The 56,465-nt window shown below is 69.6% G+C and carries 59 protein-coding genes (1 of these 59 running past the window's edge); 21 read left to right on the top strand and 38 right to left on the bottom strand.

Annotation, left to right across the window (positions count from 1 at the left end):
* The 6 genes in view from AB0M48_RS07475 to AB0M48_RS07450 are tightly spaced (at most 18 nt apart) and all read right to left on the bottom strand, a layout consistent with a single transcriptional unit that may run on beyond the window.
* On the bottom strand, window positions 1-157 hold the 5' portion of the coding sequence (locus AB0M48_RS07475) for a glycosyltransferase (RefSeq protein WP_363836759.1). 1,715 nt of this gene lie to the left of the window's left edge; 157 of the gene's 1,872 nt are visible here — the first part of the coding sequence; it begins with the start codon at window positions 155-157; its stop codon lies off the left edge, out of view.
* Window positions 158-163: 6 nt separating this feature from the next.
* Entirely contained in the window at window positions 164-1,372 is a 1,209-nt protein-coding gene (gene glf, locus AB0M48_RS07470; RefSeq protein WP_363836757.1) for a UDP-galactopyranose mutase, read from the bottom strand.
* A gap of 18 nt (window positions 1,373-1,390) precedes the next feature.
* Window positions 1,391-1,789, bottom strand: a complete 399-nt coding sequence (locus AB0M48_RS07465) for a DUF2304 domain-containing protein (RefSeq protein ID WP_363836754.1) — start codon at window positions 1,787-1,789, stop codon at window positions 1,391-1,393.
* Window positions 1,790-1,799: 10 nt separating this feature from the next.
* The gene (locus tag AB0M48_RS07460; protein ID WP_363838300.1) at window positions 1,800-2,543 is read right to left on the bottom strand and encodes a glycosyltransferase family 2 protein; all 744 of its coding nucleotides are present in this window, start codon (window positions 2,541-2,543) and stop codon (window positions 1,800-1,802) included.
* Between the two features lie 7 nt (window positions 2,544-2,550).
* A complete protein-coding gene (locus AB0M48_RS07455) occupies window positions 2,551-3,801 on the bottom strand; it encodes a hypothetical protein (RefSeq protein ID WP_363836752.1) in 1,251 nt (416 codons plus the stop codon).
* Window positions 3,798-4,814, bottom strand: a complete 1,017-nt coding sequence (locus AB0M48_RS07450) for a glycosyltransferase (RefSeq protein ID WP_363836750.1) — start codon at window positions 4,812-4,814, stop codon at window positions 3,798-3,800. The genes AB0M48_RS07455 and AB0M48_RS07450 overlap by 4 nt, the downstream gene beginning before the upstream one ends.
* Window positions 4,815-4,866: 52 nt before the next feature.
* Here AB0M48_RS07450 and AB0M48_RS07445 point away from each other — a divergent pair, with 52 nt between their 5' ends.
* Complete coding sequence (locus AB0M48_RS07445) at window positions 4,867-5,964, top strand: UDP-N-acetylglucosamine 2-epimerase (protein ID WP_363836748.1); 1,098 nt, start codon at window positions 4,867-4,869, stop codon at window positions 5,962-5,964.
* 71 nt (window positions 5,965-6,035) lie between these two features.
* Here AB0M48_RS07445 and AB0M48_RS07440 read toward each other — a convergent pair whose 3' ends face one another.
* The 3 genes from AB0M48_RS07440 to AB0M48_RS07430 are packed head-to-tail and all read right to left on the bottom strand — an operon-like array spanning window position 6,036 to window position 10,044.
* A complete protein-coding gene (locus AB0M48_RS07440; RefSeq protein WP_363836746.1) occupies window positions 6,036-7,958 on the bottom strand; it encodes a DUF6541 family protein in 1,923 nt (640 codons plus the stop codon).
* Window positions 7,959-7,978: 20 nt separating this feature from the next.
* Entirely contained in the window at window positions 7,979-8,950 is a 972-nt protein-coding gene (locus AB0M48_RS07435) for a Gfo/Idh/MocA family oxidoreductase (protein WP_363836743.1), read from the bottom strand.
* Entirely contained in the window at window positions 8,947-10,044 is a 1,098-nt protein-coding gene (locus AB0M48_RS07430) for a DegT/DnrJ/EryC1/StrS family aminotransferase (protein WP_363836741.1), read from the bottom strand. Before AB0M48_RS07430 ends, AB0M48_RS07435 begins: the two co-directional genes overlap by 4 nt.
* Before the next feature lie 125 nt (window positions 10,045-10,169).
* Between AB0M48_RS07430 and AB0M48_RS07425 the strand changes: the two genes are divergently transcribed.
* The gene (locus AB0M48_RS07425) at window positions 10,170-10,874 is read left to right on the top strand and encodes a UDP-N-acetylglucosamine acyltransferase (protein WP_363836739.1); all 705 of its coding nucleotides are present in this window, start codon (window positions 10,170-10,172) and stop codon (window positions 10,872-10,874) included.
* Here the strand turns inward: AB0M48_RS07425 and AB0M48_RS07420 are convergent.
* Entirely contained in the window at window positions 10,871-11,680 is an 810-nt protein-coding gene (locus tag AB0M48_RS07420; RefSeq protein WP_363836737.1) for an HAD family hydrolase, read from the bottom strand. The two genes, AB0M48_RS07425 and AB0M48_RS07420, sit on opposite strands and share 4 nt — an antisense overlap.
* A gap of 60 nt (window positions 11,681-11,740) precedes the next feature.
* On the opposite strand from AB0M48_RS07420, the gene AB0M48_RS07415 reads away from it, so the two are divergent.
* The 3 genes from AB0M48_RS07415 to AB0M48_RS07405 all read left to right on the top strand — a co-directional run bounded on the left by AB0M48_RS07415 (window position 11,741) and on the right by AB0M48_RS07405 (window position 15,010).
* Window positions 11,741-12,616, top strand: coding sequence for an LLM class flavin-dependent oxidoreductase (locus AB0M48_RS07415; RefSeq protein WP_363836735.1), 876 nt, complete (start codon window positions 11,741-11,743; stop codon window positions 12,614-12,616).
* A gap of 10 nt (window positions 12,617-12,626) precedes the next feature.
* Window positions 12,627-13,805, top strand: a complete 1,179-nt coding sequence (lhgO, locus tag AB0M48_RS07410; RefSeq protein WP_363836732.1) for an L-2-hydroxyglutarate oxidase — start codon at window positions 12,627-12,629, stop codon at window positions 13,803-13,805.
* Between the two features lie 83 nt (window positions 13,806-13,888).
* Window positions 13,889-15,010 (top strand): acyltransferase, encoded by a 1,122-nt coding sequence (locus tag AB0M48_RS07405; RefSeq protein ID WP_363836730.1) that lies wholly within the window; start codon window positions 13,889-13,891, stop codon window positions 15,008-15,010.
* On the opposite strand, the gene serS is transcribed toward AB0M48_RS07405, so the two are convergent.
* From serS to AB0M48_RS07385, 4 genes are all read right to left on the bottom strand, one after another.
* Window positions 14,997-16,250, bottom strand: a complete 1,254-nt coding sequence (gene serS / locus AB0M48_RS07400; RefSeq protein ID WP_363836728.1) for a serine--tRNA ligase — start codon at window positions 16,248-16,250, stop codon at window positions 14,997-14,999. The two genes, AB0M48_RS07405 and serS, sit on opposite strands and share 14 nt — an antisense overlap.
* 92 nt (window positions 16,251-16,342) lie before the next feature.
* Window positions 16,343-16,798, bottom strand: a complete 456-nt coding sequence (locus AB0M48_RS07395; RefSeq protein ID WP_090006730.1) for a DUF350 domain-containing protein — start codon at window positions 16,796-16,798, stop codon at window positions 16,343-16,345.
* Between the two features lie 21 nt (window positions 16,799-16,819).
* Window positions 16,820-17,983, bottom strand: coding sequence for a glutathionylspermidine synthase family protein (locus AB0M48_RS07390; protein ID WP_363836725.1), 1,164 nt, complete (start codon window positions 17,981-17,983; stop codon window positions 16,820-16,822).
* Window positions 17,984-17,989: 6 nt separating this feature from the next.
* Window positions 17,990-18,661 carry a hypothetical protein gene (locus AB0M48_RS07385; protein WP_363836723.1) on the bottom strand — a complete coding sequence of 224 codons (672 nt, stop codon included), beginning with the start codon at window positions 18,659-18,661 and terminating at the stop codon, window positions 17,990-17,992.
* Between the two features lie 153 nt (window positions 18,662-18,814).
* Here AB0M48_RS07385 and AB0M48_RS07380 point away from each other — a divergent pair, with 153 nt between their 5' ends.
* Complete coding sequence (locus tag AB0M48_RS07380; protein ID WP_363836721.1) at window positions 18,815-19,873, top strand: septum formation family protein; 1,059 nt, start codon at window positions 18,815-18,817, stop codon at window positions 19,871-19,873.
* Window positions 19,870-20,220, top strand: a complete 351-nt coding sequence (locus AB0M48_RS07375; RefSeq protein ID WP_363836719.1) for a metallopeptidase family protein — start codon at window positions 19,870-19,872, stop codon at window positions 20,218-20,220. The genes AB0M48_RS07380 and AB0M48_RS07375 overlap by 4 nt, the downstream gene beginning before the upstream one ends.
* Before the next feature lie 29 nt (window positions 20,221-20,249).
* Here the strand turns inward: AB0M48_RS07375 and AB0M48_RS07370 are convergent, their stop codons facing one another.
* Both AB0M48_RS07370 and pheA read right to left on the bottom strand, forming a co-directional pair.
* On the bottom strand, window positions 20,250-20,843 hold the full coding sequence (locus AB0M48_RS07370) for a histidine phosphatase family protein (RefSeq protein ID WP_363836716.1): 594 nt from the start codon (window positions 20,841-20,843) through the stop codon (window positions 20,250-20,252).
* Window positions 20,840-21,730: a prephenate dehydratase gene (pheA, locus tag AB0M48_RS07365; RefSeq protein ID WP_363836714.1), complete on the bottom strand. Its 891-nt coding sequence runs from the start codon at window positions 21,728-21,730 to the stop codon at window positions 20,840-20,842. The genes AB0M48_RS07370 and pheA overlap by 4 nt, the downstream gene beginning before the upstream one ends.
* A gap of 146 nt (window positions 21,731-21,876) precedes the next feature.
* Here pheA and AB0M48_RS07360 point away from each other — a divergent pair, with 146 nt between their 5' ends.
* Entirely contained in the window at window positions 21,877-22,395 is a 519-nt protein-coding gene (locus tag AB0M48_RS07360; RefSeq protein WP_363838296.1) for a macro domain-containing protein, read from the top strand.
* 55 nt (window positions 22,396-22,450) lie between these two features.
* On the opposite strand, the gene AB0M48_RS07355 is transcribed toward AB0M48_RS07360, so the two are convergent.
* A complete protein-coding gene (locus tag AB0M48_RS07355) occupies window positions 22,451-22,945 on the bottom strand; it encodes a GNAT family N-acetyltransferase (RefSeq protein ID WP_363836711.1) in 495 nt (164 codons plus the stop codon).
* Between the two features lie 61 nt (window positions 22,946-23,006).
* Here AB0M48_RS07355 and AB0M48_RS07350 point away from each other — a divergent pair, with 61 nt between their 5' ends.
* The gene (locus AB0M48_RS07350; protein ID WP_363836709.1) at window positions 23,007-23,624 is read left to right on the top strand and encodes a response regulator transcription factor; all 618 of its coding nucleotides are present in this window, start codon (window positions 23,007-23,009) and stop codon (window positions 23,622-23,624) included.
* On the opposite strand, the gene AB0M48_RS07345 is transcribed toward AB0M48_RS07350, so the two are convergent.
* The 4 genes from AB0M48_RS07345 to AB0M48_RS07330 are packed head-to-tail and all read right to left on the bottom strand — an operon-like array spanning window position 23,602 to window position 30,147.
* On the bottom strand, window positions 23,602-24,708 hold the full coding sequence (locus AB0M48_RS07345) for a GAF domain-containing sensor histidine kinase (protein WP_319983572.1): 1,107 nt from the start codon (window positions 24,706-24,708) through the stop codon (window positions 23,602-23,604). The genes AB0M48_RS07350 and AB0M48_RS07345 overlap by 23 nt on opposite strands.
* Before the next feature lie 5 nt (window positions 24,709-24,713).
* Complete coding sequence (gene cydD, locus AB0M48_RS07340; RefSeq protein ID WP_363836706.1) at window positions 24,714-27,707, bottom strand: thiol reductant ABC exporter subunit CydD; 2,994 nt, start codon at window positions 27,705-27,707, stop codon at window positions 24,714-24,716.
* 1 nt (window position 27,708) lies between these two features.
* The gene (gene cydB / locus AB0M48_RS07335) at window positions 27,709-28,680 is read right to left on the bottom strand and encodes a cytochrome d ubiquinol oxidase subunit II (protein WP_363836704.1); all 972 of its coding nucleotides are present in this window, start codon (window positions 28,678-28,680) and stop codon (window positions 27,709-27,711) included.
* A gap of 12 nt (window positions 28,681-28,692) precedes the next feature.
* A complete protein-coding gene (locus tag AB0M48_RS07330; RefSeq protein ID WP_363836702.1) occupies window positions 28,693-30,147 on the bottom strand; it encodes a cytochrome ubiquinol oxidase subunit I in 1,455 nt (484 codons plus the stop codon).
* A 331-nt stretch (window positions 30,148-30,478) separates the two neighbouring features.
* Here AB0M48_RS07330 and AB0M48_RS07325 point away from each other — a divergent pair, with 331 nt between their 5' ends.
* Window positions 30,479-31,057 (top strand): TMEM165/GDT1 family protein, encoded by a 579-nt coding sequence (locus tag AB0M48_RS07325; RefSeq protein ID WP_363838293.1) that lies wholly within the window; start codon window positions 30,479-30,481, stop codon window positions 31,055-31,057.
* Between the two features lie 4 nt (window positions 31,058-31,061).
* Here AB0M48_RS07325 and AB0M48_RS07320 read toward each other — a convergent pair whose 3' ends face one another.
* On the bottom strand, window positions 31,062-31,496 hold the full coding sequence (locus AB0M48_RS07320) for a MarR family winged helix-turn-helix transcriptional regulator (protein ID WP_363838290.1): 435 nt from the start codon (window positions 31,494-31,496) through the stop codon (window positions 31,062-31,064).
* A 103-nt stretch (window positions 31,497-31,599) separates the two neighbouring features.
* Here AB0M48_RS07320 and AB0M48_RS07315 point away from each other — a divergent pair, with 103 nt between their 5' ends.
* Complete coding sequence (locus tag AB0M48_RS07315; RefSeq protein WP_363836699.1) at window positions 31,600-31,944, top strand: cupin domain-containing protein; 345 nt, start codon at window positions 31,600-31,602, stop codon at window positions 31,942-31,944.
* A gap of 6 nt (window positions 31,945-31,950) precedes the next feature.
* On the opposite strand, the gene AB0M48_RS07310 is transcribed toward AB0M48_RS07315, so the two are convergent.
* The 6 genes from AB0M48_RS07310 to AB0M48_RS07285 all read right to left on the bottom strand — a co-directional run bounded on the left by AB0M48_RS07310 (window position 31,951) and on the right by AB0M48_RS07285 (window position 40,092).
* A complete protein-coding gene (locus AB0M48_RS07310) occupies window positions 31,951-32,331 on the bottom strand; it encodes a hypothetical protein (protein ID WP_363836697.1) in 381 nt (126 codons plus the stop codon).
* Entirely contained in the window at window positions 32,328-34,493 is a 2,166-nt protein-coding gene (locus AB0M48_RS07305) for a DUF5682 family protein (RefSeq protein ID WP_363836695.1), read from the bottom strand. Before AB0M48_RS07305 ends, AB0M48_RS07310 begins: the two co-directional genes overlap by 4 nt.
* Complete coding sequence (locus AB0M48_RS07300) at window positions 34,486-35,571, bottom strand: AAA family ATPase (RefSeq protein ID WP_363836693.1); 1,086 nt, start codon at window positions 35,569-35,571, stop codon at window positions 34,486-34,488. The genes AB0M48_RS07305 and AB0M48_RS07300 overlap by 8 nt, the downstream gene beginning before the upstream one ends.
* Complete coding sequence (locus AB0M48_RS07295) at window positions 35,568-36,995, bottom strand: DUF5691 domain-containing protein (protein WP_363836690.1); 1,428 nt, start codon at window positions 36,993-36,995, stop codon at window positions 35,568-35,570. Before AB0M48_RS07295 ends, AB0M48_RS07300 begins: the two co-directional genes overlap by 4 nt.
* 727 nt (window positions 36,996-37,722) lie before the next feature.
* Window positions 37,723-38,886, bottom strand: a complete 1,164-nt coding sequence (locus AB0M48_RS07290) for an SWIM zinc finger family protein (RefSeq protein WP_363836688.1) — start codon at window positions 38,884-38,886, stop codon at window positions 37,723-37,725.
* Window positions 38,887-38,919: 33 nt separating this feature from the next.
* The gene (locus AB0M48_RS07285) at window positions 38,920-40,092 is read right to left on the bottom strand and encodes a homogentisate 1,2-dioxygenase (protein ID WP_363836686.1); all 1,173 of its coding nucleotides are present in this window, start codon (window positions 40,090-40,092) and stop codon (window positions 38,920-38,922) included.
* Between the two features lie 81 nt (window positions 40,093-40,173).
* Here AB0M48_RS07285 and AB0M48_RS07280 point away from each other — a divergent pair, with 81 nt between their 5' ends.
* The 4 genes from AB0M48_RS07280 to AB0M48_RS07265 are packed head-to-tail and all read left to right on the top strand — an operon-like array spanning window position 40,174 to window position 43,971.
* Entirely contained in the window at window positions 40,174-41,037 is an 864-nt protein-coding gene (locus AB0M48_RS07280) for a hypothetical protein (protein ID WP_363836683.1), read from the top strand.
* A complete protein-coding gene (locus tag AB0M48_RS07275) occupies window positions 41,034-42,197 on the top strand; it encodes a fumarylacetoacetate hydrolase family protein (RefSeq protein ID WP_363836681.1) in 1,164 nt (387 codons plus the stop codon). Before AB0M48_RS07280 ends, AB0M48_RS07275 begins: the two co-directional genes overlap by 4 nt.
* Window positions 42,197-42,829 (top strand): helix-turn-helix domain-containing protein, encoded by a 633-nt coding sequence (locus AB0M48_RS07270; RefSeq protein ID WP_266036527.1) that lies wholly within the window; start codon window positions 42,197-42,199, stop codon window positions 42,827-42,829. Before AB0M48_RS07275 ends, AB0M48_RS07270 begins: the two co-directional genes overlap by 1 nt.
* Window positions 42,826-43,971: a VWA domain-containing protein gene (locus AB0M48_RS07265; protein WP_319983558.1), complete on the top strand. Its 1,146-nt coding sequence runs from the start codon at window positions 42,826-42,828 to the stop codon at window positions 43,969-43,971. Before AB0M48_RS07270 ends, AB0M48_RS07265 begins: the two co-directional genes overlap by 4 nt.
* Here AB0M48_RS07265 and AB0M48_RS07260 read toward each other — a convergent pair.
* Window positions 43,968-44,420 (bottom strand): hypothetical protein, encoded by a 453-nt coding sequence (locus AB0M48_RS07260; protein ID WP_363836678.1) that lies wholly within the window; start codon window positions 44,418-44,420, stop codon window positions 43,968-43,970. The two genes, AB0M48_RS07265 and AB0M48_RS07260, sit on opposite strands and share 4 nt — an antisense overlap.
* Entirely contained in the window at window positions 44,417-44,851 is a 435-nt protein-coding gene (locus AB0M48_RS07255) for a hypothetical protein (RefSeq protein ID WP_319983556.1), read from the bottom strand. The genes AB0M48_RS07260 and AB0M48_RS07255 overlap by 4 nt, the downstream gene beginning before the upstream one ends.
* Before the next feature lie 60 nt (window positions 44,852-44,911).
* On the opposite strand from AB0M48_RS07255, the gene AB0M48_RS07250 reads away from it, so the two are divergent.
* The 4 genes from AB0M48_RS07250 (at window position 44,912) to AB0M48_RS07235 (ending at window position 48,492) form a co-directional block, all read left to right on the top strand.
* On the top strand, window positions 44,912-45,724 hold the full coding sequence (locus AB0M48_RS07250) for a DUF2470 domain-containing protein (RefSeq protein ID WP_363836676.1): 813 nt from the start codon (window positions 44,912-44,914) through the stop codon (window positions 45,722-45,724).
* Window positions 45,725-45,797: 73 nt separating this feature from the next.
* Window positions 45,798-46,496, top strand: a complete 699-nt coding sequence (locus AB0M48_RS07245; RefSeq protein ID WP_363838287.1) for a CPBP family intramembrane glutamic endopeptidase — start codon at window positions 45,798-45,800, stop codon at window positions 46,494-46,496.
* Window positions 46,497-46,643: 147 nt separating this feature from the next.
* A complete protein-coding gene (locus AB0M48_RS07240) occupies window positions 46,644-47,831 on the top strand; it encodes an arginine deiminase (RefSeq protein WP_363838284.1) in 1,188 nt (395 codons plus the stop codon).
* A gap of 100 nt (window positions 47,832-47,931) precedes the next feature.
* Entirely contained in the window at window positions 47,932-48,492 is a 561-nt protein-coding gene (locus AB0M48_RS07235) for a ferritin (protein WP_319983554.1), read from the top strand.
* Window positions 48,493-48,561: 69 nt separating this feature from the next.
* Here AB0M48_RS07235 and AB0M48_RS07230 read toward each other — a convergent pair whose 3' ends face one another.
* From AB0M48_RS07230 to AB0M48_RS07195, 8 genes are all read right to left on the bottom strand, one after another.
* Entirely contained in the window at window positions 48,562-49,695 is a 1,134-nt protein-coding gene (locus AB0M48_RS07230) for a DUF6596 domain-containing protein (RefSeq protein WP_363836673.1), read from the bottom strand.
* 3 nt (window positions 49,696-49,698) lie between these two features.
* Window positions 49,699-50,106, bottom strand: coding sequence for a YciI family protein (locus AB0M48_RS07225; RefSeq protein ID WP_266036515.1), 408 nt, complete (start codon window positions 50,104-50,106; stop codon window positions 49,699-49,701).
* Window positions 50,107-50,209: 103 nt separating this feature from the next.
* Window positions 50,210-50,794, bottom strand: a complete 585-nt coding sequence (locus tag AB0M48_RS07220) for a hypothetical protein (RefSeq protein WP_363836670.1) — start codon at window positions 50,792-50,794, stop codon at window positions 50,210-50,212.
* A gap of 375 nt (window positions 50,795-51,169) precedes the next feature.
* The gene (locus AB0M48_RS07215) at window positions 51,170-51,979 is read right to left on the bottom strand and encodes a hypothetical protein (protein WP_363836667.1); all 810 of its coding nucleotides are present in this window, start codon (window positions 51,977-51,979) and stop codon (window positions 51,170-51,172) included.
* 3 nt (window positions 51,980-51,982) lie between these two features.
* Window positions 51,983-52,456, bottom strand: a complete 474-nt coding sequence (locus tag AB0M48_RS07210) for a SigE family RNA polymerase sigma factor (protein ID WP_363836665.1) — start codon at window positions 52,454-52,456, stop codon at window positions 51,983-51,985.
* Window positions 52,457-52,655: 199 nt separating this feature from the next.
* Window positions 52,656-52,991, bottom strand: coding sequence for a DUF952 domain-containing protein (locus tag AB0M48_RS07205; protein WP_363836662.1), 336 nt, complete (start codon window positions 52,989-52,991; stop codon window positions 52,656-52,658).
* Between the two features lie 37 nt (window positions 52,992-53,028).
* On the bottom strand, window positions 53,029-53,964 hold the full coding sequence (locus AB0M48_RS07200) for a DUF5926 family protein (protein WP_363836659.1): 936 nt from the start codon (window positions 53,962-53,964) through the stop codon (window positions 53,029-53,031).
* Window positions 53,965-53,991: 27 nt separating this feature from the next.
* Window positions 53,992-54,732: a glycerophosphodiester phosphodiesterase family protein gene (locus tag AB0M48_RS07195; RefSeq protein ID WP_363836657.1), complete on the bottom strand. Its 741-nt coding sequence runs from the start codon at window positions 54,730-54,732 to the stop codon at window positions 53,992-53,994.
* A gap of 89 nt (window positions 54,733-54,821) precedes the next feature.
* Between AB0M48_RS07195 and AB0M48_RS07190 the strand changes: the two genes are divergently transcribed.
* Window positions 54,822-56,006, top strand: coding sequence for a cytochrome P450 (locus AB0M48_RS07190; RefSeq protein ID WP_363836655.1), 1,185 nt, complete (start codon window positions 54,822-54,824; stop codon window positions 56,004-56,006).
* Between the two features lie 120 nt (window positions 56,007-56,126).
* Window positions 56,127-56,465: leucine zipper domain-containing protein (locus AB0M48_RS07185; RefSeq protein ID WP_363838281.1), on the top strand; the 339-nt coding region annotated here is incomplete at its 3' end.

Genomic DNA, 56,465 nt, shown 5'->3' with positions numbered 1-56,465 from the left:
GGACCACCATGCGGTGACGTTCCCGCTCCGCGATCCCGCGCTTCACCTCGGCGTACAGGTCCTCCGAGACGATCTGGGAGGGCCCCGCGAACAGGCCGCGCTGCGTCAGCAGCTTCTCCGGCGCCTCGTGCTCCACGAGGTTGGACTTGCCCGGCATTGCGATTCAGTCCTCCAGCGACCCGTCCAGCGCCTGACCGGACGCCAGGTGCGGAGCGATCTTGTTGTCGAACACGCTCAGCGCAGAACCGATCGCCATGTGCATGTCCAGGTACTTGTACGTGCCGAGGCGCCCACCGAAGATCACGTTGCGCTCCGCGGCTTCCTTCTTGGCCAGCTCGCGGTAACGCTCCAGCTTGGTGCGGTCCTCAGCCGTGTTGATCGGGTAGTACGGCTCGTCGTCCTTCTCCGCAGCGCGGGAGAACTCCCGAACAATAACCGTCTTGTCGCTCGGGTACTCGCGCTCCGGGTGGAAGTGGCGGAACTCGTGGATGCGCGTGTACGGCACGTCCGCATCGTTGTAGTTCATGACCGGCGTGCCCTGGAAGTCGCCGATCGGCAGCACTTCCTGCTCGAAGTCGAGCGTACGCCAGCCGAGCCAGCCCTCGGAGTAGTCGAAGTAGCGGTCCACCGGGCCGGTGTAGACGATCGGCGTGCCGGCGGGGATCTCGTCCTTGACGTCGAAGTAGTCCGTGGACAGCTTGACGTCGATGTTCGGGTGGTCCGCCATCTTCTCGAGCCACGCGGTGTAGCCGTCGACCGGCAGGCCCTCGTAGGTGTCGTTGAAGTAGCGGTTGTCGAAGTTGTAGCGCACCGGCAGACGGCTGATGACCGCCGCGGGCAGCTCCTTCGGGTCCGTCTGCCACTGCTTGGCCGTGTAGGCCTTGATGAACGCCTCGTAGAGGGGACGGCCGACCAGCGAGATCGCCTTCTCCTCGAGGTTCTTCGCGTCCTTGGTGTCGATCTCCGAGGCCTGCTCGGCGACCCACGCCTTGGCGTCCTCGGGCGACATGTAGCGACCGACGAACTGCGAGATCAGGCCCAGCCCCATCGGGAACTGGTACGCCTGACCGTCGTACATCGCGAAGACGCGGTGCTGGTAGCTCGTGAACGAGGTGAACTGGTTCACGTAGTCCCACACGCGCTTGTTGGACGTGTGGAACAGGTGCGCGCCGTAGCGGTGCACCTCGATGCCTGTCTCGGGCTCTGCCTCCGAGTAGGCGTTGCCTCCGATGTGGTCACGCCGCTCCAGCACCAGCACCCGCTTGTTCAGCTGGGACGCGGTGCGCTCGGCGACCGTGAGACCGAAGAATCCGGAACCGACGACGATCAGGTCATAACCTGCGAAGCTCACGGCAAGCGAGGTTACCTGCATGCCCGGAGTGCCCCGAATTCAGGGCTGGGCTCGGAGAAGTTGTTCTTCGGCCGTCGCGACGCGCTTGTCCAGCTCGGCACGCACGCCTTCCAGCTCACAGCGCAGCAACGCGATCTCCTCCACTGTGGTGCGCACCTCTTCTTCAAGGTGACCCACCTCACTGGACAGTTGCAGCACGACGAAGAACAACACGAATGCGGCGCCCGCCAGCACGAAGTTGGCTGCGAGCTGGACGCCGGTGATGTCGGACAGCAACGACGGCAACCCGGGAACAGCACCCAGCACGACGACGCCGAGGGCGAGCACGAGCCACATTCCGGCGTATTTCTCGCGCAGCTTGCGGCGCCGCATCATCTCGATCACGACGACGAGCACGAGCGCCGCCGCGATGACGGCCATCAATCGGAACTCGGACACAGGAGTCTCCCTATGCGGCTTCGAGGGAGCCCGTCTTGGGCTTCCTCCGCACGATCGCGAGGACCAGCGCGAGCGTGGCCCGGAGCAAGTAGACGGCGGACTTCACGGGCGAGGTGCTCGGCGTGCCACCCGCGCGCATGCGCATGGCGACGGGCACCTGCGTGATCTTCAAACCGGCGCGCACCGCCATCACGAGCGACTCCAGGGTGTCACCGAGGTACTCCGCCGGGTAGTGCGCGGCGAACAGGCGCACCGCACGCGGGCCCGCTGCCTTGAAACCCGAGGTGACGTCGGTGAGCTTCGTCCCGGAGAGCCCGGAGAGCACGACCGAGAAGACCTTCATGGCCCAGCGGCGGGGGCCACGGGCCTTGTAGTCGCCCTTGCCTGCGAACCTCGCGCCGATGACCAGATCGGCGCGGTCGAGCTCGCGCAGCAGTTCCGGAACGTCAGCGGGGTTGTGCTGGCCGTCGGCGTCGACCTGGACGACGACGTCGAAACCGTTGCGCAGGGCGTAGCGGAAACCGGTGCGCATTGCACCGCCGACACCGAGGTTCACCGCGAGACGGGCCACCTGGGCGCCGCTCTCGCGGGCGCGCAGCGACGTCTGGTCGGTGGACCCGTCGTCGATCACGAGCACGCCGACGTCGGGCAACGCCGCTTTGACCTCGGCGATGATCTTTTCGATGCTGTGCTCTTCGTTGAGAGCGGGCAGAACGATGAGCACTCGCCGGTAGTCGACCGAGTCAGACACAATGCGCAGCCTAACCGTGTTGGTTCGCGGCGTTCACGCCGCGGTGCAGGACGAACGCGCAAGCGCAGGCGGCACCGATCGTCGGTGCGATCGCCAGACCGAGCACGGCACGGGTGACCGTGTCACCCGGCCAGAACAACAAGGTCGCGGCACTGCTGCCGGCGACCACCGCCCACACGACGAGCACCAGGCCCGCCTGCTTGCGGGCGACCAGCACGGCCGCGAGCAACAACGTCGCTCCCAGCAGCACCGACGACCACGCGAGGCCCGCAACCGCCCAGCCGGTCACCACGTAGCCCGGCCCGTAGACGGTCCTCACCAGCCAGGGACCGATGAACCAGCCGACCACGGCGCCGAGCCCGCCCAGCACGACCGCACCGGCGACGCCCTTCACCAGCAGCGCCCGCAGGCGGTTCGCACCGCTCTCGTCCTGGGACAGCCGCACGACCAGCGGCACGGCCATCGCCTGCACCGGTTGCAGGAGCAGCAACGGCGCCCGCGCCACGATGACCGTCGCGAACAGCGCGCCCAGTGCCGGGTTCGCGCCGTCACCGGTCAGCAGGTTCACCATGGCCGGGTAGCCGGTCAGCACCGATGCGGTGAGCGCGGCGCCGAACATCAGCACGACCACGCGCCGCACCAGCGGTCCCCACGGCTCGGCGCCTTCGCGGGTGCTCACCGTCTTGCCGGCGGAGAAGATGAAGAACAGCCACGCGAACGAGCCCACGGCCACGGCGACCGACATCGGTACCAGGTCGGTGAGGCCCGCGACGAGCAGTCCTCCCACCACGAGCACGCGAGCGGCAGCCTCGACGACCACGATCCCGCCGTAAGCGCGCACGTGGTCGTGGCCGATGAGCAGGCCGCGCACCGTCACCTGGACCGCGAACCCGATCCCGCCGGCCAGCGCGACGAGGCCCAGCACGGAGTGCCCGCTGAACAACCTGTCGCCGATCGGCGGGACCAGCGTCAGCAGGCCCGCCAGCGCGACGACCACGCCACCGGCCAGAGCGGTCTGCACCGCGGCGAACCCGGTGCGCTCGCCGCGCAGGGCGGCGTGCGCGGACAGCCGCGAGACCTCCTGCTCGATCGGGCCGACGGCGGCGCCGAACGCGAAGAGAACGCCCCAGTAGCCGTTGAAGACCGCGAAGTCGCTCGTGGACAGCAGCCGGCCGGAACCGATCTGCAACAGGGTGCCCAGCGCCGTCCCGACGAGCAGGGCGGCGCTGACCGTGCCCAGCGAGCGGCCGAGCGTCTTCACTTGCCGAAACGCTTCCGAATCGCCATCGAGAGACCGCGCGCAGCACCCGCGCCGAAGCAGGCGGCGAAGACCGGCAGCAGCTTCGCGACCGAGAACGCCTGGTCCTTGCTGGCGCCGCTCTTGCGCGCGATCGCTCCCGCGGCACCGGAACCGAGCACCGCGAGCACCAGGGCGAGCAGCGGCCGCTTCACGAGGACGAAGAGACCGGCCACCCCGACACCACCGGCCGCGAACATCGCGTTGCGCACCGGGCCGGGCGAGTCGAGGTACCCGTCGACGAACGTGGTGCCGCGGAAGTACGCGTGCTTCACGAACTTCTGCAGCGAGTCACGGCTGTTGTACTGCGCCGCGAAGCCCGGTGCGATCCAGATCTGACCGCGCTCGGCGATCGAGCGGAGCATGCGGGTGTCGTCGCTCGCCATCCGCACGTCGTCGTACAGCGAGGAAAACGAGACCGCGGCCTCCTTCAGCACGTCCTTCGGGGCGACGAAGAGCGTGGTGCCCTTGGGGAACGCGTCGAAGTCCTCGGCGCTGAAGGACATGAGCCGCGGCTCGGCGAGGTAGCGACGCCACGCGACGGCGACGAGACCGGCCATGAAGCCCGCGTACGGGTTGCCCTTGGTGTCGGTCTCGATGTGCCCGTTCCACACCGTGCGCTCGGGGTGCGCGGCGAGCTGGTCGCGCAGGAAGACGAGGGACTGCGGGTCGATGATGACCCGGCTGTCGATGAGCAGGACGAGGTCGCCCTTCGCGGCCTCGACACCCGCGAGGCGGGCGGCGAAGCGGCCGCTGTTCTCCTGCGAGATCACGGTGACGTCGAGCTCGGCCAGGCGCTTGGCCGTGTCGTCCGTGCTGCCGTCGTCGACGACGATGATCTCGGCGGGCCAGTTCGCGTTGGCGATGGCGGTCTTCAGCGCGCCGACCGAACGTCCGATCCAGTCCGGTTCGTTGAAAACCGGGATCACGATGCTCAGGCTGGGGACGTTGTCGAGGGATTTGCTCCGGCTCGTCACACCTGACAGTATCCAGGCGGTCCGTTGATCCCCAGCCTCAGGGGTCCATCCCGTGATCGCCTTCATCGCAGGTACCACCGCTGAACTCATCAAGGTGGCGCCCGTTTACCACGCGCTCGTCGCCCGCGGTTCGAAGCCGCTGCTGTGGTTCACCGCGCAGCACTTCGACGAGGTCGCCGACGTCCTTGAAGACCTCCAGCTGCCCGAGCCGGACCTGTGGCTGGTGCCGCGGGGCAAGGCGCGCAACCTGGAGACTCCCAAGCAGGTTCCCGGTTGGGCGTTCTCCGTCGCCCAGACCGCATGGGACCAGCGCAAGGAACTGCGCCGCTCGCTCACCACGGACGGCAAGCCCGGCCTGGTGGTCGTGCACGGCGACACCTTCACCACCCCGTACGGCAGCCTCATCGCCCGCCGCCTGCTCGGCGCCCGCGTGGCCCACGTCGAGGCCGGCATGCGCTCGGGCAGCCTGCTCTCGCCGCTGCCGGAAGAGCTCAACCGCCGCATTGCGACGAAGCTCACGGACGTCCACTTCGCCCCGTCGCAGAACGAGGTCGACAACCTCCGCGGCGCGCGCGGTGTGGTCGTGAACACCGGCGCGAACACCGTGATCGACGCGATGCGCCTCGCGATCAACGCGAACACCACGGAGGACCTCCCCGAGGAGTTCGGTCTCGCCACGTTGCACCGCTTTGAGCTCGTGTCGCGCACGGACAAGTTCCGCGAGGCGTTGGAGCTGCTGAGGAAGGCCAGCGAGAAGACTCCGATGCTGTACCTGGCCGGAGCGCCGGAGCGGGAGCGCATCGAGCGTCACGGCTGGGGTCACCTGTTCGACAACGAGCGCTTCATAATGCGTCCCAAGAAGCGTTACCTGCAGTTCCTGCCGATCCTGGCGCGCGCCAAGTTCGTCGTCACCGACTCCGGTGGTCTGCAGCAGGAGTGCTCGTACATCGGCATGCCGTGCGCGATCCACCGCGAGCGCACCGAGACCAAGCAGGGCCTCGGCCAGAACATCGTGCTGACCGGCATGGAGACCTCTCGGCTGGAGAAGTTCCTCGGTGAGTACGAGACGCTGCGTCGTCCGTCCATCATGGAGAAGTACCACCCGAGCGAGATCATCGCGGACACGCTGACGCAGCTCGGTTACGTGTAGTCCGGTCGAACGACACACAGGCCGCCTCACCGATCCGGTGAGGCGGCCTGTGTCGTGTGTGCGCGAATCGATCAGGGCCAGCGCTGGTTGCCGTCACCGGGCGTGATCAGCTCGTAGATCTTGGCGTCCGGGTTCTCGTACACCTTGCGCGCCAGATTGGGATGATCGTCGAGGTCGTCGATCCCCGGCGAGCGCTGCATCTCCGGCCTGACGGTGCCCTTGCCGAAGATGACGTACTTGATGCCGAGGGTGTCGACCGCCTTGCGCGCCTTCGAGTTCGTGGCCATCTCCTCGAGGTGCAGCGTCAGCACGCGTGCGGGCGAGTCGTCGGGAGCGCCGTAGAACTGCCACTCGGCGGGCTTCACACCGGCCAGCGCGTACATCCACACCGAACCGTCGATGCGGTCGTTCATGACGACCGAACCCTTGGCGTGCTGTGCCAGCCACTGGTAGGCGTCGCGCTCACCGCGGCGAACGGTGTCGGCCTCCTTGTTGGTGAACGCCAGCCGCGACGAGTTGCGGCCGAGGTACGCCCCCTTGCCGAGCACGCCCAGCACCGCCACGAGCACGAGCCCGATCGCGACCGGCACCACGAACGCCGCCCGCGCGGTGCCGACCCGGTTCTCCACCCTGCCGGTGAGCTTCGTGGCGACCGTCCAGACGAAGTAGCCGACAGCCACGGAACCGGCGAGAGACAGCAGGGCGGCGATGCGCCACGCGTCGTTGTAGAACGGGCCGGTGATGAGGTTGACGAAGTCGTTGTTCAGCGACGCGCAAGCCGAGTAGACGGCACCGAAGATGATGTAGGACGCGACGAGCCAGAGCAGAATCCTGTTTCGCACCAACAGGATCACGCCCACCAACGCCGCGAGTCCGAGGGCCCACTGCGGGAACCCGTTCACCGGCGAGAACAGCAGCACTTGGCCGAAGCCCTCGGCGGGCGTGGAGAACTCCGCCCACTGGGCACCGGTGACACCCGCGACGGGTGCAAGCGCGGGCAGAGCGACCGGCACGACGGCCAGCGCCGCGATCACCACCGTGGCGATCAACGGCAGGGCCTGTGCCTTCCAGTCGATCGGCTCGAGCTTGAACGCCATCGCCAGCAGCAAGGTGATCGCGTACACGATCACGATGAACGCGAGGCTCGTGTGCAGGCCGACCAGGCCGGCGAGGGCGATCGCGACGGCCAGTGGCCCGGTGAGGCCCCGGTCCGTGAAGATCTTGCGCACCAACGCGAGCGCGGCCGGGATGAGCGCGACACCGGCGATGAAGGGCCACAGCGGACCGCGCCACAACGAGTCGTACGGGAACGCGGTGAACCACGTCGACACGGCGGCGGCAGCGGCGACCGCGAGCGGCGGCAGCCGCCAGGAGAGCGCGAACGCCGCGACACCGATCGTCCACGAGAGGAGCACGCCGAACACCGCGAGGTTCAACAGCTGCGGCATGGCCGCGAAGTTGTCGAGCATCGGCGCCAGGAAGGCGTGGTAGGTGTTCGGGTAGAAGTAGTCCAGCTTGCCCGGCAGGTTCGCCGTCGGGGCGAGTGAGGACGGCAGCGAGTTGTGGTGCTCGGAGATCCACCGGATCGCGTTGCCGTGGAACGGCGCGTCCCAGTCCTGGTTGATCGTGTCGAGCCGATAGCCGATGCCCCGCCAGTACGTCACGACACCGACGGCCATGCCCAGCACCACACCGCCGGCGATGAGCAGGTGCTCACCGAGCGTGCGCTTCGGGGTCTCGTCGGCGTCGTCCGCGACCTTGCGCCGCACCAGCCACGTGATCGCGCCGGTGACGACGGCGACGACCAGCGTCCACAGCACCACCGACAGCATCGTCCACTCGACGCCGAGCTTGCCGAGCACGAGGGCGCCCAACGCCACCGTGCCGAACGTGAGCACCGGCGCGGTACCCGCGAGCAGCCAGCCGCGCAGTCTGAGCGCGAAACCCACCACAAGTCCTGGCAACCAGAACGCCAGGATTACCAATGCACCCATCTGAAGTCAGTTCCTCGGGATCAGCCGGCGACCGCGGCGGACTTCGCCTTGACCTCGGCGACGGCGCGGTGCGATGGCAGGATGCGGCGGCGCTCGTCATCGGCGTCCAGGTTGCCCGCGATGAGGTCGATGAACCGGTCGAGCTGGGTCGCGAGCGGCTCACGTGCCGTGACCAGCTCGGGGATCTCGATGACGGTCTGCTGGCGGTAGCCGCGGCCGTCCGGGTCGGAGTCGTGCGAGATGTGCTTGTAGATCGTCACGTCGCGGCGCAGCAGGTCGACCTCGATCGACCGGTCCAGCTCCTGGATCGTCAGCAGGCGGATCTTGCGCTGACCGATGCGGCTCGCCGAGACGCTCGCGATGCCACCGGAGGGGAACGTGAGCAGCGTGTCCACCACGTCCTCCGCGCCCGGCACCGACGACGGGTGGAACTGGGCCACGCCGGCCGAGACGCGCTCGGGCTCCGCGCCGCCGAAGCACTGGATGGCCAGGTCGACGTCGTGCACCAGCAGGTCCCAGGCCACGCCGGTGAGGATGCGCGGCGCGTACGGCGAGTGGCGCTGTGCCGAGACGTACACCGGCTCGGTGATCAGGCCGAGCGCCGTCATCACGGCCGGGTTGTAGCGCTCCAGCAGACCGCACATGATCGGCAGGCCCTTGGCCGCGGAGATCTTCAGGACCTCCTCGGTCTGCTCCAGCGAGGCGCAGACCGGCTTCTCGACGAGCAGCGGCTTGTTCTTCTCGAGGATCTCCAGCGCGAGGCCGTGGTGGCTCTCGGTGCTGGACGCGAGGATGACCGCGTCGATGCCGTCGAGGTCGCCCATCTCGGGCGCCCACGTCGTCTCGAACTTGTCGGCGGCGGCCTTGCCGATCTCCTCGCGCGGATCGACGATCAGGGCGAGCTCGGCGCGTTCGGACTGGGCGGTCACACGGGCGTGCAGCGAGCCCATGTTGCCGACGCCGATGACCGCGATGCGGGGAAGGTTGCTCATGCGCCCAGCACCTCGCGAACCGTCGTGATGATCGTGTCGAGCTCGGCGTCGGTCAGCTTCGGGTGCACCGGCAGCGACAGGGCCTGGCGGGCGACGCGCTCGGCGACCGGCACGTCGGAGACGACGACCTTCGGGTTGTCCCGGTAGCAGTCGTAGTCGAACACCGTCTTCGGGTAGTAGATCCCGTTGCCGATGCCCTTCTCGGTCAGCTTCGCGGCGAACTCGTCGCGGCTGATCGGAGCGTCGTCGGTGATCAGCACGGTGTACTGGTGCCACACGTGCGTGCGGCCCGGCAGCACCTGCGGCAGCTGAAGGCCCTTGACGCCGGCGAGGCCCTTGTTCAGGGTCTCGGCGTTGGCCTGGCGCGCCTTGGTGATCGTCTCGAGGTTCTCCAGCTGCGGGATGCCGATCGCCGCGTGGATGTCGGTCATGCGGTAGTTGTGACCCGCGACCTCGTACTGGTAGCGGGCGCGCATGCCCTGATTGCGCAGCACGCGCAGCCGGTCCGCGAGGGTGTCGTCCGACGTCGTGATGACGCCGCCCTCGGCGGTGGTGATGTTCTTGGTCGCGTAGAGCGAGAAGCAGCCGAGGCCGAAGCTGCCCGACGGGCGGCCCTCGTAGGTGGCACCGACGGCCTGCGCCGAGTCCTCGACGAGCGCGAGTCCGTGCTCCTGCACGACGGGCATGATCTTGCCCATGTCCGCCATCTGCCCGTAGAGGTGCACGGGCATGAGCACCTTGGTGTTCGGGGTGACGGCGTCCTTGACCTTGTCCGCGTCGATGTTGAAGTCGTCGTCGCGGATGTCGGCGAACCGAGCCGTCGCGCCGGCTTCGAGGATGGCGTTCAGGGTCGCCACGAAGGTGAACGGCGAGGTGATGACCTCGTCACCCGGCTGCAGGTCGAGGACCTGCAGCGACGCCACGAGCGCGGTGGTCCCGTTGTTCACGGCCACGGCGTGCGGAACACCCGCGACGCCTGCGAAGGCATCCTCGAAGCGCTTGACCATCGGGCCCTGGGCGATTGCTCCCGAGCGCAGCACCTGGACCACCAGCTGCTCGGCAGCGGCGACGTCAACAACAGTAATCGGGATCATTCAGCAGTCTCTCGCCTTCGGGGATGTCCACCGGCGCGGCCGGTACAGTGCTCTGGCCTGCACGCGGGGCCCCACGCTACCCGTATGGGCTATGCCGCCTGTTTCCACCTCCTGATCGGACGCCCGTGGTCAACCACATCCATCCCAGTGCTGTTGTCGGTGACGGCGTCGAACTCGGCGACGGGATCACCATCGGTCCCGGCGCGGTCGTGCTGGGACCGTGCGTCGTCGAGGACGGGACGTGGATCGGACCGGGCTGCGTCATCGGCACGCCCCCGGAGATCACCTCGGCCGAGCACAACCGGGCGTGGGACGGCTCTCTAGCGCACGCGGGCGTGCACATCGGCGCACGGGTCGTGATCCGCGAACTCAGCACCGTCCACCAGGGCTCGTACCGGGCGACGACCATCGGCGCCGACTCGTGGCTGCTCAACCGCGTGTACGTGGCGCACGACAGCCTGATCGGCACGGGCGTGACGCTGTCGGCCGGTGTGTCGCTCGGCGGCCACGTGCAGATCAACGACAAGGTCAACGTCGGCATGAACGCCTCGGTGCACCAGCGCCGCGTCATCGGCGCCGGCGCCATGATCGGCATGGGCACGCCCGTGTCGAAGGACGTGCCCCCGTTCGCCCGCGCCTACGGCAGCCCGATCCGGGTGCACGGCGTCAACTCCGTCGGCATGAGCCGCTCCGGCATCTCCGACGCCGCGATCGAGACGCTGACCAGCGCGTACGACGCCGGACGACTGCCGGAGGAGATCCCCGCCGAGCTGGAGATCGCCTTCAAGTGGTGGACCGGGGCCGAGGCCGCGAAGCCGTTGGTGGGCTAGAACCAGCGTTCGAGGACCATCGCGACACCGTCCTCGGAACTGGGCGCGGTGACCTCGTCGGCGGCGGCGAGCGCGGCTTCGTGCCCGTTCGCCATGGCCACGCCGTGGCCGGCCCACCTGAGCATCTCGACGTCGTTGGGCATGTCGCCGAACGCGATCACGTCTTGGGGGGCGACGCCGAACCGTTCGGCCACGTCGGCGAGCCCGCTCGCCTTGGTGACGCCGTGCACCGCGAGTTCCACCAGCCCGTTGTCGGTCGAGTAGGTCAGGTCGACCTGCCCGTCGAGCACCTCGCCGATGCCCACCGCCATCTCACCGCTGGTCATGCCCGTGTGCCTGACCAGCAGCTTGGTCGCCGGGTGGCCGAGCGTCTCGCCGCGGGTCACGCCGACGTTCGGACCCTCGGCCCACGGGTGTGAGTAGCTGAGCTCGGCGACGAACGTGGCGTCGTCCTGCGCGGTGCCGAGACGTTCGACCGCGAAGGTGCAGTCGGGCAGGGCGTTGTCGATGGTGGAGACGATGTCGTGCAACTGCACCGGGTCGAGCGTGCGCGCCCAGACGATCTCGTCACGGCCGATGTCGTAGAGCACCGCTCCGTTCGCGCACACCGCGAGGCCGTCGAGTCCGGCGGACTTCGCGATCTGCGGCACCCACCGCGGCGGCCTGCCGGTGGCCAGGACGAAGGGCACGCCCGCCTCCAGCACACGGCCGACGACCGCGGCTGTGCGCGGAGTCACGCCTTCTCGCGGAGGGGGGCCGAGCAGGGTGCCGTCCACGTCCGATGCGATCAATCTGGGCTGTTCCACGCCCCTATGGTGCCTGGTCCAAGTTCGTCAGCGGCTGAACAGCTGGTTACCTTAGCGATCGTGCGCGCTGGAATCGTGATCCTTCCCGAACACCGGTGGTGGATGGCCGAACCCAAGTGGCGCGCCGCTGAGGAGTACGGCTTCCACCACGCGTGGACCTACGACCACCTCGGCTGGCGCACCCTGGTCGACGGCCCGTGGTTCGGCGCCGTGCCGACGCTGACAGCCGCGGCCATGGTCACGTCGCACATCCGGCTCGGCACGTTCGTCGCGAGCCCCAACTTCCGCCACCCCGTGCCGTTCGCACGGGACCTGCTGGCGCTCGACGACGTGTCGGACGGCCGGTTCACGCTCGGCGTCGGCGCAGGTGGGGCGGGGTATGACACCACGGTGCTCGGTGACAAGCCGCCGCTGCCGCAGGACCGCACGGCCCGGTTCGCCGAGTTCGTCGAGCTGCTCGACCAGCTGCTGATCAAGGACCGCACGTCGTGGCAAGGCCAGTTCTACGCGGCGGAGGAGGCCCGCAGTGCACCCGGCTGCGTGCAACGGCCACGGCTGCCGTTCCTGGTCGCCGCGAACGGCCCGAAGGCCATGCGGGTCGCCGCGAAGTTCGGCCAGGCGTGGGTCACCACCGGCCCGCCGACCGAGGACGTCGAGGCGTGGTGGCGTGGCGTGGCGACGCTGTCGGAGCAGTTCAGCGAGACGTTGGCCACAGAAAGCAGGACCACGCGGGTGCACCGATACCTGAACCTGGACTCCGCTCCGGTGTACTCGCTGTCGAGCGCGCAGTGCTTCCAGGACGCCGTGGGCAGGGCGGCCGCGCTGGGCTTCACCGACGTCGTCGCGCACTGGCCGCGGCACGACGGGGTGTACGCGGGCAGCGAGTCGGTGGTCGAGGAGGTCGCGGCGGACGTTCTGCCCGTTCTCGGGCATTAGCGTGTGCGGGGTGCGACATGTCGTGGTGATCGGTGGCGGAATCGTCGGGCTCGCGGTGGCGAACGAGCTCGCGTCGCGGGACTGCCGCGTGACGGTGCTGGAGAAGGAACGCGTCTGGGGCGCGCACCAGACCGGCCACAACAGCAACGTCGTGCACGCCGGTCTCTACTACAAGCCGGGCTCGCTCAAGGCGCGGATGTCCGTCGCCGGCAACGCGTCCATGCTCGCGTTCGCCCGCGACCACGGCGTCCCGGTCGACGTGTGCGGCAAGCTCGTGGTCGCGACCTCGGAGTCCGAACTCCCCCGCCTGCACGACCTGGCGGCACGCGCGGAGGCCAACGGCGTCCCGGCGAAGCTGATTTCGGCCGCGGAAGCACGCGAGCACGAGCCCGAGGTGTCGTGTGTGGCGGCGTTGCGCGTGGAGAGCACGGCGATCATCGACTACTCCGCCGTGTGCACCGCGCTGGTGGGCCTGCTGTCATCGCACGACCTGCGCCTGAGCTCCCCGGCGCTCGCGATCCGTTCGGCTGCTTCGGGCGGTGTGGAGGTCGCGACGCCGCAGGGCGTGGTCAAGGCGGACGCGCTGGTGAACTGCGCGGGCCTGCACAGCGACCGGGTGGCGCGGCTGGCGGGCCTCACCCCGGCAGCACGCATCGTGCCGTTCCGCGGCGAGTACTTCGAGCTGCGCCGCACGTCCCTGGTCCGCGGCCTGATCTACCCGGTGCCGGACCCGACGCTGCCGTTCCTCGGCGTGCACCTCACCCGCATGCTCGACGGCAGCGTGCACTGCGGCCCGAACGCCGTCCTGGCACTGCGCCGCGAAGGCTACCGCTGGCGCGACTTCTCCCTGACCGACGTGGCCGACGTGGCGCGCTTCCCCGGGACGTGGCGCCTGGCCCGCAAGTACGCCCGCACCGGCGCCGAGGAGGTGCTGCGGTCGTTGTCGCGCAAGCGGTTCGCCGCCTCGCTGGCCCGGCTCGTGCCCGCCGTGCGCGAGGACGACCTGGTGCGCTCCGAGGCTGGTGTGCGGGCGCAGGCCATGCTGCCGGACGGGTCGCTGGTGGACGACTTCCTCATCGAGACCGCGCCGCGTCAGGTGCACGTGTTGAACGCGCCTTCACCGGCGGCGACGGGTTCACTGGAGATCGCCAGGCACGTCGCCGACCGCCTGACCAGCTCGATGGACTGACACCAGCCAGGCAGATCAACAGCGCTTGCTGCGATACTCATCCGATCCAGTGATGCCGTAAGCCCATGGGGGGACCAAAAAGCATGCGCACGCTCACTCACGGCGAGTACCTGGCGATGAAACGGTTCCCCGCGCTCGACGGTATGCGGGCCATCGCCGCGGTCATGGTCGTGTTCTTCCACTACGCGGGGCCGCAGTGGGCGCGGCTCAACGGCTGGATCGGCGTGCACCTGTTCTTCGTGCTTTCCGGCTACCTCATCACCACGCTCGCGCTGCGTGAGGAGAGCCGCAACGGCCAGATCTCGATCCGCGACTTCTACGTGCGCCGGGCGTTCCGGATCCTGCCCGTCTACTACGTGGTGCTGGGCATCGTGGTGGCGTTCGCGTGGCTGCGGCACGAGTACTCGAGCAGCGGGCTGGCCTCCGTCATGCCGTTCTACCTGACCTTCACCAACGAGTTCGCGCCACCGGGACAGGTCTTCGGCCAGTCGTGGACGCTGGGCGTGGAGCAGAAGTTCTACCTGGTCTGGCCCGCGCTGATGTTCACGATCGGTGCCTTCACGCTCAAGCGCCGGCTCCCGATGACTCTGGGGCTGATGACGCTCGCAGCGGTCGGCCACTTCATGGAGATCCCGTACGTCAGCCCGGCCGCGTACTTCATGATCATCTCAGGATGCCTGCTGGCGTTCCTGCTGCACAGCCCGCGAACCTTCGGAGTTCTGCGCCCCTTCACCCACCCGCTCGTCTCGGTGCCCGCACTGGCCGCGGCGGTGGTCGTGCAGACGAACATCGGGGAGATCGACGCTCTCGTGGGAGGGACCGGTGGGCTGCTGCCGGTCGCGCTGTACGGCATGTCGGTCGGGCTGCTGATCATCTCGACTCTGCGCGGTGGCCCGATCCAGTGGTTGCTCTCGTTGCGGCCGATGGCCTTCGTCGGCGATCGTTCGTACTCGCTCTACCTGATCCAGGGCGTCGCCGGAACCGTCGTCGCGCTTTCGATCCCGGCGCTCGCCGTGCACCGCACCGCGGCTGGCATCGCGGTGACGCTCGTGTCGCTGCTGATGGCGGACCTGCTGTTCCGCTGGGTCGAGCAGCCGATGATCGACCAGGGTCGCAAGCTCATCAAGAAGCTGAACGAGCGGAAGGCCGCTCGGGCCGCCGCCGTTCCGGAGCGGCAGCCCGAGCTCGCGACTACTTCGGCTTGAGCACTTCCAGGCCGCCCATGAACGGGCGCATCGCCTGCGGAACGACGACGGAGCCGTCGGCCTGCTGGTGGTTCTCCAGGATGGCGACGATCCACCGGGTGGTCGCCAGCGTGCCGTTGAGCGTGGCGGCGATCTGCGACTTGCCGTTCTCGTCGCGGTAGCGGACGTTCAGGCGGCGTGCCTGGAACGTCGTGCAGTTCGACGTCGACGTCAGCTCGCGGTACTTCTGCTGCGTCGGCACCCAGGCCTCGCAGTCGAACTTGCGGTGCGCCGACGTGCCGAGGTCGCCCGTCGCCGTGTCGATGACGCGGTAGGGCACCTCGATCTTGGCCAGCATCTCCTCTTCCCAGCCCAGCAGCCGGGCGTGCTCCGCCTCGGCGTCCTCGGGCTTGACGTAGGAGAACATCTCGACCTTGTTGAACTGGTGCACGCGGATGATGCCGCGGGTGTCCTTGCCGTACGAGCCGGCCTCGCGGCGGTAGCACGACGACCAGCCCGCGTAGCGGCGCTCGCCGTCGAGGATCTCGTCGGCGTGGTAGCCGGCGAGCGGCACCTCCGACGTGCCGACGAGGTACAGGTCGTCGGCGGGCAGGTGGTAGATCTCGCTCGAGTGCGCGCCCAGGAAGCCGGTGCCCGCCATGATCTCCGGCCGCACCAGCGTGGGCGTGATCATGAGCTCGAAGCCGTTGGCCGTGGCCTGCGCCGCCGCCATGTTGAGCAGCGCGATCTCGAGCTGCGCGCCGACGCCCTTGAGGAAGTAGAAACGCGAGCCGCCGACCTTGGCGCCGCGCTCCATGTCGATCGCGCCGAGTCTCGTGCCCAGGTCGAGGTGGTCGACCGGCTCGAAGTCGAACTGGCGCGGCTCGCCGACGGTCTTGATGACGCGGAAGTCGTCCTCGCCGCCGACCGGCGCGTCCGGGTGCACCAGGTTCGGGATCTTGGCGAGGAGCTCGTTGACCTCGTCGGCGGTGGCGTGCTGCTCGGCCTCGGCGGCCTTGACCTCGGCGGCCAGGTCCTTCGCCTTGGTCAGCAGCGAGGCGCGCTCGTCGCCCTTGGCCTTGCCGACCTCCTTGCCGAGCACCTTCTGCTCGGCGCGCAGGGTGTCCGCGCGGGAGATGGCGGTCCGCCGGCGCTCGTCCGCGGACAGCAGGCTGTCGACGACGCCCTCGTCCTCGCCACGGGCACGCTGCGAAGCGCGCACGATCTCCGGGTTCTCGCGCAACACCTTGAGGTCAATCACCCTGAGAAGGGTAGTCCCCACCCGTTCCACGTCTCATCCGGATATCCGGTACGTGGTACGGGCGGGGACCGCCGTTCTTGCGCGAGGCGTGGCTAGTAGATCGCGAACGCCACCACGAGGCCGAGAGCGACGTGCGCCGCCGCGACGACGACGGAAGCGGGCGCGAACCTGTCCGACTCGATGATCGAGCCGATGTCCAGGCGGGTCACCCACTCCAGCAGCCGCACGGCCGCGACCTGCACGATGATGCCGACGATGCCGTAGATCAGCGACGTGAGCAGGCCCTCGTCGAGCTTGCCGACCGCGCTCAGGATGGCGACGACGACGATGAACGCCATCGACACGAGGCCGGAGGCGGTGACGATCACGGCGTTCGGCGCACCGTTGCGGACCAGGATCGACAGCTTGCCCGGCGTCGTCCAGTCGATCGCGTAGAAGCCGAACACCATGAGGACCAGACCGACGACGGCGTACAGCGCGATCGCGCCGATGCCCCGGCCGATGGCCGAGCCGAAGCCGGGGTCCAACGCGAGCGTCGTGTAGTCCATTACCTGTTCCCTTTCGGAGTCTTACTCAACAATTCGATGCGGCACGAACGCCGCGCCGTCGTCGGTCACCAGACCGACCGTTTCCCGGATGCCGAGGCCTGCCGACGTGTCGCCGACGACCCAGGCACCCAACGCGGGGCGGTAGCCGTCGAACTCCGGAAGCGGATCGAACAGCTGGTACACGAAGCCTTCTTTGCCGTACACGCCGCCGGTCTGCGTCTCGTAGCCCGGGGCGACGATCTGGATGTTCGACCCCTCGCGGCCGAGCAGCGGCTTGCGCACGTACTCGGTGAGCATGCCGGGATCGTTCAGGTAGGCCGGGAGCAGGTTCGGGTGGCCCGGGTACATCTCCCACAGGATCGCGAGCAGCGCCTTGTTGGAGAGCAGCATCTTCCACAGCGGCTCGACCCACAGCGTGCCGGGCAGCGACTCGACGGCGTGGCGGCCGAACTGCTCCTCGACGACCCACTCCCACGGGTAGAGCTTGAAGACCGTGCCCATCGGGGCCTCTTCGAGGTCGACGAACCGGTTGAGCAGCGTGTCCCAGCCGACCTCCTCGATCGCGAGGCCCACCGTGTTCAGGCCCGCTTCGGCGGCGGTCTCCTGCAGGCAGGCGATCGTGAGGTGGTCCTCGCCGGACGGGTCGGCGCCCGACCAGGTGAAGTGCAGTTCGCTGGAGGGCAGCTTGGTGCCGATCTCCGTCCACCGCTCGACCAGGCGCTCGTGCAGCGAGTTCCACTGGTCGCCGTCCGGGAAGACGTCTTCCTTCCAGTACCACTGGACGTACGCGGCTTCCAGCAGCGACGTGGGGGTGTCGGCGTTGTACTCGAGCAGCTTCGCGGGGCCCGAGCCGTCGTAGCGCAGGTCGAAGCGCCCGTAGACGTGCGGGTCGCGGCGGCGCCACGACTCGGCGATGTGCGGCCACACCCACTCGGGGATGCCGAAGTCGCGGTACCGCTCGGTGAGCACCACGTTGTCGACCGCGTCGAGGCACATGGAGTGGAGCAGTTCGACGTCGGCTTCGAGCGAGAGGACCTCGCTCATCTCGAACACGTAGTGCACGGACTCGTCCCAGTACGGACGGTCGGTGCCGTTCGCGTACTTCGCGGGCAGGCCGAACACCAACCCCTGGTCAGAGACCGTCCGCTGCCAGTTCGGCCGCGGCTGTGAGGTTTCACGACGCAAGTGTGCTCAGCCTCCGCTGCTGGAGGAGCCGCTGCTGACGCCGAAGCCGCCGCGCTGGACGGACGTGCCCGACTTCGTCGAGACGTTCGCGCCCTTGGGGATCGTGTAGCTGCCGCCGGACACCTTCTGGCCGACCGCGCCCGTGCCGCCGTAGTTGTAGCGGTACGAGGTGCCACCGATGTAGATGAAGCCGCCGCTGCTGTACCCACCGTGACTGCGGTAGTACGACTCGTCGCAGTAGTCGTCGTCGACGATCACGTTGTTCGAGTCGGTGCACTGCGCGGTGACGTTCTTCGGGCTGGCGGCCGCGTACCAGATCGCGACCAGCGCGACCACGCCCACGGTGACGCCACCGCCGATGAGAAGGCGTTTGCGCGTCTTGCGCTTCTTCTCGAACGCGGCGGACTCGGCGGCGAACCGCTCCTGCTGCGCCTTCAGCGCGGCGGCACGAGCGCGTTGCTCGGCGACCGTGGCCTGGCGAGGCTTGGTCACGCCGGCCTGCTGCTGGCGCACCTTGCCCTTGGCGGACGGCTGGTTCGGGCCGGCCTGCTGCGGCGCAGGCCGGTACGGCGGCAGCTGCTGTGGCTGGCCGGGCTGTTGCGGCTGGCCGGGCTGTCCCGACGGCGACCCAGGCTGGGGCGTCGGCTGGCCAGGTCCTGGCAGGTTGTTGTCAGTCATCACCACTCCCGCGGGCAAGGTACCTAGCCAGACAGCTGAAACATGGCCAATTCAGTGACGAGTGTCCTAATAGCAACACTCGACCCAACCCGGCGCACAGCCGTCTCACACGGCACGGGCATCATGGATGAGATGTCTCCGAGCGCCGGTTGGTTGAGTCGATCCGGTCACATCCGCGACACGCGGATCGTGATGGCCGGTGCTTTCGTGGGCGCTTTCGGCTTGTTGATGTTGTCCGCGTTCACGTCCGTGCTGGCAGGAGGCCCGCTCACCACCAAACGCGAGCTGGTCAACGCCGCGTACCAGGCCGTCGCCGGCGAGTGCCTCAACTGGGAGAAGGCCGACCTGTCCGACGCGCAGAAGGTCGACTGCTCGGCCGCGCACAAGTTCGAGGTCACCGGCACGGCCGACATCACCGCCGCGTACCCGAAGGAAGCGCCGTTCCCGAACGCCGAGGCCTGGGCCAAGATCGCGCAGGACAACTGCGCCCAGGCGTCGACCACCTACATGGACGGCAAGCTCGACCCGAAGGGCAAGTACGGCGTCAGCACCCTGAACCCGGACGAGGGCCGCTGGTCGAGCGGCTACCGCCAGCTCAGGTGCGGCCTGCAGGTCACCGCCCCGTCCGGCGCGGCCCTGCCGTCGTTCGGCAGCGCGAAGACCCAGGACCAGTCCGCCGTCTACGACCCCGGCGTCTGCGTGGCGCTGGGCGAGAACAACACGGTGGGTGACCCGATCGACTGCGCCAAGCCGCACGCGTTCGAGATCGTCGGCGTCGTGCAGCACCCCGAGGGCCCGTTCGTGCCGCTCGAGGCGCAGGACTCCGCGATGTCCGAGAAGTGCGCGGCCATCGCCTCCGAGTACACCGGCGGCGCCGACCTGAAGGCCAAGAACCTGCTGGTCACCTGGGACACGCGCGCCGAGGAGAGCTGGGCCGTCGGTTCCCGCAAGGCCAACTGCAAGATCGGCGCGGTGCCCCAGGGCAACAACCTGGTGGCGTGGGAGGGCAGCGTCCGCAACCCCAACGGCGCGCCGCTGACCACCGCGAACCCGCCGCAGACGACCTCGGTCAGGCCTCAGGACGAGCCCACCGGCGCCCCGCTGCACTCCGAATCGGGCAAGCCGCCGTCGGAGTCCGGCAAGCCCTCGGACTCCGGCAAGCCCGACAAGCCCTCCTCCAGCCCGCCTCCGTCGAGCACGGAGAACCGATGACCGTCGAGATGACCAGGGCTCGTTTCGACGAGCTGGTCGAAGAAGCGCTGGACCTGGTCCCGCCCGACTTCATGCACGCGATGAACAACGTCGTGGTGCTGGTCGAGGACCGCAACCCCGAGGAGCCCTCGCTGCTCGGGCTCTACCAGGGCATCGCGCTGACCGAACGCAACTCCGACTACGGCGGCACGCTGCCCGACCACATCTTCATCTACCGCGAGGCGATCCTCGACATCTGCCACACCGAGGACGACGTGGTCGAGGAGGTCATCATCACCGTGGTGCACGAGATCGCGCACCACTTCGGGGTGGACGACGCCAAGCTGCACGAACTCGGCTGGGGCTGAGCGGCCTCCCCCGCGCGGGTGAGGCCGGACTAGATCTCGACGCCGGCCCAAGACCGGCACACCCAGCCGTCGCCCTCGGACTCCAGCACCACGACCCCGGTGTTCGGCAGCAGGTTCTCGGCCAGCTCCACCGGCACGTTCGACGCGAGAGCCAGCGCGCCCATCCGCCCGGCGCCGCCGTGGGTCACGACCATGACGGTGCCGTCGGCCCGGATGGTCGAGATGGCTCCGAGGAACCGGTCCAGCACCTGCTGACCGGTCTCGCCGCCGCCGGGGAACGCCACGTCCAGGGCGCCCTCGGCCCACGCGATCACGGTGTCGAGGTAGGTCTTGTACGCCTCGGTGTCGTTGCGGCCTTCGAGCGAGCCGACCTGGATCTCCTCGATGCCCTCCAGGATCTGGACGGGCAGGCCGAAGCGTTCGGCGGTCGGGGCGGCGGTCTGCTGGGCGCGCAGGCCGATGCTCGCGTAGACGGCGGTGATGTTCTCGCCCGCGAGGGTGTCGGCCAGTTCGCGGGCCTGCTTGAGACCCAGTTCGGTGAGCGGAGGGCCTGGCATGGCCGTGTCCAGCTTGCGTTCGATGTTCGACGCCGTCTCACCGTGCCTGACCAGCAGCAACCTCACCCGCGCTCGCCCTTTCTGACAGCATCGACCCAGGAGGCGGCTGCGGCGAACTCGGCGTTGTGAGCCTCTACGGGCTCGTGGTCGGCCTTCGGGAAGGACCCGAGGAACCGGATCTCGCGCGAGTGTCGGTGCAGCGCGGCCAGCGCGTCACCGATCCTCGGCTCTGCGATGTGCCCCTCGACGTCGATGTAGAAGCGGTACGTCCCCAGTTTGCCCTTCTGGGGACGCGATTCGAGGCCTGTGAGATTGATGCCACGCAACGCCAGCTCGGTGAGCAGTTCGGACAGCACGCCGACGCGGTTCGGGGTGGTCACGACGACGCTCGTGCGGTCTGCTCCGGTCGGCTCAGGCAGCTGACCCGGACGGCGCAGCAGCAGGAACCTCGTGCGCGCGTCGGCCACGTCCAGGACGTCGGTGGCGTACTCGTCCAGCTTGTAGTGGTTGACGGCGACGGGTGCCGAGACGGCCGCGTCGAACTCGCCGCGCTCGACGGCGGCAGCGGCGGCCGCGGTCGACGGCGTGGCGATGGAGGTGGCGCCGGGCAGCGTGGCGGCGATCCACTCGCGGACCTGGGCCAGCGCGTGCGGGTGCGAGGCGACGGTGCGGATCTCGGTGGTCCCCGGCCGGACCAGCACGCTGAACTTGACGTCCAGCACCGTCTCGGCCACGGCGACGACCGGCTCGTCGCGCACGAGGACGTCGAGCGTCACCGGCACGGCGCCCTCGACGGAGTTCTCGATCGGCACGCACGCGAAGTCGGCCGAACCGTCGCGCACGGCGGCGACGGCGAGCGGGATCGTCTCGAACGGAACGAGTTCACCCTCGAACCGCGAGGCGGCCTGCTCGGTGAAGGTCCCCTGTGGTCCGAAGTACGCAATGCGAGGCACCGAGTCAGCGTAGTGCGGGCGGGGAGGCGCGAATCACGCCTGTGTCGGGCGCCAATCCTGGGTTCCGCCGGGACCGTTCGAACTGGAATGCTTGGGGCGTGCCCGCTCTAGCGCCAGAACTCGTGTTGTGCGCGGTCGACGAACCGATGGCGAACGCCTGGCTCGCCGTCGCGGACGGCCGCGACGGGGTGCGGGTGCACCGCGGGTCCGTTCTGGACATCCACGCGCAGGCCATCGTCAGCCCGGCGAACTCACAGGGCTGGATGCGTGGTGGCATCGACGCCGTCTACGCCACGGCCTTCCCCCACGTCGAGACCAACGTCCGCAGCGCCGTTCTGGCGCTGCACGGCGGTGAGCTCCCGGTGGGCGAGGCGCAGATCGTGGCGACCGGCGAGACCGAGCCGGCGTGGCTCATCAGCGCTCCGACGATGCGCAGGCCCGGCGAACGGCTGCCGGTCGACACCGTCCACCCGTACCTCGCCGCACGGGCCGTGCTGATGCTCTGGCTCACCGGTCGGCTGGAGGACGGCACGCTGGTGCGCGACGCCGTCCGCACCATCGCGATGCCGGGACTCGGCACCGGGGTGGGAGGCGTCGCACCGTCCACGTGCGCCCATCAGGTCGCTGCCGCGTGGGACGAGGCGTTCAACCCGCTGCACGTCTAGGTCGTGCACAACTCTTGTGCACAACCCTGTGGACAAAGCTGTGGATGCTTGTGGACTACTGCCGTGGCGCGACCCATCGTTCCAGGTCGAGCTCGTCTGTAATGGGGATGCCGAACTCCCCGACCGCGGGGATCTCGGGCTTGAGCTTGCGCGCTTCGCGCACCGCGTCCGGTCTCAGCGCCACCAGCTTGAAGCCGCGGCGCTGGTAGAAGCGGATCGCGTCGAGGTTGTCGTTGGTGGTCGTCAGGCGCACCCGGTTGCATCCGAGCGTGCGCGCCTGGCGGACCGTGGCGTCGACCAGCGCGGTGCCGACGCCACGGCCTCGCCGAAGTGCGTCGATGGTGACGATCTCCAGCTGGTGGTTCGCCACCGCGTAGGTCAGCAGACCCAGCACCTGGCCCTGCTTCTCCACGAGGAAGCCCGGCAGACTCGCCGGGAAGAACACCTCTCCGTGCGCGACGGAGGTGTGCGCTCCCCATAGCTCGAGAACCAGCCGGGCGACAACTATGCGATCTGCTTCCTCGACCGGTCGTACCGAGCCTTCTGCCATGACAAGAACTGTGCCAATTCGAGTCACACTCAGGAACAGCCATTCGACGTACGGTGGATTCGTGCCAGTGCGCGTTTTGTTGGTTGATGATCACGAAGTTGTGCGCAGAGGACTGCGCGAGATGCTCGACGACGAGATGGACATCTCGGTCGTCGCCGAGGCCGGTTCCGTCGACGAGGCGGTGACGCGGGCTCGGAAGACCCCGTCCGACGTGGCGGTGGTCGACGTGCAGCTGCCGGACGGCAGCGGCGTCGACCTGTGCCGGTCGTTGCGGGACCTTGGCATTCGTTGCCTCGTGCTGACCGCGTTCGACGACGAGGAAGCGCTCGTCGGCGCGATCATGGCCGGGGCGTCGGGGTATCTGCTCAAGCAGGTTCGGGGTCAGGACGTCGTCACGGCCGTGCGCGAGGTCGCAGCTGGACGGTCCCTTCTGGATCCCGCGACCACAAGCCGAGTACTCGAACGGATGCGCAATCCGGCCCCGGTCGGCCTCACCGACCAGGAACAGCGCGTGCTCGAACTCATCGGCGAGGGCCTCACCAACCGCCAAATCGGTGAACGGCTCTTCCTCGCGGAGAAGACTGTGAAGAACTACGTGACGTCCGTGCTCTCGAAACTCGGCATGGAACGGCGAACGCAGGCCGCCGCCTGGGTGGCTAAACGGGGACGGACCAGGTGAGCGTCGTCCCGTTCGGCGAACTCACCACGCGGAAATCCCCGCTCGCGGACTTCGCCCGTTCGGCGAGGTGCCGCAGCCCGCGCTGAGTCACGCCGGACGGGATGCCGCACCCGTTGTCCGCGACGCGCAGCAGCAGGTGCTTCTCATCGCGCCGTACGTCGATCTGGACGTTCGTCGCGCCTGAGTGCCGCACGACGTTCGACAACGCTTCACGCAACGCCGCCCGTGCGTCGTCGGCGTGCTTGCGCGGCACGTTCGCCAGGTCACCGGCCACGTGCAGGCGCGGTGCGAAGCCGAGCAGCTCACCGGCCGTGCGGACCTCGGCCTTGATCGAGTCGTGCAGGTCGGCGGAGTCGGCCGGGTCGGTGTTGCGCAGCTTGCGGACGGTCGCGCGGACCTCGGCGATCGTCTCGTCGACCAGGTCGACGGCCTCGTTGATCCGGGCGCGCTGCGAGTTGTCGAGCTTCTTTCCCAGGCGTCGTTCGAGCAGGCTGAGCTGCACGCCGGCGCCGTAGAGCCGCTGGATGATCACGTCGTGCAGGTCGCGGGCGATGCGTTCGCGCTCCTCGTAGACCGCGACGCGCTGGCGTGCCGTGAAGCCCTCGGACAGCACGACCGCGAGGCCCGCCTGGGCCGCGAACGCCGTCAGCACGTCCACCGTCTCCTGGGTGAACGGCGGTTTGTCCCTGCGGCGGTAGACCGCCAGGGCGCCGATCTTGCGGTCCGAGGTGCCGAACGGCGCCACCGCGAACGGCCCGTAGACGCGCAACGGCTGTGGCACGTACGGGGCCGTGCGCGGGTCGTTCGTGACGTCGTCGGCCATCACCGGCACGCCTGTGCGCGCGGCCTTGGCGGCGGCGCTGCGCGGGCTCAGCGTCGCGACGATCGGCTCGCCGCTGGAGGCCTCCACCGTCAGCGTGCCGTCGTCGTCCTCCGTGGCGAGCATGGCGAGGCCGAGGTCGGCGTCCGCGATCTCCGCGGCCGCCTCCACCACGAGCCGCAGCACGCTCTCCGGGTCTTCCAGCGCCGCCGACGTGATCTCGGTGGACGCGACGAGCACGCGCCGCGCCAGAGAGGGGTCCATGGCTCTCAACGGTATGCGGGTGTGCCGAGGTCCAGCACCAGGTCCGCCCTCGCCGCCTCGTCCGGGCGGTGCGTGATGTGCAGGATCGTCCTGCCGTCCTGCCTGAGCTGCTCCAGGAGCTCGCGCGCGGTCGGCTCGTCCAGGTGCGCGGTGGGCTCGTCGAGCAGCACCACGTCGGCGTCGTGCAGCAGTGCCCGCGCCAGCGAGAGCCGTTGCGCCTCGCCGCCCGACACCTGGTCAGGCCTGATCACCGTGTCGAGCCGGTCGGCCCACTCCGGCAGGCACGCCTTGCGCAGAGCTTCCCGCAACGCCTCGTCGTCGTGCTGACCCGACATCCGCAGGTTCTCCCTCACGGTCGTGCTGACCAGCATCGGCTCCTGCGGGCACCAGGTGGCGCGCGGCAGTTCGACGATCCCCCGCTCCGGCTGGAGGAAGCCCAAGAGCAGCGCGAACAGCGTCGACTTGCCGCTGCCCGACGGTCCCACGACCGCGACGTGCGTGCCGGGTTCGATGGTGAGGTGGAGGTCCCGCAGCGTCGGCTCGGTCGCGCCGGGCCAGCGGACGTCGACGTTCTCCAGCCGGATCCGCTTGCCGCGCGGCAGTGCGGGACGTTCCGGAGCGTCGAACTGCAGCCGCGCGCTGGCCTCCCGCAACGCCCTGCGCTGCTGGGCGGCGAGCGGCAGCGCGGCCAGCGGTTCGGCGAGCGCGAGCGGCACCAGACCCAGCACCGGGTTGCCGGTCGTGGCGCAGATCAGGGCCGCCGCACCGGTCGCGAGCAGGACGATCGCCGTGGCCGCGCCCGTGCCAAACGCTTGCCGGCGGGTCTGGCCCGCGAGCTCGACGTCCTCGGCGTGCAGCTGGGCCAGCAGGCGGTGATGGGCGTCGTGCGCGATGAGGTCCGGTGCGGCGGCCAGGGCGTTGATCGTGTCGCGGGCGACCTTGCGGCGGCCCCTGGCGAGCTTCGTGCTGGCCCGCCGCTCGGTCCAGACGGCGACGGCGGGTGCTGCCAGGCCGGCCACGAGCAGCAACCCGCCCAACGTCAGCGCAGCGCCGAGGTCGATGAACGCGAACAGGATCGTGGTCGCGACACCCGCGCCGATGGCCACGATCGGCGGCACCAGCACGCGCGGCACCAGGTCGCGAACCGTGTCGGTGTCCTCCACGAGCCGTTGCAGCCCATCACGCCGTTGGGTCCGCACGAGTCGCAACCACAGCTCGGCGCGGAGCCCGTTCGCGAGGCGGAACGTCTCGTCGTGGGTGACCAGACGCTCGACGTACCGCAGCACGCCCTTGCTCAGCGCGAACGTCCGCACGCCCACGACCAGCACGGACAGCGTCAGGATCGGCGGCATCTCGGCGGCGCGGGCGATCAGGTGGGCCGCCAGGGCGGTCAACGCGATGCCGGCGACGGCCGCGAGGATGCCCAGCCCGGCACCCTTCCACGGGATCGGCAGGCGCTTCGGACGTTCGGCTTGCGTCTCCTCGGTGACGACCCTGGCGAACGTCTCGTCCTCGGTCGTCTCCTTGTCGCGGTGCGAGGCGAGGACGACCGCGGCCGTGGCGCTGGCTCGCTTGATCGCTTTGTCGACTTTGCGACTTGTCACCGGGTCGAGGTGCGCGGTCGGTTCGTCGAGAAGCAGCACCGTCGCGCCGTGACGAACCCTCAGCAGGGCGCGCGCGACTGCGACGCGTTGGCGTTCACCGGTCGAGAGGTCGGTGATCTGACGGTCGAGCAAGTGCACGGCCGCGACCTCGTCCGCGACCTGCTCGAGGTCCTCGGCGCCGGGAACCGTGAGCTCCAGCTCGGCGCGGGGCGTGGCGGCGGCGAACGCGGGCTTCTGCGGCACGTACGCGATGTCGCCGGCCACGAACGCGGTGCCGTCCGTCGGCTCCACGAAGCCCAGCAGCACCTGGAACGTCGTCGACTTGCCGGCACCGCTCGCACCCTCGAGTCGATGAATCTCCCCCGGCCTGACGTCGAAGCTGACGCCGTCGGGAGCGAAGCCACCGCGCCGGAGCACGCGCAGGTTGTCGACGTGGACCGAGCCACCGGGCAGCCGCGGGCGAGCCTTGTCCTCGTGCTCGACCACCTCGGCGACGCGGCGGACCGCTTCCAGCCCGTCCTCGCTGGCGTGGTGGGCGGCCCCGGCCGCACGCAACGGCAGGTAGCACTCGGGCGCCAGGATCAGCACGACCAGCGCGGTCATCAGCGTCATGTCGCCGTGCACGAGCCGGATGCCGACGCCGACCGCGATCAGCGCGACCGACAGGGACGCGGCGATCTCCAGCACCAACGCGCTCAGGAACGCGATCCGGAGCGTGCCCATCGTGGCCTTGCGGTGCTGTTCGCCGATCTGCCTGACCGCACCGGCCTGCTGCTCGGCGCGGCCGAAGACGGTCAGGACCGGGAGGGCGCGGAGCAGTTCGAGGAGCTGGGCGCTCAGCAGCTCGGTGACGTCCGCGGCCTTCTTGACGCGCTTCTCCGTGTACCAGCCGATCAAGGCGGCGAAGACCGGGATCAGCGGCACGGTGACCGCGATCAGCACGGCCGACGGCCAGTCGGTGAAGAGGATCCACGCACCGGCCAGCGGCGGCACGATCACGGCCGTGACCAGCGCGGGCAGGTAGCGGGTGAAGTAGGCGTCGAGCGCGTCGAGGCCCTTGGTCGCGAGCACCGACAGCTCGGCCGTGCCGCGGTCGGCGATCCAGCCGGGACCGCGTTCGAACGACTTGGCCAGCAGCTGGGTCCGCAGTTCCTCCTTCGCACCGGCGGCGGCACGAGCGGCGGCGGACTCCGTCGCCCACGACAGCCCCGCCCGCGCCAGGATCGCCGCGGCCAGCAGCGGAAGGCCTTCGCGGGTCGTGATCACCGACGCCAGCGCGACGGCCTGGGCGACGAGCGCCAGGGCGTTGAGGAACGCCAGCGCGCCCACCCCGACGAGGGCGCGCCTGGCGTTCCTGGAGAGCTGGGGCAGTGCTCCCAGCGGGCCTCGTTTCATCTCAGTGCTCCGCGGGGATGTGCTTGACACCAATGCGCTTGCGGAACACCCAGTAAGTCCAGCCCTGGTAGACGAGCACCGCGGGCGTGCCGAAACCGGCGACCCAAGTGATCACCTGCAGCGTGTACGGGCTCGACGCCGTGTTGGCGACCGTGAGCGACCACGCGTCGTTCAGCGTCGACGGCAGGACGTTCGGGTAGAGCGAGCCGAACAGGATCGCGACGCTCGCCGCGATCGCGAGGCCCATCAACGCGAACGACTGGCCTTCGCGGTTCGCGAGCAGCCGCCACATCGCGGCGGCGAGGATCAGCGCGACCACGCCCGCCCAGATCCCGGCGACGATCACGAGCAGCGCGATGAGCGGCAGCAGGGCCACCGGCGCCAGCGTGATCGCGACGCGGCGAGCCCGTTCGCGGATCTCGCCCTCGGTCTTCAACGCCGTGAAGACCGCGCCGTGCACCAGCGCGTAGCCCGCGAAGGCGAGCGCGCCGACGATCGTCTCGAGCCGGATCGCCGCGAAGGGCGAGCCCACGCGGTCACCGTTCGCGTCGATCGGCAGGCCCAGGACCGTCGTCGAGATCAGCAGGCCGACGCAGAGCGTGGCGATCCACGAGCCGGCGACGATCGTGAAGTCCCAGGCCTTGCGCCAGCGCGGGTTGTCGACCTTGCCACGGTAGTCGAACGCCACTCCACGGCCGATCAACGCGATGAGGAACAGGGTCAGCGGCAGGTACGCGGCGCTCAGGAGCGCCGCATACCAGCCGGGGAAGGCCGCGAACGTGGCACCGATCGCGACGATGAGCCACACCTCGTTGCCGTCCCAGACCGGCCCGATGGTGTTGATCATGACCCGGCGTTCGGTGTTGTCGCGGCCCAGGACGGGCAGCAGCATGCCGACGCCGAAGTCGAAACCTTCGAGGAACAGATAGCCGAGCCACAGCACGGCGATCAGCACGAACCAGAGCGTTTCCACGTCGCCTCTCCCCTAGTACGCGAACGCCAGGGCGCCGTCGTCGGTCTTCTGGGGCAGTACGCCCGGAATCCCGCCTCTGACGTACTTGCGGATCAGGTAGAACTCCACGACCGCGAGCACGCTGTAGACCGCGGTGAGCGCGATGAGCGAGGTCAGGATCTCGCCGGGTGTGCTGTTCGAGACCGCCTGCGCGGTGAACATCCAGACCCCGTCGATCCCCGTCGGGTTCGGCACGACCACGAACGGCTGCCGCCCCATCTCCGTGAAGATCCAGCCGAAGCTGTTGGCCAGGAAGGGAGTCGCGATGCCGGCCAGGCCGAGCACCGGGAACCACCATCCGGTGGGCGTCCGGTTCCTGCGGGTCAGCCAGAGCATGAAGACGCCCAGGCCGGCCGAGATGCCACCGAACCCGATCATCAACCGGAAACCCCAGTACGTCACGGGAAGCGCCGGCACGTAGTCGATCGGCTTGCCGCTGAGCTCGCCCAGCCGTTCGTCGACCGGGTAGAACTCGCCGTACTTCTCCTGGTACATCGGGACAAGATCTTGGATGCCCTTGACCTCGCTGCTGAAGTCGTTGTGCGCCAGGAAGCTCAGCAGTGCGGGCACGGTGATGCTCTTGACGTTCTCGCAGTCGGGCCTGGTGACGTCGCCGATCGCGAAGATGCTGAAGCTCGCGGGCTGTTCGGTGTGGCACAACGCTTCCGCGGCGGCCATCTTCATCGGCTGCTGCTCGAACATCAGCTTGCCCTGCCAGTCACCGGTGATCGCCAGCGCGCTGAACGCGACGACGCCGACCCAGGTGCCGAGCTTGAGCGAGCTGCGCCAGACCCGTTCCTCCTCCGACTTCCGGTGCAGGTGCCAGGCGGCGATGCCTACGAGGAACGCGGCGGACACCGCGAACGCACCGGCGATGGTGTGCGGGAAGGCGGCGAGCACCGTGTTGTTCGTCAGCACGGCCCAGATCGAGGTGAGGCGCGGGCGGCCCTCGTGCATCTCGATGCCGACCGGGTGCTGCATCCACGAGTTGGCGGCGAGGATGAAGTACGCGCTGGCCATCGTGGCGAGCGAGAACGCCCAGGCGCAGGCGAGGTGGACCTTCTTCGGCAGCTTGTCCCAGCCGAAGATCCACAGGCCGAGGAAGGTCGACTCGACGAAGAAGGCGACGATCCCCTCCATCGCGAGCGGAGCGCCGAACACGTCACCGACGAACCGCGAGTAGGCGCTCCAGGCCATGCCGAACTGGAACTCCTGCACGATGCCCGTCACGACGCCCATGGCGAAGTTGATCAGGAGGAGCTTCCCCCAGAACTTCGTCATCTTGTAGTAGCGCTCGTTGCCCGTGCGCACCCACGCGGTCTGCATCCCCGCGACGAGCAGGGAAAGGCCGATCGTCAGCGGCACCATCAGAAAGTGGTAGACGGTGGTGATGCCGAACTGCCACCGCGCGAGTTCGAGTACTTCCACGTCTTCGAGCGTAGGTGTGGATCATGGCCGCCATCAGGTACGACGGTCCCGTCCACGCTCGGGACCAAGGTCCCGTGCGCGAAGTCACGCCTTGTGGGGGACATGCGTCGGATACGATGTGTTCGCCAGAGGGGAGTAGTTCCCACCGGAGTTCGCAGCCGGTGGCGTGGAGATCGACATACTGATCCGCCTTCGAGTGGATCCGGTCCCACACCCGATGAAGTTGTCGGGCGAACGAGACCTCCGGCCGGGTTGCAGCATGCCCGGTCGGGGTCTGTCGCGCCTCCGTCCGGGAACGTATTCGGACGTGGAGGACCTCGTGGCCACTTCTTTGCTCGCGTTCATCACCGCCTTCGCGGTGGTGTTCCTCGTCGAGCTCCCGGACAAGACCATGGTCGCCACCCTGGTGCTGACCACGCGTTACCGCGCCTGGCCGGTGTTCGTGGGCGTCGTCGCCGCGTTCGCCGTGCAGAGCGTGGTGGCCGCCGCGTTCGGTTCCGCCATCACCCTGCTCCCCGACCGCGTGGTCGCCGGGGTGGTCGCCCTGCTGTTCGGCGTGGGTGCGTTCATGCTGCTCAAGGAAGGCTTCTCGCGTGACGAGGACTCCGCCGACGAGGCGGGGACAACCACCACCGTGCCGTTCTGGCGCGCGGCGCTGACGTCGTTCGGTGTGCTGTTCGCGGCCGAGTGGGGTGACGCCTCACAGCTCGCGACCGCCGGCATCACCGCCAGGTACGGCGCGCCGCTGGCCGTCGGTCTCGGTGCCTGGCTCGCGCTGGTCGCCGTGGCGGGGCTGGCCGTCCTGGTGGGACGCAAGCTCGCCGGGCGGTTGCCGACGCACTGGATCCAGCGAGTGGCCGGGGTGATCTTCGCGGTGTTCGGCGTGATCGCTTTGACGCAGGTGTTCTAGGGGTTCACCAGACCGGCCGGAGCCCTGGCTGGTCCTCGCCGTGGACGTGCCGCAGGTACGTGGCGAGGCCCTGCCTGATGGTGGCGAGGGTGTCCTCGCCGATCGCCTCGGCCATCTCGCCTTCGAGGTCCGACCACAGGTTGTCCGCGAACTTCAGGTAGTCGCGGCCCTTCGTGGTCAGCGTGACGTACTGGGCGCGCTTGTCCGTCGGGTGCGGTTCCCTCAGCACGTAGCCCCAGTCGTCCAGCTCGCTGACGATCTTCGCGGCCGCCTGCTTTGTGACGCCGAGGTGCTGTCCGATGTCGACGGTGGTGGCGCGCTTCTCCTTGAGGAACCGGAAGACGTAACCGTGCGCGGGCCTGAGCGGTTCGAGGCCGATCTGCCGGAGCCGGTCGTGGAACTGGTCGCCCATGGCGCGGTACGTCATCGCCAGCAGCATCGGCACCGGTTCCATCGTGGACTTCCCTTGTCAGGTAGACAACCTGGTTGACCTTATTCTAAGGTTAGACAACTTGGTTGACTACTTGGAGGGTGTCTTGCTGGTGACCGGGGATTCCGCGGAGCTGTTCGAGTTCGGCGGGTTCGAGTTCAGGCCGCTGGCCGTGCCGTCGCGCGGCAGTGCGGAGATCGCGCTGTGGACCGTCGACGTGCCGGAAGGGGGCGACGGGACGCCTCACCGCGCGTCGAAGGAGGAGGTGTTCTACGTGCTGTCCGGATCGGTGACGATCCAGGGGCAGACCGCCGGCGTCGGCGACGCGATCGTGGTGCCGCCGAACACCGAGCTGTCGCTGACCGGCGGGCCGGCGCGGGTGCTGGTGGCCACGTCGGTGGGCATCCAGGGCACGCTGGCGGACGGGCAGACGATCACGCCGCCCTGGTCGGTCTAGCTCGCGCTAGTTCGCCGGGGAGCCGTCTTCGCGAGGAGGCTCCGGATTGGTGTCCGGGACGGCCTCGCGCAGGTCGTGGGCGATCTTCTTGGCCTCGTCGATGAGGTGCTGGCTCTCCTCGAGACGGCTTTCGTCCGGCGGGGTGGTGAGGAGGCTTTCGCCCGACGCGGCGGGGCGGTCCCCGTCCGAGGCCGCAAGGCCGTCGCCGTCCGACGCGAGATGGTCCTCTCCGGACGCGGCTACGTGCTGCTCGTCCGACACGGCCACGCCGTCTTCGTCCGACGAGGCGAGACGGTCGTCGTCGGCCGCGGCGAGGCGCTCCTCGTCAGGTGCGATGAGGCGGTCCTCGTCCGAGGCTGCGAGGCGGTGTTCTTCCTGTGCGGTCACGCCTCTGGGATCGCCGGATCCGGCGGTCGTGAAACTCCGGCCATCAAGCCGCGGACGTGGGCGGCGAGGCGTTCGGCGATCTCCAGGTCCCACTCGTCGTCGGCGGCCGGCTGCGGGGTCTCGCCCGCGACGACGCGTTCGCCGAGCAGGCGGCGCTCGGCCGGCGTGAAGTCGGTGATGGCCCGGCGGAGCAGGGGCAGTGCGTCGTCGAACGCCTCGCCGCGCAGGCCACTGAGCCATTCGTCGATGAGTCCGAAGAGGCGCGGGTCCGCCGCCAGGAGCGTCGCCGAGCCGCGCAGGAAGCCGGCCACGAACGCGGTGGCGACCGAGCGGTGCAGGCGGGCGGCCACGTCGTCGCTGGTCAGTTCGCCGGCTTCCCAGAGCAGGCGGGTGGCCCGGCCCGTCGGGAGGCCGTGGGCTTCCGCCTTGACGAGGGCGTGCAGGGCTCGCCACCAGGTCTTCTGGTGGTCGTCGTCGGCTGCCAGACGGGTGGCCTCGTGGGCGCCGTCCACCACCTGCAGGGCGTGCTCCGCCGTTTCGTCGTCGATGTTGCGGCAGGCGATCGGCAGGCCCACGGCTCCACGGGTGAGCAGGCCGTGCAGGGCCACCCGCAGGAGTTCCGGGTCGGTGCCCCGGACCGAGCCGTAGCGGACCGTCCTGGCCAGGTCCGGGAGGGCGGCCAGCAGTTCGAGGGCGTCGGTGGCCATCGCGGCGCACCGGTCCAGGGCCTTGCGGGCCTCGGCGACGGCCGAGGGGAGCTCGCAACCCACGGATTTGGTGAGGGCCGCAGCCGCGTCGGCCACACGCGTGGCGTCCTTGGCGGCCTGGACGAGGACGGTCTCGGCTGCCGTGTGGACGGTCGTGCCGTGGCGGGCGGCCACGGCCACGGAGACCGCGAAGATCGGATCCCAGCGGAGTTGCCAGACCTCGGCGAAGGTACCGAGGGAGTTGGAGCGGTCCGGCTTGCCCCACGGCACGCCCAGGACGTCCAGGCGTTGCAGCAGTTTCGAACGTTCGCGGTCGGTGTCCTTGCGGAGGTCCAGTTTGAGCTGCTTGGGCTGGACGTCCGCGGGGAGCCGCAGTTTGCGCTGCAGGCGCTGGAGGTCCGCGGCCAGCGGTGAGCGCGGGACGGCCTCGCCGACCTCGCCCAGGCGTTCGCCCACGACGAGTTTGCGGTGGACCAGCCGGAGGTGGATCTCCTCGCCTCCACAGAGGACGGCGAGTGCTGCCTCGTTGACCTCGCTCAGGCCCGCACTGGGACGTTCCCTCAGTGCCGCAAGGGTTTCCGCGAGCCGTACGGCTTCCACCGCGCTCGCCGTCGACGCCGGGAGGTCTTCCTCCCGGAGCACGGCGGCGGCTTTGGCGAACCAGCGCGGGACCACGTCGGCCTGGTGCTGCCAGAGGTGCGCGTACCAGCCCGGGGAGTCGATGCCGGCGCCGTAGCCCGACTCGGCGGCCAGCTGACCGTGGCTCCACGGGACCCAGGTGCCGGAGATCTTGCGGCGGCGCAGACCTTTGAGCAGCGCGGTGTCCGCGGCGACGGTCGGTTTGGCGAGCAATGCGGGGACGTGCCACGCGCCGCAGACCACGACTATCGGGCCGTCGGTCTCCTTGCGCGCCTTGCGGATCGTCTGGCGCATGAACGCTTCTCGGCGCAGCGTGCGTTCGCCGACTTCGCCTTCGACCTCCCCGCGCACGGCGACCATGGCCTCGGCGATGGCGCCCGCGAGTTCGAGCGGGTCCGACGCGCTGTGCTCGACCACGTCCTCCCACCAGCGTTCCGGGTCGTCGAAGCCCGCGGCCTCGGCGAGCAGGCCGATGGGGTCGACGTTGCCGCTCGGGCCGTCGTCACCGATGGACGCCGCGGCCGGCAGGTCGAAGAAGCGCGCTGCGACACCGTGCTCGGCCGCGTACTTGAGCGCTTGCCACTCCGGCGAGAACTCCGCGAACGGCCAGAACGCCGCGCTCTCGGGTTCGGTCTCGTCGTGCAGGAGGATCGCGACCGGCGGCGTCAGGGCGTGGACGTGCTCGAGGAGCGCGTCCGCCTCCGGCGGCCCCTCGATCAGGATGAGCGCCGGGCTCGTCTGCTCCAGGGCTCGCTTGACCATCCGGGCCGAGCCGGGGCCGTGGTGCCGGATGCCCAGGAGGACCGGCTCAGTCACCGCTGGCGTCCAGACACGCCCGGTAGAGGTCACGCCACTCGGCGCGCTCCTTGAGCACCGTCTCCAGGTACTCCTGCCAGACCGTCGCGTCCGACACCCGGTCCTTGATCACGGACCCGATGAGGCCGCTCGCGAGCTCGTCCGCGCCCAGCGTGCCGTCGCCGAAGTGGCCGGCGAGCGCCATCCCGTTCGCGATGACCGAGATGGCCTCGGCGGTGGACAGGCTGCCGCTCGGCTTCTTCAGCTGCGTGCGACCGTCCACGGTGGAGCCGTTGCGCAGCTCGCGGAAGATCCGCACGACACGGCGCACCTCGTCGAGCGCGGGTGGTTCGGCGGGCAGCTGGAGCGCCTTGCCGAGCTGCTGCGCCCTCGTGATGACGATCTCGACCTCGGCGTCCTCGGTCGCGGGCGGTGGCAGCACGACGGTGTTGAAGCGCCGTGCGAGCGCCGAGGACATCTGGTTCACACCGCGGTCGCGGTCGTTGGCCGTCGCGATGACCGTGAAGCCGGGGACGGCCTGGATCTGCGAGTTCAGCTCCGGCACCGGCAGCGACTTCTCGCTGAGGACGGTGATGAACGAGTCCTGCACCTCGGACGGCATGCGGGTGAGCTCTTCGACCCGGACGACCGCACCCTGCTGCATGCCCTTCATGACCGGGCTCGGCACGAGGGCGTTCTCGCTGGGACCTTCGGCGATGAGGCGCGCGTAGTTCCAGCCGTAGCGGACCTGGTCCTCGCTCGTGCCGGCCGTCCCCTGGACCACCAGCGTCGAGTTGCCGCTGATCGCCGCCGCGAGGTGCTCGGACAGCCACGACTTGGCCGTGCCCGGCACGCCGACGAGCAGCAGCGCCCGGTCCGTGACGAGCGTGCCCACCGCGACCTCGACGAGCCTGCGCGAGCCCACGTACTTCGGCGAGATCACGGTCCCGTCGCCGAGCGTGCCGCCCAGGACGTAGGTGACCACGGCCCGCGGGGACAGACGCCAGTTGGGCGGCCGCTCCCGGTCGTCCTGGGCCGCGACCGCCTCGAGCTCGGCGGCGTACTGCTGTTCGGCCGTCGGCCTGAGCACGGCGGTCACTGGGCCTCCTGGGGCGGTGCTGGTGCGAACGATTCGCGCAGGCGGATGCGGAGCCGGAGGACCTCCAGTTCCAGCGAGTTCTCCGGCCAGCGACGGGTCAGAGCCTCCCAGCTGGCGCCGAGCAGGTCCGCGTCACCCCGCGCGAGCAACACGGCGGGCGGACGCCCCGACCTCCAGCGCGGGTCGGGCAGCGCGGCGTACCGGTGCAGCAGCGCGCGAGTCGTCTCCGCCGACCACGGTGCGGGCAGCTGGGCGCAGGCGTGGTCGAGCAGGTCGTAGTGCCAGCCCTTCGACACCGCCACGACCGCCTGCTCGGCGACCGCGGCGGGCAACGCGGCCAGCATCTCCAGCTGCTCCATCCCGGTCAGCGTCTCGGCCGCGGCAACCGCCCACGGACGGGGATCCTTCGCCGCGGCGAGCTGGTCGGCGACACCCCTGAGCAGCGCGCCGGCCCACGGCCCCCTCCTGACGATCTCGGCAGCCTTGGCGTCGTCGGCCTTGAGCGTCGCGGTCCAGTACGACGGCGGAACACTCGCGGCCGCGGCCCGGATGCGCCCGGCCACACCCTTCTCGGAGCCGTCGCGCATGAGGTCGCGCGACTCGGCCGCGTCGGGCTGCCCGGTCCAGAGCTCGTCGGGCCGGACGTCGAGCCCGTCCGCGGTCAGGCGCAGCCCGTGGCGCAGCCGGTGTGCCGCGCGGGCGGCGAGGCGCGTGCGCCCCAGGTTGCGCAACAGGCGGAGGGCCTCGTCGTGGACGGCCGCCGCCTTGTCGTCGAGCGCGGCTTCGAGCAGTGCCTCGTCCTGCGGGCCCAGGCCGGTCTCGAGGGCGCTGATGAGCACCTGCCGGTCGGCGGAGCGGCGCGACTCCACGAACTCCCGCGCGATGAACGCGCCGACCCCAGCCGGGTCCGCCTTGCGCTTGCGGCGCAGCGCGCGGACCCGTTGAGCGCTGGGCAGGTCCAGGATCTCTTCGAGCGGGACCTCGTCCACCAGCGGGGCGGCGCCGCTCGCCCACGACCAGCCGGGCCGGGTGTTCGCGAGCCAGCGGCCCCTCGTGCCGAGGACCTCGACCACCGCGGCCCGCAGACCCGGACGAGCCGTGCCGAGGGCGAGCAGGGCCGGCAGCATGCGGTGCTCCGCCACGACGCCGTTGGCCTTGGCGAGAGCACACCACTCGGTCAGGAGAACCTCGTCGTCGAGGCTCATGATCGCTTCCAGGACCGCTCTGGCGGCCGGCCTCGGGAGGGCGGCGGACTCGGGTGGGGCGAGCGGCAGCGGGTCGGTGGTGGCCTCCTGCGGGAGGGTGGCGCCGAACGCGGCCACGCCGAGGGCGGCGCAGTCGGCCAGCAGGGCCGCCGGGTCGCCGCCTCCCCTCGTGGTGCCGATGAGGAGGTCTTGGACGGTCTTGGACCACTCGGCCTTCACGCCGTCTCCCTGGTGTCGCGGGGGTGGGCGGGTGGCGTGGCGGGGGTCGGGTGGATGGGCGCGGCGGGGCCGGTTGGGGCGCCGGGGCTGGAGCAGGCCGGTGGCGGGGCCGGGGTGTGGCGAGCGGCCGAAGCGCGGGCCGGCTCACCTGGCGCGGGATGAAGGCGGGCCAGCAGCGCGGCCGGGGTGCGGTGGAAGCGAGCGGACAGCGCGGCCGGGATGAGGCGAGCAGCCGACTCGCAGCGGGACCCGGCTGGGGTGAGACGGGTGCAGGCTGGCGCGGCAGGGATGAGGCGAGCGGCCGGAGTGCGGCGAGGGCGGGCCGTCCCGCCTGGGACAGGACGGGGGCACGCCGGTAGCGCGCCCCCGATGTGGCAACCAGCCGAGGTGGACCGGGGACGGGCTGACCCGGCTGAGACGGGATGGGCGCGGGCCAGCGGTGCGGCCGGGGTGCGGCGGAAACGGATCGGCGGCACAGCCGGAATGTGCTGGGGGTGGACTGGCTCGTCTGAGCCGTGGTGCCAGCGGGCCGGTGCGAGGTGGGAGCGGACCGGCGGCGCAGCTGGGACGTGCTGCGCGTAGGCCGGTCGCGCGGCGTCGGTGGGGCTGGCCGCCTGGCGGGCGAGGGGATGCGGCACCGGTTCGGAGCGGGTGGGGGCTGTGTGGTGGTGCCCGTCGACCCGCTGCCCCTTGGTGGGCGCGGCGTCTGGGGTGCCGGGTGTGGTGGTCATGCGACCACCTCCAGGGTGCCGTTCAGCGACACCGCTCCCAGCCGGAGGGCGTGGCCGTCCCAGAGGCCCCAGGCGTCGAACGGGAGGCCGCCGGTCAGGGCGAGGGCCATGTCCAGGCCTGTGTCGTCGCGGACTGGCAGGCCGTGGCCCGAGGTGTCGACCAGGGCGGTGCCGTGCAGGCGGACCGAGGTGCAGCCCAGCGGGAAGAGGCGTTGCCACGGGTCTGCGGTCAGCATCGGTTCGAGGGAGGCCAGGGACGCTCGCCACGACTGCGGGGCCGGGACCGGGTCTGGGGCTCTGGAGCCTTCCAGCTCGCCCAGGGCCACTCGGTCGGAGGCCGGGTAGGGGTGGACCAGGGCCGAGGACTCCAGGCCGTGTGGGAGCAGCGGGACGGGGGCTCCCACGGCGGAGTGGCGGATCGCCACGACCCAGCGGGACGTCTGGCGGCCCCAGCACCACTGGCGGACGGTGCGGACCCGGCCGTCGTCGGTTTCCAGGCGCAGCAGGGCCACCCAGCGGTCGGAGATTCCCGGCGCGGCCTTCACCGTCTCCTCGGGGATCGTGACGCCCAGGCGGGTGCGCGGCTGCACGAAGCACAGCAGGTGCAGGCCGCCGAGGCGGTCGGCCACGTCGGCGGTCCAGCGCGGGCCCGAGCGCGCCACGATCTCCTGGATCTCGGCCACCGCGGCGGCCACGCCGGGGACCTGGGCGTCGATCATGCGGGCGGTGAACGCCTGCCACCAGGAGGCGGGGCGGCCCGGCAGGGACGCGATGCCGGCGGAGGCGACGTCCAGGAGCCAGTCGCGCAGGCCGTCGATGCCCGCGGACATGGCGGCGGCTCGGTTCGCCGCCGTCTTCTCGCGGGCGCGCACGCGGCGGGCGACGGCCTCCGGTGAGGAGTCGAGTTCGCGGGCTGCTCGGCGGGTGGTCCACTCCTCCACCCACTCGGGCGGGAGGGCGTCTGGGATGTCGAGTTCCTGCAGGCTCACGGCGTGCTTGCAGGGGAACTTGCGGGATGGGCACGTGCACTTCGCGGTACCCGCGGCCAGGTCGACGCACACGCGGTACGGCATCGAGCCGGAGCCCGAGTAGAGGCCCCACAGCACCGGCAGGGCCTTGCCCAGGCCCTGCCAGCGCATCGGAACGGCTCTTGTCCTCACGAGACCAAACTAGCGAGGGGCACCGACAGAAAATCAGGCCGGACCGCGACGGGCCCAAGTCCACGCGTACGCCGGGTCCTCGGCGGCCTCGGCCGCCTCCCCCAGCTCCAATGGGCGGAAGGTGTCCACCATGACCGCGGTCTCGTCGAAGTAGTCCGCGCCCAGCGACGCCTCCACCGCACCGGGCTGCGGGCCGTGCGTGCAGCCGGACGGGTGCAGCGACATCGAGCCGATGCCGATGCCCGACCCCTTGCGCGCCTCGTAGTTGCCGCCGACGTAGAACATCAGCTCGTCCGAGTCGACGTTCGCGTGGTTGTACGGCACCGGCACGGACAGCGGGTGGTAGTCGACCTTGCGCGGCACGAACGAGCAGACGACGAAGTTCGGGCCCTCGAACGTCTGGTGCACGGGCGGCGGCTGGTGCACGCGGCCGGTGATCGGCTCGAAGTCGCGGATGTTGAACGCCCACGGGTACAGGTGCCCGTCCCAGCCGACGACGTCGAACGGGTGGTTCGCGTAGGTGAACCGCGTGAGTCCCGCACGGTGCCGCACGAGCACGTCGACATCGGTGCCCTCGACGAGCAACGGCTCCTCCGGCCCCCGGATGTCCCGCTCGCAGTACGGCGAGTGCTCCAGGAACTGGCCGGCCTTCGACAGGTAGCGCTTGGGAGGCCCGACGTGCCCGGTCGCCTCCAGCACGAGCAACGACATCGGCGAGGACGGCACGACCCGGTAGGTGCACGAGGTCGGGATCACGACGTAGTCGCCGTCGCCGACCGCCAACGCCCCGTAGATCGTCTCGATGACGCCAGAACCGGTCTGCACGTACAGCAGCTCGTCACCGAAAGCGTTGCGGTACAACGGCGAAGGCGCCGTGGCCACGACGAAAGCGATGGTCACGTCCGGGTTGCCGAACAGCTTGCGCCGCCCGGTGACCGCGTCGACCTCGTCGGAAGCCCAGGTCAGGTCGGTCGTCTTGAAGTGCCGCGGCTTCAGCGGCAGGTTCGGCGAGACGGTGCCGCGCTCGTCCTTCACCGTCTCCGCGTTGACGATCGCGGTCGGCAGGTGGCGGTGGTAGAGCAGCGCCGAATCCGCCGAGAACCCCTCGACGCCCATGAGCTCTTCCGCGTACAGGCCACCGTCCGGTTTGCGGAACTGGGTGTGGCGCTTTCGGGGGATCTCTCCCACCTGGCGGTAGTAAGCCATGGCTGCTCTCCGGGTCCTTCCAAGGCGTTCGATTATCGGACATCTTTGTTCAGTTGGCGGTACACGGCTAGCGTGTCAGCCGTGTCAAGCGCTGTCGAACTCCGTGCGCCCGGTCCGCGCGGTACTCCGCCCCTGCTCGCGAGGCTTGTGGACGATGCCGCGCTGTTCCCTCCGGGGAGCGCGTCGATGCCCGACGCGGTGCGCGGCCACCTCGACGGACGAGTCGGCGAGTGGTCCGGCGTCATGGGTCTCTTCCTCTGTCCTGCCTCCCGTCTCGCCGAGCTGATCACCGAACTGATCAAGGTCAAGCCGGCCAAACCGATAGCACTGAGCCTCGTGATCGACACCGGCCTCGGCGGCGTGCCGAAGGCCGTGTCGATCGTCGAGAGCCGCAGTGAGCTCCTCGCTCTGCGCATGGTCGAGATGCCCGCACCGTCCGATGTGGACGAGGTGTGGCTCGAGCGCGTGTCGGAGTTCGTGCCCGAGGACGTCATCCGCGTCGTCGAACCCCGCCGCGGTGGTGCCGAGTGGCTCGACGGCGTCCGCCGGGTCATCGAGCACGGCAGCTGGCCCAAGCTGCGCTGCGGAGGGCTCTCCCAGGAGAACTTCCCCAGCGTCGAGGAGGTCGGTGACTTCCTCAGCGTCGTCAGTGGCGGCGGCGTCGCGTTCAAGGCGACGGCGGGCCTGCACAAGGCCGTCCGCCACACCGACGAGCAGGGCTTCACCCACCACGGCTTCCTGAACCTCCTCGTGGCCACCGCGCGGTCCCTCAGCGGCCGTGACGTCCGCGAGGCGCTCGCGAGCACCGATGCCGAGGCTCTCACCGCCGAGGCCAAGGCGCTCAGCGATCAGGCCGCGCACGCCGTGCGAGGCGTGTTCGCGAGCTACGGCTCTTGCTCGCTCTCCGAACCCGTCACCGACCTGGAGGGGCTGGGCCTGCTGTGAGCTGGATCAGCGACCCGAACTTCACCGGGGACCAGCCGTTCGGACCGCAGACGCTGCCCTACGGCGTCGTCGACGGGGGCGTGGCCGTCCGCGTCGGCGACCGGGCGTTGCTCCTCAAGAGCCTCGCGCTGGGCAAGTGCAGCGAGTACGTCCAGGAGGACTCCCTGGACCCGCTGCTGGCGGCCGGACGGCCGATCTGGAGCGTGCTGCGCGCCAAGCTCAGGGAGATCGTCCGGTCGAGCTCCGCCCCCAAGGGCGCGGAGCTCGTCGGGATCGAGACCGCGAAGCTGCCGTTCACGGTCGGCGACTACGTGGACTTCTACAGCTCCAGGCACCACGCGGAGAACGTCGGCAGGATGTTCCGCCCCGACGGCGACGCGCTCACGCCGAACTGGACGCACCTCCCGATCGGCTACCACGGCCGCGCGGGCACGGTGTACGTCTCGGGCACGGAGATCGTCCGCCCGAACGGCCAGAAGCGCGGCAGCGACGGCCCGAAGTTCGGACCGTCGGAGCGCCTCGACATCGAGGCCGAGGTCGGCTTCGTCTGCGGCGGCCCGCAGGCGGCCAGGGTGTCCACCAGCAGGGCCGCCGAGCACGTCTTCGGCGTCACGCTGGTCAACGACTGGTCGGCGCGCGACATCCAGGCCTGGGAGTACCAGCCGCTCGGCCCGTTCCTGGCCAAGTCGTTCGCCACGTCGATCGGCGCGTGGATCACGCCGCTGGAGGCGTTCTCAGTTGCACGCGTCCCGACGCCGCCGCTGCCGAACAAGCTGCACGACTACCTGACGTGCGATCAGCCCTGGGGCCTGGACATCACGATCACCGTGGAGCTGAACGACACCGTCGTCGCGCGGCCTCCGTTCCGCGAGATGTCGTGGTCATTTGTGCAACAGCTGGCGCACATGACGGTGAACGGCGCTACGGTGCGCCCAGGTGATCTGTTCGCCTCCGGCACGGTCTCGGGACCGGAGAAGGACGAGCGCGGCTCGTTCCTCGAACTCAGCTGGGGTGGCAAGGAACCGTTCAAGCTCGACGACGGCTCCACGAGGTCTTTCCTGGAGGACGGCGACACGGTCAAGCTGACCGCGACCGCCCCCGGTGAAGGCGGCTCGGTGGTCGGACTCGCCGAGGTGGTGGGAACAGTTCGGAGTGCGTGATGGTCGGAGCGACGAAGGAGAGCTCGCTGACCCTGGAAAGGGGTCTGGCGCTGCTCCAGGCGGTCGCTGAGGCGGAGTCCGAGGCACCGTCGATCTCGGAGCTCGCCAACGCCATCGGCGCGTCCAGAGCGGCCGTGTACCGGCTTCTCGTGCCCCTGCAGGCGCGCGGTCTCGTGCGCCGCGAGGGCTCGAAGGTCAGGCTCGGCCTGGGCGTGCTGCGCCTCGCCTCCAACGTCCTCCCCCAGCTGCGCATGGCGGCCAACCCGGCGCTGCGCGAGCTCGCCGAGAAGGTCGGCGCCACCGCGCACCTCACGGTCGCGGACGGCACCGAGGCCCAGGCCGTCGCCGTCGTCGAACCGTCGTGGACCGCTTTCCACGTGGCGTACCGGGTGGGTTCCCGCCACCCGGTGCACCGCGGGGCGGCCGGCAAGGCCATCTCGCACCCCGGCGAGCCCTGGGTCGTCTCGGCCGGTGAGCTGCAGCCGAACGCGTACGGCGTCGCGGCACCTGTGCGCGGCGTTCCCGGCCTCAGGGCGTCCGTCGGTGTCGTGGCGCTGGAGAAGCTCGATGCGAACGTCGTAGGCCCTCACGTCGTGCGTGCGGCCGAAGAAGTGGCGGCCGCGCTCAAATGACCGAAGAGCGGCTACGGCGCTGGCGTTTGCTCCTGGGTCCGAGCGCGGAAGACGTGTCCGAACTCGGCGAGGACGACCAACGGCGCGACGGCGCACTCACGGGCCTGTACGGCGGTGGCGGTGATCGCGGTGCCGGCCTCGGCGCCAGTTCCCCGCAGCTGCACCGCTGGCTCGGCGACGTCCGCAAGTACTTCCCCACCTCCGTCGTGCAGGTGATGCAGCGGGACGCGGTCGAGAAGCTGGGCCTCAAGCAACTGCTGCTCGAACCCGAACTGCTGCAGTCGGTCGAGCCGGACGTGAACCTCGTCAGCACCCTGCTGCAACTCTCGCGCGCCATCCCCGCCCGCACCCGCGACACCGCGAAAGCCGTGGTGCGGAAGGTGGTCGAGGACATCGAGAAGCGGCTGACGGACCGGCTGGTCGAGGCCGTTCGCGGCGCGGTCGACAGGTCGCGGCGCACCAGGAGGCCGCAGCTGCAGGACGTCGACTGGGCGACGACGATCAAGGCGAACCTCAAGAACTACCAGCCGCAGCACAAGACCGTGATCGTCGAGGACCTGATCGGGCACCGCAGGCGCAGCCGGACCGCGGCGATGCGGGACGTGATCCTGCTGGTCGACCAGTCGGGTTCGATGGCGGAGTCCCTGGTGCACGCGGCGGTGCTGGGGTCGGCGCTCGCTAGCATCCGGTCGGTCTCGACGAAGCTCGTCGTGTTCGACACCGAGGTCGCCGACCTGACCGACCAGCTCAGCGACCCGGTGGACCTGCTGTTCAGCGCCCAGCTCGGCGGCGGCACGGACATCAACCGCGCGGTCGCCTACGCGCAGACGCAGGTCCGCAGGCCCACCGACACGGTGCTGGTGATCATCAGCGACCTCTACGAGGGCGGCTCGGAGAGCGAACTGCAGCGCCGCGTCCGCGAGCTGGTCGCGAGCGGCGTCACGGTCGTGAACCTGTTGGCGCTCAGCGACTCCGGCACGCCCGCCTACGACCACGAACTGGCCGCGAAGCTGCACGCGCTGGGCGCGCCCGCGTTCGCCTGCACGCCGGACAAGTTCCCCGAACTGCTGGCGGCCGCGCTGCGCAAGGACGACCTCACGCAGTGGGCCGAGGCCGAAGGCATCGCGACGGGCGGCCGTTAGCGGTCGATGACCCGGCCGCGGGTCAGGAACGCGAGCCCGCGCGTCATCGCGACCACGCGCCCGCGCTCGTCCGGACCGGCGATCCACATCCGCCCGGTGTGCCGCACGAGGATCCGGGCCCGTTCGGGGAGTTCGGGCAGCCGCAGGTGCTTCTCCGAGTCCTCGACCCGCAGGTACGCCTGCCGCCCGATGCGCCGGCCCGGCACGAAGCTCACCGACACCGGACGCCACGGGAACCGCTCGATCAGCTCGAGGGTGCCGCGGCGGGTGAGGAAGTGCCGCAGCCCCGGCGCGGCGAGCTCCAGCACCACGGGCACGGACAGCACGATGAGCCAGAGCCAGCCGATGAAGAGCACGACGCCGAGCGCGGCGAGCGCGAGGAAGATGTGACCGACCGCGCGGCGGTCCGCCCGCGCCAGGCAGGTGTCGCTCCAGTTCTCGATGATCATCTCTGCACACGCGCCGGGATCAACCGCGGTACTCCTCGGAACGTGACGAAGGTGTTCCCGGCGGAATCCGGTGGCACGAACCACACACGCCGGTGACGTGCGATCCGTCCGCGAAGGAGAGGACCGACGCTCAAGGTCAGCAACAGAGGCGGCGACGACAACACGACGAGACGCCCTCCTTCCCACTTCACATGGGCGAAATGCCACGGTTCGCCTTCCGGTAAACGCACCGGACGCTTACGTGTCACCCACCAGAGCACGGCCGCGGCGAAGAAGAGCAGCACCAGCGCCACCGGTGAGGACCAGGACCACACCAGTACCAGCACGAACTGGAGCGCGAAGGCCGCGCCCGCGAGCACCGTCCACACCAGGGCACGACGGCTCGCCCGGTCCACGCAGTGCCGGGTCCACCGATCGTCGAGCGCCGTCACCTCGGTGGACGGCTTGTTGGGCACGACCACGCGTCCAAGGTACAGGTGGTGCTTCCCTTGATGAGCAAAGCTAAGTTAGGCTTGCCTAACCTTCGAGGAGGTGCAGCGGTGACCGACACCCAGCTCAAGCGCCCGCCGGCGCCGCACGCCGCAGAGCGCGCTCGCACGATCGCGGCTCGCCACGGTTCTGCCGCACTGCTTCCTCAGTCCGGATCGCGCACCAGCCCGCTGCTGCACCACGTGCACCCGTGCGGAACCACGATCTTGCTGCTCGCCGACGAACACCCGCTGGTCGGGCAGCTGTGGCAGACCCCGCGGACCGAGGTGACGGCGATGCTGGAGATCGCCGACCAGGCGCCCGTGCAGTTGCGCGAACCCGTGCGCGGCCTGCTGTGGCTGACCGGCTGGGTCTCCGCGCTGGACGGCCAGGAGGCGCGCGAGGAGATCCTCGCCGTCGCCGACGCGCGGCCGGACCACCGCCTGCTCGACGCGGGCCACGGCGCTTCGGTGCTCAGGCTCACACCCGCGTCGATGGTGATCGCGGACGCCGAGGGCACCTCGTCGATCAGGCCGGAGCAGTTCGCGAGTGCGAGGCCGGACCCGTTCTGCCGCAACGAGGACAACTGGCTGCGGCACCTCGAGGCCGCACACCGCGACGTCGTCGGCCAGCTCGCCCGCCACCTGCCGGAGGAGCTGCGGACCGGCACCGTGCGGCCGCTCGGGCTCGACCGGTTCGGGTTGCGGCTGCGGGTCGAGGCGGAGTGCGAGGACCACGACGTGCGGATCGCGTTCTCCAAGCCGGTCAGCACGCCGCAGGAACTCGCCGTGGAGCTGCGGCGGTTGATGGGCTGCCCGTTCTTGTCCCAGAGGTAGCGTCTGGCTGGTGACCTTGATCCCCGCCGACGAGAAGCGCGGTTACCAGCTCGAACTGCTGATCGTCTTCAGCATGACGCTCGGGCTGTCCGGCCTGCGCAGTCTGGTGCGGCTGATCGACAGCCTGCTGCAGCCGACGCCGCTCAACCAGCAGTCCGTCGCGATCAACGTCCCGCAGGCGCGCGCCGACCTGCTGGACCTCGTGGCCCAGCTGCTGGGCGTGCTGCAGCTCGCCGCGTGGGGCGGCATCGGGCTGTACCTGTTGTGGCGCACCGGGATCAAGTTGCGCGTCATCGGCCTCGACGGCACCCGCAAGCTCGCGGACTCGCTGGGCGCGCTGGGACTGGCCGCGATCATCGGCATCCCCGGGCTGGCGTTCTACTTCGCCGCCTGGGCGCTCGGGCTGAACCTCGCCGTCCAGCCGTCCACTCTGGACAACCAGTGGTGGATGAGCCTGGCGCTGATCCTCGCCGCCGCCGGCAACGCGTGGGCCGAGGAGGTGCTCGTCGTCGGGTACCTGATCACGCGGCTGCAGCAGCTGGGCTGGCGGCAGTACACGGCCCTGCTCGCGGCGGCCGTGCTGCGCGGCTCGTACCACCTCTACCAGGGGTTCGGCGGGTTCGTCGGCAACCTGGTCATGGGGCTGGTCTTCGGCTTCTACTGGCAGCGGACCAGGCGGCTGTGGCCGCTGGTGATCGCTCACACGATCCTCGACGTGGTCGCGTTCGTGGGCTACACAATGTTGCGCGGCAAAGTGAGCTGGTTGCCTTAATGATTCGGGGTGCGAATCTGAATTCACACCCCGTTCGTTGCGTTTTGGAGCTCTAGAGCGGCGATTTGTGCTGTTCAGGGTTACGCTCGATCGGTGACTGCGCACACGATCGCTGAGACCGAAGCACTTCCGGACGCCGCACCCCGTGTGGACAGCGAGGTGGGCCCGTTGCGCACGGTGCTGCTGCACCGGCCGGGCAACGAGCTCAAGAGGCTCACCCCGCGCAACAACGACCAGTTGCTGTTCGACGGCGTGCCGTGGGTCGGCAGGGCCCAGGAGGAGCACGACGCGTTCGCCGCGACGCTGACCTCGCGGGGAGTCGAGGTCCTGCTGCTGGCCGACGTGCTGGTGCAGGCACTGGAGGACAACCGCGCGCGCATCGCGGGCATCCACAGCGCGGTCAACGAGCGCCGCCTGGGCATCGACCTGGCCGACGCGCTGCGCAGCCACCTCACGTCGCTCGACGCGCCGACGCTCGCGCAGGTGCTGATGACCGGCATGACGTTCGAGGAACTGCCGGCCGCCGAGGGCGCGTCGCTGGTGCGCAAGATGCACCTGCCGATCGACTTCGCCGTCGACCCGCTGCCGAACCTGCTCTTCACCCGCGACTCGTCGGTCTGGGTCGGCGACCGCGTGGCCATCACGTCGCTCGCGCTGCCCGCCCGTGACCGCGAGACGACGCTGACCGACCTGATCTACGCCTACCACCCGCGGTTCCGCCGCACGGGCCGTGCGTACGGCGCGCACTCGGCACCGCTGGAGGGCGGCGACGTGCTGCTGCTCGCGCCGGGCGTGATCGCCATCGGTGTCGGTGAGCGCACCACCCCGGCGGGCGCGGAGTCGTTCGCCCGCTCCGCTCTCGCGGACGGCCTCGCGCACACGGTGCTCGCGGTGCCGATCGCGCAGGAACGGGCCACGATGCACCTCGACACCGTCTGCACGATGGTCGACCGCGACGCCGTGGTGATGTACCCGGCGATCAGCGACGCGCTCACCGCCTACCCGCTGCGCGCCGACGGCGACGGCGGCGTGCGGGTGGACGGCCCGGTGCCGTTCCTGGAGGCGGCAGCCGAGGCGATGGGCATCGAACGGCTGCGGGTGATCGACACCGGCCTCGACGTCGTCACCGCCGAGCGCGAGCAGTGGGACGACGGCAACAACACCCTCGCGGTGGCTCCCGGCCTCGTCGTGGCGTACGAGCGCAACGTCGAGACGAACGCGCGCCTGGAGGACGCGGGCGTCGAGGTGCTGCGGATCGCCGGTTCGGAACTGGGCTCCGGCCGCGGCGGCCCCCGCTGCATGTCGTGCCCGATCGACCGCGCACCATTGGTGTAGATCGTTAGGAATGCCTAACCTTTGTTTGGATTACCTTTCCAAACAAAGGTTAGCTTTTCCTCGAATGCAAATGACCGCGTTTTGGGTTAACGTACTCCTCATGGCCTCGAACGTGAAGAAGATCCTGTCCGGAAAGTCGAACTTCCACGAGCTGCTGCGCGCTCAGATCGGCAACGAGTTCTCCGCTTCGCAGCAGTACATCGCGCTCGCCGTGTGGTTCGACAACGAGGACCTGCCGCGCCTCGCGTCGCACTTCTACAAGCAGGCCCTCGAAGAGCGCAACCACGCCATGATGATCGTGAAGTTCCTGATGGACAACGACATCGCGGTCGCCATTCCCGGCGTCGAGACGCCGATCAACGAGTTCAAGTCCCCGCGTGAGCTCGTCGCCCTGGCCCTGAGCCAGGAGCAGCAGGTCACCGACCAGATCATCGCCCTCGCGAAGGCCGCCCGCGAGGAGAGCGACTACATCGGCGAGCAGTTCATGCAGTGGTTCCTGAAGGAGCAGGTCGAGGAGGTCTCCTCGATGAAGACGCTGCTCACGATCATGGACCGCGCGGACGGCAACATGTTCTACGTGGAGACGTTCCTCACCCGCGAAAGCGTCGGTGACGAGGGTGGCGACTCCAGCGCGCCGACCGCTGCCGGGGGCACCATCTGATTTTTTCTTCGCACGATTGAGTGCCTGATCACAAAGGACCGCCTGACCCGTTCGGGGCAGGCGGTCCTTTCAGTTGTTGAGCCGGGCGGCCTGACGGGTCAGGTATTCCCGTTCGGCGAGGTTCGTCGCTTTCCCGGCGGCCTCGGCGTAGAGCTTGGCGGCCGTTCGCCGGTCGCCGTCGCGCTCGTGGAGGTAAGCTGCCACCGCCGAGTAGCGGGGAAGCGTTTCGTCCAGTTCCGCCAACGCTTTCAGCCCGGCACGCGGTCCGTCCGCCTCGCCCACGGCCACCGCGCGGTTCAGCCGGACGACGGGGCTGTTCGTGAGCGCGAGCAGTTCGTCGTACCACTCGACGATCTGCACCCAGTCGGTCTCCCCGGCCACGGGCGCGTCCGCGTGCAGTGCCGCGATGGCCGCCTGCGCCTGGAACTCCCCCAGCCGGTCCTGCGCGAGCGCGGCCTGCAGGATCTCGACGCCCTCGGCGATCAGCGTCGTGTCCCACCTGCCGCGGTCCTGCTCGGCGAGCGGCACCAGACTGCCGCCCGCCGTGGTCCGGGAGGCACGGCGCGCGTGGTGCAGGAGCATGAGCGCGAGCAGGCCCGCGACCTCGGGGTGGTCGATCACGGCGGCGAGCTGGCGGGTGAGCCGGATGGCCTCGGCGGCCAGGTCGACGTCACCGGAGTAGCCCTCGTTGAAGACCAGGTAGAGCACGCGCAGCACGGTCGCGACGTCGCCGGGCTGGTCGAACCGCACGTCGCCGACCGTCTTCTTGGCCCGGCTGATGCGCTGGGCCATCGTGGCCTCCGGCACCAGGTAGGCCTGCGCGATCTGACGGGTGGTCAGCCCACCGACGGCCCTGAGCGTGAGCGCGACGGCCGACGACGGCGTGAGCGACGGATGCGCGCACAGGAAGTAGAGCTGCAACGTGTCGTCGGTGTCCGGCGCGAGCCCCCGCTCGGGTTCGGCGTCGACGAGGTCCTCACGCCGGCGCCGCGCCGTCTCCGCCCTCGTGGCGTCGAGGAACCGGCGCCAGGCCACCGTGACCAGCCAGCCCAACGGATCCCGCGGCGGATCGTCCGGCCACACGCGGACGGCCTCGACCAGTGCGTCCTGCACGGCGTCCTCGGCCGCCGTGAAGTCAGCCCCGCGGCGGACGAGGATGCCCAGCACGGCCGGCGTGAGGCTCCTGAGCAGTGCCTCGTCCACTTCTCACTCCGTGATCGTCGGCGCGTGACCGTAGAACGGGCGGATCTCCAGCCACTCGTGGATCGGCTTGCCGTCCTTGCCGGGCGCCGCGGACAACTCCGCCGCCAGTTCGAGCGCGCGCTCGTAGCTGTCGGTGTCGATGATCATCCAGCCCGCGATCAGGTCCTTCGTCTCCGCGAACGGGCCGTCGGTGACCGGCGGCCGTCCCTCGCCGTCGTAGCGGACCCAGGTGCCCTCCTGCGCGAGCGCCCGCTCGTCGACGAACTCGCCGGTGCCCCTGAGCTTGTCCGCGAAGTCGTTCATGTACTTGATGTGCGCGGAGATCTCGTCCTGGGTCCACTGGTCCATGGGGACGTCGTTGATCGGGGCAGGGGCGCCGCGGTAGTGCTTGAGCAGCAGGTACTTGGCCATCTCGGTGAGCTCCCTCGGTGCTGTCGCGACCCATCATGGCCGCTTTCACCACGGGGACGGAGCCGGCACGGCGTTCTCGACATCACCGGCCGAGAACTCCCTCCTAGTTGTGGCAGTCCTGGTTCTTGAGCAGCAGGACGGCGGCGGTGAGCTTGCCCTCGCGCACACCGAACAGGAACTGGGCGCTCTGGTTGCCGTCGGCATCGGCCGCGTAGGAGTAGTTCGGCCCCGTCGGCACCAGGTTGGTGTACTCGGCCTTGAGCTTCTCCTCTGTCGCTCCCACCCCGACACCGTCGGAGGACATGCTCGTGTTGAAGGAGATGGACGCCACGCCCTTCGTCCTGGACACCCACACTTTCTGGCCGGTGCCGGTGATGTCGTGGTGCGTGCACGCGGCCTCCGGCTTGGCGCCGAGGTCAGGGGAGATCAACTTGGTGTTCAGCGCGTCCTGCAGCGACATGCCGAGCTTGAGGTCGCCGTAGCCGAACGAGCCGATCACCGGCTTGGCCGGCGGCGCGACCGGATTGGTCACGGTCTCGGTCACGACCTGGGTGACCACCGAGTTCGGCGGCGTGGTGGCGGCGCTGGGCGGCGTGGTCGTGGCGGTGTTGTCCGGCGCCGGCGTGGACGTGCACGCGGTCAGACCGAGAGCGGCGGCGATCGTGACGATGATGAGCGAGCGGTTCATTTTCTCCCCCTGGGAAGCGTTGTCGTGTTCAGGTGCTGGTGCTGTGCCCGCCCCACCCCCAGTGGGGCGGGCACTGTGGTTCGGTGAGGTTCAGAGATCGGCCATGGAGCAGTTGACGACTGCCGCGACGAGCTTGATGCGCTGGATCCTGTCCGCGTCTCCGAACCGGACGAGGTCGAAGCTGAATTCGGTCTTGTTCGAGTTCTTCATCCCGGTTTCCCCAAACTGTGTTCGAGCTACCCATAAGACGTCGTCCCCGCAGGCTGGTTGCGCAGGCCGGAGTTACGAAGAAGTCACGGCAGAACAGGCGCGAAAGCGCACGTCAAAGCCCCGCCACACCATCAGGGGCAGCGGGAGTTCAGCAATTTTCAGTGATCAGACAGAGACGCAGTCGTTCGCATTAAGACGCATGAACACGGCCGTCACCACAGTGCCATCGGTCTCGAAAACATATGTCCACGGAGGCGATGCGGACATTGGCGCGAGCACGCTGGAACCGCTTTGCGTGGAATTCTGATAAGCGGCTTTCACGTCGGACACCTGCGAACCCGCGCCGACGTTCTTCGGTGTCTTGGCGTAGTTCGGCACGGTGATCCGCACGATCCCCTTGGCCGGCGAGACGACCACGGCGTCGGCGTCGGGCACCGACTTCGTCGCGTACGCCTTGCACCTGTTGTCCGGATCGGCCGGGCTGCTGGGTTCGACGAGTGATCCCGTCGCCAGCGCGTCGGCCTCGGACATTCCCAGCGCGAGCGTTCCGTACCTGCCCGGCTGCGACTCCGGTGTGGCCGGTGCCGACGGCGGCTTCGGGTTCGACTTGCTCGTGCCGCCGGGGTTCGGTTTGCCGGTGTTGGCGCCGGTGGAGTTCGGTGGTTGTCCCACCGTCACGGTCTCGGTCTGGATGACCGTGCTGACCGGTGGTGGCGACGCGGACGTGGTGGAGGCCGAGGTGGACGTCGTCAGGAACGCACCGACCGGGCTGTCCGGCGACGACACGCCGAACCGGCTCACCCCGATCCCGGCACCGACCAGTGTCACCAGGGCGAATGTCCCGGCGGCGGCGTTTCGCCGCCGTCGGCGCCGGTTCGCACCGCGGAGCACCGCTTCGGTCGAGACCGGCGCGGAGTGGACGTCCAGCCGATCGTCGCTGAAGAGCTTGCGCAGATCATCGTCTAGATCACCCACCGGTCAGTCCTTTCCCAGGCGTGTTCGAAGACTCGCCATCGCCTTGCTGCTCTGGCTCTTCACCGTGCCGCACGAGATTCCGAGCGCGTCCGCGATCTCGGCCTCGGAGAGGTTCTCGTAGTAGCGCAGCACGATCACTGCTCGCTGCCGCGGCGGCAACAGGCGCAGTGCTTGCCAGAGCGGTTCGTTTTCCAGTCTGCTCAGTTCAGGAGGGACGGCTCCGCTGTCCGGGATGTCGGCCACGAGGCTCTCGCGGCGGCGCCGGCGCCAGATGCTGATGTGCGTGTTGGCCATCGCCCGCCGGACGTACGCGAGCGGGTCGTCGCCCTTGCGCTGCACGGCGACCCAGCGTGAACCGACCTTCTCCAGCACCGACTGCACCAGGTCGGCGGAGTCGTGCGGGTTCCCGGTCAGTGCGTGGCCATAGCGCAGAAGTCCTGGCATGGAGATGCGCACGAACTCAGCGAAGTCCCCCACGGCTTCCGCTCTTCCCCCGCCGTGTTCGACGGCTGATCCCAGCTGCAACACCGCCGTCACGGCACGCCCCCTCCCCCGAAGCAAACTGGCTCGGGGTGTTCACGCGCGGGGCCGAGAAGCGGTTGCCGCCACTTTAATCACGGAAAGGCAACGGCCGCAGGCAGTTCGGCCGTTCCGACACCGCGACCGAGAAGGGCCGTCACGGGGCGGCGACGCCCTCCGGGAGGACGAACGAACCGTCCGGCTCGCACGGGAAGTCGTGCACCTCGGCCACCGCGGCGACCGGGATCGGCCCGTAGACGTGCGGGAACCACAACGGCGAGTCCGGCACGGCCTCCCACCGCACCGGCACGTCGAGCAGCTTCGGGTCGATGACGAGCAACAACAGCCCGCTCTGCCCGTGGAAGAACTTCCCGGCCGTCACGTGCACGACTCCCCGGTCGGAGCAGTGCACGAAGTCCTCGCCGGCGGGCGCGATCGAGCCGGCCGACTGAGCAGCTGCCCAGTCGGCCGTCGAGATGATGTGCAGCAGCACTTATCCACAGCTCCTTGTGGACAACCCTGTGGACAGGTCAGCGAAGCGTGATCTGACGGCCGCGCAGGCCGTCGCGGGCGCGGCGCTCGGCGTCGGACAGCGGCTCGTCGGAGGCGAGGGCCTCCAGCAGGCGCTTGCCCAGTGCCTCGGCGGGCTCGGCCCACTCGCGGGCGTGCATCTCGCGGTCGAGGTCCCAGACCGGGACGAGCAGGCCGTGCGCGCGGAACGAACCGGCGTAGCGCGAGCCATCGCCGAGGTCGAGCTCACCGCGGGCGGCCAGCCTGGCCATCGCGGGCAGCAACTTCTCCTCGGGCTCCGGACGGACCCAGCGCAGGTGCGCCTTGTCGCCGGCGTCGACCCAGTAGGCGGCCTTCACACCGGGGGCGTCGAGGCGCTCGGTCGGCAGGATCGCGGCGTTCGCGCGCTCCAGGGACAGCGCCACCTCACCGGTCGGCTCGGTGCCCTCCGGCATCCACCAGATGAAGTCGGTGTGCAGCACGGGCGTGATGTCGGCCTCGGGGTCGAGCAGGTCCTGCAGGCGGCCGGGGTCCTCGTTGTTGTCGGGACCCACGACCGGCAGCACGTCACCGGCCTTCGCCTGCTGCGCCCACCGCAGCGCCCGCGCCAGGTCGCGGCTGATGTCGCCGGACCGCGTCTGCACCTGCAGACCCACGAACGGCACGTCGTCGCCGCGGATCAGACCGGCGGCGGCCATCGGCAGCACGGTGGCGAGGGTGACCTCGCGGCCCTCCTTGACCGGCAGCTTCACGATCGCGGACGGCACGAACTCGCGCAGCGCGATCAGCTCGCACTCGGCGGCCAGGCCCTCGAACGGCCGGGACACGATCACGTCCGTCGCGCCGCCGGGCGCGCCGTGGCAGGCCTTGTAGCGCTTGCCGGACCCGCACGGGCAGGGCTGCTTCGGGTTGATGCCGTCCTTCGGTGCGTCCTTGACCGCGGTCCGCTTGGCCACCTTGGCCCTCCTCGTGCTCAGGCTTGTCTAGGTGGCCAAATTAGCCGTCAGCAGGCGGCGGGTGTTCGCCGGGGCGTTCGTTGCGAGGTAGCGGACCCCCAGGTCACGGCACAGCGCGACGTCCTCGGCGCCGTCCACCGTCCACACGTAGGTCTCGTGGCCCGCCCGCCTGGCCCGATCGACGTAACCGGGGTCGTTGCGCAGCACGTGCACGCCCGGCCCGGTGTAGTCGGCGAACGGCGGCAGCGCACCGCTGCGGTACCGGCCCAGGCGGTCGAGGAGCAGCACCGTGCGGATGTCCGGTGCGTGCTCGCGGAACGCCTTCACCGCCGTCGGCGAGAACGACATCATGACGATCTGCGAGTTCAGCCCGTGCCTCTTCAGCGCCTCGGCGAGCTTGCGTTCGACCTCGTTCCGGTACCGGACCGGGTGCTTGGTCTCGACGAAGAGCTCCGCGTTCGTGCCCTTGACCAGCTCCAGCAGCTCGTCGAGCACCAGCAACCCGGCCGGCTGGCCGTGGCGGTGCCAGCTGCCGTAGTCGAACTTCTTCAGCTCGTCGAGCGTGAGCGCGCTGACCGTGCCGCGCCCGTTCGACGTGCGCGCGAGCGTGCGGTCGTGCACACACACGAGCTCGCCGTCCCTCGACAGCCGGATGTCGCACTCAAGGCCGTCAGCACCCTCTTTGAGCGCGAGCTCGTAGGCGCCGATGGTGTGCTCGGGACGGTCTGTGGACGCGCCGCGGTGCGCGACGATCGCAGGCTGCTGCACACACCGAACGATAGTTCCTCCGCAACAATTTGAGTCATCAATCAAATCGGCGTGGACGAAACACGGATCGCGACCTACCGTCCCGCCTTGTGACGTTCGACCAGCGTGATCCCGCGTTCATCGCCGACCCCTACCCGGCCTTCGCCGCCCTGCGCGAAGCCGGCGAGGTGCATCACCACGAGCAGATGGGCGTCGCTGTCGCCGTCTCGCACGCCGCCTGTTCGGCGGTCCTGCGGCACCGCTCGCTCGGCCGGATCTGGTCGGACGTGAAGCCGGTCGAGCAGTTCATGTCCTTCAACCTGCTGCACCGCAACTCGCTGCTCGAGAACGAGCCGCCCACGCACACCCGCCTGCGCCGCCTGGTCGCCGCCGCGTTCGGCCGCGGTCACGTCGAGCGCCTGCGCCCGTGGGTCGCCGACCTGGCCGACAAGCTCGTCGACGAACTCGTCGCCAAGATCGAGGACAACGGTCAGGCGGACCTGCTGGCCCACGTCGCCGCGCCGCTGCCGGTCGAGGTGATCGCGGAACTGCTCGGCGTGCCCGCTGAGGACCGCTACCTGCTCCAGCCGTGGTCGAACGCCATCGTGAAGATGTACGAGTACGGCCTGCCCGCCGACCAGCAGGCCCTGGCCGAACGCGCCGCCACCGAGTTCGTCGCCTACCTGCGCGAGCTGATCGCGTTGCGCCGCGTCTCCCCCGGCGACGACCTGGTGTCCGACCTCGTCGCCGTCACCGACACCGACGGCGCGAGACTCACCGAGGACGAACTCGTCGCCACCGCCGTGCTCCTGCTGATGGCGGGCCACGAGGCCACGGTCAACGTCATCGGCAACGGCGTCTACGCCCTGATGAAGCACCGTTCGCAGTGGGAACGCCTCTCCGCCGAGTTGATGCCCACGGCCGTGGAGGAGCTCATCCGCTACGACTCGCCGCTGCAGCTCTTCGAACGCACCGCCACCGAACGCGTGGAGATCGCCGGCCACGTCGTCGAACCCGGCGAGAAGATCGCCGCCCTGCTCGGCGCCGCCGCCCGCGACCCGCTGGTCTTCGAGAACCCGGACGTCCTCGACATCGGCCGCGAGAAGAACCAGCACCTCGGCTTCGGCATGGGCATCCACTACTGCCTGGGCGCGCCGCTGGCCCGCATCGAGGTGGAGGCGGCGCTGTCCTCGTTGCACCGCAAGCTGCCCGGTGCCGTGCTGGCGGAGGAGCCCGACCGGCGCGCGGAGTTCGTGATCCGCGGCCTGCACTCGCTACCCCTTGCAGCCGACTAGCTGTATTGCCCAGCGAGGTTGCGAACGGTCCGACACGTAGTCGGATGATCTTGGAATGAGGGAGGGCCTCCGGGTTCGGTGTGGATTGCGACATCTACGACCGGCGACCAGGAGGCCCTCATTACTCACGCTAACGCACCGCTGACCGAACTGGGCCGGCTGCGCCTGGCCCGGTGTGTCGTCGAGGACGGCTGGCCGCTGCGGCGGGCCGCGGAGCGGTTTCAGGTGTCGGTCAGCACTGCTCAACGCTGGGCCGGCCGCTATCGCGAACTCGGCGCCGCGGGTATGTCCGACCGGTCCTCACAGCCGCTGTCGAGCCCGCGCCGCACCCCGACCCGCACCGAACGGCGGATCATCAAGGTCCGGCTGGCACGGCGGTGGGGACCGGCGCGGATCGCCTACCTGCTGGGCCTGGTGCCCTCGACCGTGCACCGGGTCCTGACCCGCTACGGCCTGGCC

Source organism: Lentzea sp. NPDC051208, assembly GCF_040682435.1.
In the GTDB taxonomy this organism is placed as follows: Bacteria; Actinomycetota; Actinomycetes; order Mycobacteriales; family Pseudonocardiaceae; genus Lentzea; species Lentzea kristufekii.
This window is presented reverse-complemented; position numbering and strand designations above follow the sequence as displayed.

Bases quoted from the DNA above. Each gene is read 5' to 3' on its own strand.
- AB0M48_RS07385 (WP_363836723.1), bottom strand. From the start codon at position 18,661: ATGACTGACAACAACCTGCCAGGACCTGGCCAGCCGACGCCCCAGCCT.
- AB0M48_RS07320 (WP_363838290.1), bottom strand. From the start codon at position 31,496: ATGCTGCTGGCGATGACGTACCGCGCCATGGGCGACCAGTTCCACGAC.
- AB0M48_RS07395 (WP_090006730.1), bottom strand. From the start codon at position 16,798: ATGGACTACACGACGCTCGCGTTGGACCCCGGCTTCGGCTCGGCCATC.
- AB0M48_RS07260 (WP_363836678.1), bottom strand. From the start codon at position 44,420: ATGATCATCGAGAACTGGAGCGACACCTGCCTGGCGCGGGCGGACCGC.
- AB0M48_RS07220 (WP_363836670.1), bottom strand. From the start codon at position 50,794: ATGAACCGCTCGCTCATCATCGTCACGATCGCCGCCGCTCTCGGTCTG.
- AB0M48_RS07405 (WP_363836730.1), top strand. From the start codon at position 13,889: ATGCGCACGCTCACTCACGGCGAGTACCTGGCGATGAAACGGTTCCCC.
- AB0M48_RS07440 (WP_363836746.1), bottom strand. From the start codon at position 7,958: ATGGGTGCATTGGTAATCCTGGCGTTCTGGTTGCCAGGACTTGTGGTG.
- AB0M48_RS07245 (WP_363838287.1), top strand. From the start codon at position 45,798: ATGACGCTCGGGCTGTCCGGCCTGCGCAGTCTGGTGCGGCTGATCGAC.
- AB0M48_RS07375 (WP_363836719.1), top strand. From the start codon at position 19,870: ATGACCGTCGAGATGACCAGGGCTCGTTTCGACGAGCTGGTCGAAGAA.
- AB0M48_RS07250 (WP_363836676.1), top strand. From the start codon at position 44,912: ATGAGCAAAGCTAAGTTAGGCTTGCCTAACCTTCGAGGAGGTGCAGCG.
- AB0M48_RS07345 (WP_319983572.1), bottom strand. From the start codon at position 24,708: ATGGACCCCTCTCTGGCGCGGCGCGTGCTCGTCGCGTCCACCGAGATC.
- AB0M48_RS07270 (WP_266036527.1), top strand. From the start codon at position 42,197: ATGGTCGGAGCGACGAAGGAGAGCTCGCTGACCCTGGAAAGGGGTCTG.
- cydD (WP_363836706.1), bottom strand. From the start codon at position 27,707: ATGAAACGAGGCCCGCTGGGAGCACTGCCCCAGCTCTCCAGGAACGCC.
- AB0M48_RS07225 (WP_266036515.1), bottom strand. From the start codon at position 50,106: ATGGCCAAGTACCTGCTGCTCAAGCACTACCGCGGCGCCCCTGCCCCG.
- AB0M48_RS07360 (WP_363838296.1), top strand. From the start codon at position 21,877: ATGGCGAACGCCTGGCTCGCCGTCGCGGACGGCCGCGACGGGGTGCGG.
- glf (WP_363836757.1), bottom strand. From the start codon at position 1,372: ATGCAGGTAACCTCGCTTGCCGTGAGCTTCGCAGGTTATGACCTGATC.
- AB0M48_RS07435 (WP_363836743.1), bottom strand. From the start codon at position 8,950: ATGAGCAACCTTCCCCGCATCGCGGTCATCGGCGTCGGCAACATGGGC.
- AB0M48_RS07265 (WP_319983558.1), top strand. From the start codon at position 42,826: ATGACCGAAGAGCGGCTACGGCGCTGGCGTTTGCTCCTGGGTCCGAGC.
- AB0M48_RS07285 (WP_363836686.1), bottom strand. From the start codon at position 40,092: ATGGCTTACTACCGCCAGGTGGGAGAGATCCCCCGAAAGCGCCACACC.
- AB0M48_RS07355 (WP_363836711.1), bottom strand. From the start codon at position 22,945: ATGGCAGAAGGCTCGGTACGACCGGTCGAGGAAGCAGATCGCATAGTT.
- AB0M48_RS07430 (WP_363836741.1), bottom strand. From the start codon at position 10,044: ATGATCCCGATTACTGTTGTTGACGTCGCCGCTGCCGAGCAGCTGGTG.
- AB0M48_RS07235 (WP_319983554.1), top strand. From the start codon at position 47,932: ATGGCCTCGAACGTGAAGAAGATCCTGTCCGGAAAGTCGAACTTCCAC.